The organism is Proteus sp. CA142267, from assembly GCF_003336825.1.
Classification (GTDB): Bacteria; Pseudomonadota; Gammaproteobacteria; order Enterobacterales; family Enterobacteriaceae; genus Proteus; species Proteus terrae.
Genome location: NZ_QPMG01000003.1, coordinates 230314 through 276541, shown reverse-complemented (window position 1 = coordinate 276541; position 46228 = coordinate 230314). Strand labels below are relative to the sequence as shown.

The 46228-nt window shown below is 39.1% G+C and carries 40 protein-coding genes and 1 rRNA gene (1 of these 41 cut by a window edge); 25 read left to right on the top strand and 16 right to left on the bottom strand.

From position 1 onward, the window contains the following. A 5S ribosomal RNA gene (gene rrf, locus C0T34_RS08610) occupies nt 1-114 on the top strand; the annotation flags it as partial. Between the two features lie 131 nt (nt 115-245). Here rrf and C0T34_RS08605 read toward each other — a convergent pair. After that, nucleotides 246-905: a GntR family transcriptional regulator gene (locus C0T34_RS08605; protein ID WP_088493892.1), complete on the bottom strand. Its 660-nt coding sequence runs from the start codon at nt 903-905 to the stop codon at nt 246-248. Nucleotides 906-1373: 468 nt separating this feature from the next. On the opposite strand from C0T34_RS08605, the gene C0T34_RS08600 reads away from it, so the two are divergent. The 7 genes from C0T34_RS08600 (at nt 1374) to C0T34_RS08570 (ending at nt 8920) form a co-directional block, all read left to right on the top strand. Further along, entirely contained in the window at nt 1374-2624 is a 1251-nt protein-coding gene (locus C0T34_RS08600) for an NRAMP family divalent metal transporter (protein WP_098941281.1), read from the top strand. A 13-nt stretch (nt 2625-2637) separates the two neighbouring features. Next, a complete protein-coding gene (locus C0T34_RS08595) occupies nt 2638-3429 on the top strand; it encodes a 5-oxoprolinase subunit PxpA (RefSeq protein WP_109850014.1) in 792 nt (263 codons plus the stop codon). Further along, nucleotides 3426-4232 (top strand): putative hydro-lyase, encoded by an 807-nt coding sequence (locus tag C0T34_RS08590; RefSeq protein ID WP_109850012.1) that lies wholly within the window; start codon nt 3426-3428, stop codon nt 4230-4232. Before C0T34_RS08595 ends, C0T34_RS08590 begins: the two co-directional genes overlap by 4 nt. A 14-nt stretch (nt 4233-4246) precedes the next feature. Further along, nucleotides 4247-5824 carry a 5-oxoprolinase/urea amidolyase family protein gene (locus C0T34_RS08585; RefSeq protein ID WP_098941279.1) on the top strand — a complete coding sequence of 526 codons (1578 nt, stop codon included), beginning with the start codon at nt 4247-4249 and terminating at the stop codon, nt 5822-5824. Between the two features lie 16 nt (nt 5825-5840). After that, complete coding sequence (locus C0T34_RS08580; RefSeq protein WP_109850011.1) at nt 5841-7586, top strand: biotin carboxylase N-terminal domain-containing protein; 1746 nt, start codon at nt 5841-5843, stop codon at nt 7584-7586. Between the two features lie 202 nt (nt 7587-7788). Next, on the top strand, nt 7789-8586 hold the full coding sequence (locus C0T34_RS08575) for a sulfite exporter TauE/SafE family protein (protein WP_098941277.1): 798 nt from the start codon (nt 7789-7791) through the stop codon (nt 8584-8586). A gap of 103 nt (nt 8587-8689) precedes the next feature. Further along, nucleotides 8690-8920: a hypothetical protein gene (locus C0T34_RS08570; protein WP_075672928.1), complete on the top strand. Its 231-nt coding sequence runs from the start codon at nt 8690-8692 to the stop codon at nt 8918-8920. A 38-nt stretch (nt 8921-8958) separates the two neighbouring features. Here the strand turns inward: C0T34_RS08570 and C0T34_RS08565 are convergent, their stop codons facing one another. Next, entirely contained in the window at nt 8959-9399 is a 441-nt protein-coding gene (locus C0T34_RS08565; RefSeq protein WP_109850010.1) for a PACE efflux transporter, read from the bottom strand. Between the two features lie 110 nt (nt 9400-9509). Between C0T34_RS08565 and C0T34_RS08560 the strand changes: the two genes are divergently transcribed. Then, the gene (locus C0T34_RS08560; RefSeq protein ID WP_109850009.1) at nt 9510-10412 is read left to right on the top strand and encodes a LysR family transcriptional regulator; all 903 of its coding nucleotides are present in this window, start codon (nt 9510-9512) and stop codon (nt 10410-10412) included. Here C0T34_RS08560 and narL read toward each other — a convergent pair. Beyond that, nucleotides 10409-11062, bottom strand: coding sequence for a two-component system response regulator NarL (gene narL / locus C0T34_RS08555; RefSeq protein ID WP_082239485.1), 654 nt, complete (start codon nt 11060-11062; stop codon nt 10409-10411). The genes C0T34_RS08560 and narL overlap by 4 nt on opposite strands. Before the next feature lie 25 nt (nt 11063-11087). Next, nucleotides 11088-12893, bottom strand: a complete 1806-nt coding sequence (gene narX / locus C0T34_RS08550; RefSeq protein ID WP_098941274.1) for a nitrate/nitrite two-component system sensor histidine kinase NarX — start codon at nt 12891-12893, stop codon at nt 11088-11090. A 297-nt stretch (nt 12894-13190) separates the two neighbouring features. On the opposite strand from narX, the gene C0T34_RS08545 reads away from it, so the two are divergent. The 7 genes from C0T34_RS08545 to C0T34_RS08515 all read left to right on the top strand — a co-directional run bounded on the left by C0T34_RS08545 (nt 13191) and on the right by C0T34_RS08515 (nt 23667). Continuing rightward, on the top strand, nt 13191-14585 hold the full coding sequence (locus C0T34_RS08545; RefSeq protein ID WP_098941273.1) for a NarK family nitrate/nitrite MFS transporter: 1395 nt from the start codon (nt 13191-13193) through the stop codon (nt 14583-14585). 52 nt (nt 14586-14637) lie between these two features. Continuing rightward, nucleotides 14638-18399 carry a nitrate reductase subunit alpha gene (locus tag C0T34_RS08540; RefSeq protein ID WP_098941272.1) on the top strand — a complete coding sequence of 1254 codons (3762 nt, stop codon included), beginning with the start codon at nt 14638-14640 and terminating at the stop codon, nt 18397-18399. Beyond that, nucleotides 18399-19952, top strand: coding sequence for a nitrate reductase subunit beta (gene narH / locus C0T34_RS08535; RefSeq protein WP_088493882.1), 1554 nt, complete (start codon nt 18399-18401; stop codon nt 19950-19952). The genes C0T34_RS08540 and narH overlap by 1 nt, the downstream gene beginning before the upstream one ends. Beyond that, a complete protein-coding gene (narJ, locus tag C0T34_RS08530) occupies nt 19952-20677 on the top strand; it encodes a nitrate reductase molybdenum cofactor assembly chaperone (RefSeq protein ID WP_192940902.1) in 726 nt (241 codons plus the stop codon). Before narH ends, narJ begins: the two co-directional genes overlap by 1 nt. Then, a complete protein-coding gene (narI, locus tag C0T34_RS08525; protein WP_088493880.1) occupies nt 20674-21351 on the top strand; it encodes a respiratory nitrate reductase subunit gamma in 678 nt (225 codons plus the stop codon). The genes narJ and narI overlap by 4 nt, the downstream gene beginning before the upstream one ends. Nucleotides 21352-21726: 375 nt before the next feature. Further along, nucleotides 21727-22350 carry an isochorismate family cysteine hydrolase YcaC gene (gene ycaC, locus C0T34_RS08520; protein WP_075672937.1) on the top strand — a complete coding sequence of 208 codons (624 nt, stop codon included), beginning with the start codon at nt 21727-21729 and terminating at the stop codon, nt 22348-22350. A gap of 120 nt (nt 22351-22470) precedes the next feature. Beyond that, complete coding sequence (locus C0T34_RS08515) at nt 22471-23667, top strand: lactate oxidase (RefSeq protein ID WP_098941270.1); 1197 nt, start codon at nt 22471-22473, stop codon at nt 23665-23667. 81 nt (nt 23668-23748) lie between these two features. Here C0T34_RS08515 and eptB read toward each other — a convergent pair whose 3' ends face one another. Next, nucleotides 23749-25440 (bottom strand): kdo(2)-lipid A phosphoethanolamine 7''-transferase, encoded by a 1692-nt coding sequence (gene eptB, locus C0T34_RS08510; protein ID WP_098941269.1) that lies wholly within the window; start codon nt 25438-25440, stop codon nt 23749-23751. 531 nt (nt 25441-25971) lie between these two features. Here eptB and fdhF point away from each other — a divergent pair. The 4 genes from fdhF to C0T34_RS08490 all read left to right on the top strand — a co-directional run bounded on the left by fdhF (nt 25972) and on the right by C0T34_RS08490 (nt 32255). Next, nucleotides 25972-28116, top strand: coding sequence for a formate dehydrogenase subunit alpha (gene fdhF, locus C0T34_RS08505; protein ID WP_098941268.1), 2145 nt, complete (start codon nt 25972-25974; stop codon nt 28114-28116). A gap of 300 nt (nt 28117-28416) precedes the next feature. Continuing rightward, nucleotides 28417-29994 (top strand): PTS transporter subunit EIIC, encoded by a 1578-nt coding sequence (locus C0T34_RS08500; RefSeq protein ID WP_109850007.1) that lies wholly within the window; start codon nt 28417-28419, stop codon nt 29992-29994. Between the two features lie 14 nt (nt 29995-30008). After that, nucleotides 30009-31370, top strand: coding sequence for a 6-phospho-alpha-glucosidase (locus C0T34_RS08495; protein WP_098941266.1), 1362 nt, complete (start codon nt 30009-30011; stop codon nt 31368-31370). Between the two features lie 108 nt (nt 31371-31478). Continuing rightward, nucleotides 31479-32255: a MurR/RpiR family transcriptional regulator gene (locus C0T34_RS08490; protein WP_098941265.1), complete on the top strand. Its 777-nt coding sequence runs from the start codon at nt 31479-31481 to the stop codon at nt 32253-32255. Between the two features lie 22 nt (nt 32256-32277). On the opposite strand, the gene C0T34_RS08485 is transcribed toward C0T34_RS08490, so the two are convergent. Together C0T34_RS08485 and C0T34_RS08480 are read right to left on the bottom strand one after the other, a co-directional pair. Continuing rightward, nucleotides 32278-33165: a 2OG-Fe dioxygenase family protein gene (locus C0T34_RS08485; RefSeq protein ID WP_098941264.1), complete on the bottom strand. Its 888-nt coding sequence runs from the start codon at nt 33163-33165 to the stop codon at nt 32278-32280. Between the two features lie 160 nt (nt 33166-33325). Then, nucleotides 33326-34939 (bottom strand): sigma 54-interacting transcriptional regulator, encoded by a 1614-nt coding sequence (locus tag C0T34_RS08480; protein ID WP_109850006.1) that lies wholly within the window; start codon nt 34937-34939, stop codon nt 33326-33328. A 404-nt stretch (nt 34940-35343) separates the two neighbouring features. On the opposite strand from C0T34_RS08480, the gene hydN reads away from it, so the two are divergent. The 4 genes from hydN (at nt 35344) to sugE (ending at nt 37060) form a co-directional block, all read left to right on the top strand. Next, entirely contained in the window at nt 35344-35901 is a 558-nt protein-coding gene (gene hydN / locus C0T34_RS08475; protein ID WP_069368213.1) for an electron transport protein HydN, read from the top strand. Nucleotides 35902-35973: 72 nt separating this feature from the next. After that, a complete protein-coding gene (gene hypA / locus C0T34_RS08470) occupies nt 35974-36315 on the top strand; it encodes a hydrogenase maturation nickel metallochaperone HypA (protein ID WP_088493870.1) in 342 nt (113 codons plus the stop codon). A gap of 8 nt (nt 36316-36323) precedes the next feature. Continuing rightward, nucleotides 36324-36614, top strand: coding sequence for a hydrogenase maturation factor HybG (gene hybG, locus C0T34_RS08465; protein WP_098941262.1), 291 nt, complete (start codon nt 36324-36326; stop codon nt 36612-36614). A 131-nt stretch (nt 36615-36745) separates the two neighbouring features. Next, the gene (gene sugE / locus C0T34_RS08460; RefSeq protein ID WP_069368216.1) at nt 36746-37060 is read left to right on the top strand and encodes a quaternary ammonium compound efflux SMR transporter SugE; all 315 of its coding nucleotides are present in this window, start codon (nt 36746-36748) and stop codon (nt 37058-37060) included. 73 nt (nt 37061-37133) lie between these two features. Here sugE and frdD read toward each other — a convergent pair whose 3' ends face one another. From frdD to frdA, 4 genes are read right to left on the bottom strand one after another with little or no spacing between them, the layout of a single operon-like run. After that, on the bottom strand, nt 37134-37493 hold the full coding sequence (frdD, locus tag C0T34_RS08455; RefSeq protein WP_006535438.1) for a fumarate reductase subunit FrdD: 360 nt from the start codon (nt 37491-37493) through the stop codon (nt 37134-37136). A gap of 14 nt (nt 37494-37507) precedes the next feature. Next, nucleotides 37508-37900 (bottom strand): fumarate reductase subunit FrdC, encoded by a 393-nt coding sequence (gene frdC / locus C0T34_RS08450; RefSeq protein WP_088493866.1) that lies wholly within the window; start codon nt 37898-37900, stop codon nt 37508-37510. A gap of 14 nt (nt 37901-37914) precedes the next feature. Beyond that, nucleotides 37915-38652, bottom strand: a complete 738-nt coding sequence (locus C0T34_RS08445) for a succinate dehydrogenase/fumarate reductase iron-sulfur subunit (RefSeq protein ID WP_075672948.1) — start codon at nt 38650-38652, stop codon at nt 37915-37917. Then, nucleotides 38645-40441: a fumarate reductase (quinol) flavoprotein subunit gene (gene frdA / locus C0T34_RS08440; protein WP_098941261.1), complete on the bottom strand. Its 1797-nt coding sequence runs from the start codon at nt 40439-40441 to the stop codon at nt 38645-38647. Before frdA ends, C0T34_RS08445 begins: the two co-directional genes overlap by 8 nt. 943 nt (nt 40442-41384) lie before the next feature. On the opposite strand from frdA, the gene epmA reads away from it, so the two are divergent. Continuing rightward, nucleotides 41385-42362 (top strand): elongation factor P--(R)-beta-lysine ligase, encoded by a 978-nt coding sequence (gene epmA, locus C0T34_RS08435; RefSeq protein WP_098941260.1) that lies wholly within the window; start codon nt 41385-41387, stop codon nt 42360-42362. Nucleotides 42363-42407: 45 nt separating this feature from the next. On the opposite strand, the gene C0T34_RS08430 is transcribed toward epmA, so the two are convergent. From C0T34_RS08430 to glpQ, 5 genes are all read right to left on the bottom strand, one after another. Beyond that, nucleotides 42408-42821: a hypothetical protein gene (locus tag C0T34_RS08430; RefSeq protein WP_098941259.1), complete on the bottom strand. Its 414-nt coding sequence runs from the start codon at nt 42819-42821 to the stop codon at nt 42408-42410. Beyond that, nucleotides 42818-43360 (bottom strand): LemA family protein, encoded by a 543-nt coding sequence (locus tag C0T34_RS08425; protein ID WP_098941258.1) that lies wholly within the window; start codon nt 43358-43360, stop codon nt 42818-42820. The genes C0T34_RS08430 and C0T34_RS08425 overlap by 4 nt, the downstream gene beginning before the upstream one ends. Before the next feature lie 9 nt (nt 43361-43369). Then, the gene (locus C0T34_RS08420; RefSeq protein WP_109850005.1) at nt 43370-44443 is read right to left on the bottom strand and encodes a hypothetical protein; all 1074 of its coding nucleotides are present in this window, start codon (nt 44441-44443) and stop codon (nt 43370-43372) included. A gap of 36 nt (nt 44444-44479) precedes the next feature. Further along, a complete protein-coding gene (locus tag C0T34_RS08415; RefSeq protein ID WP_109850004.1) occupies nt 44480-45037 on the bottom strand; it encodes a LemA family protein in 558 nt (185 codons plus the stop codon). A 258-nt stretch (nt 45038-45295) separates the two neighbouring features. Next, on the bottom strand, nt 45296-46228 hold the 3' portion of the coding sequence (gene glpQ / locus C0T34_RS08410; protein WP_109850003.1) for a glycerophosphodiester phosphodiesterase. Its footprint extends 147 nt past the window's final position; only the last 933 of its 1080 coding nucleotides appear in the window; its start codon lies beyond the right edge, outside the window; its stop codon occupies nt 45296-45298.

The window sequence follows — 46228 nt, the reverse complement described above, 5'->3', positions numbered from 1 at the left end:
TGGCGGCCATAGCGCAGCGGACCCACCTGAATCCATGCCGAACTCAGAAGTGAAACGTTGTAGCGCCGATGGTAGTGTGGGGCCTCCCCATGTGAGAGTAGGGAACTGCCAGGCATTAATTAAGACGAGAAAGCCAACCCAATGGGTTGGCTTTTTTGCGTTTGGGGTTTTTATATAGCTTATTAAATACTATGCTAAATTCTAAATACAAAAATGCCCTAAATTAGGGCATTTTTTATGATCTTTTAGCAAAAATTATGACGAGAAAATGCAGCAAGGACTGTTCTTTCTGATATTTCTAAATAGTCCTCCATTGCTGTTGCTGCTTCTTGGGCTTTTCCATCCATTAAAAGTGTCAAAATCTGTTCATTTTTCTCAATATACGGTGCATGTAGTAATTGAGGATCGTTTAATAAACCAAAGGCTAAACGTAATTCCGCTAAAATAAGCTGGTATTGTTTAAACAATCTAGGGCTGTCTGAAAGCTCAACAATTGCTGTGTGAAAATGCATATTACAGGTCCCTACACCGCTCCAATCTTGTTGTTCTTGAAAGACTTTTGCTTGATTAACACTATCTTGCATTCTAACAATAGCTGGATGCATAGGATAAGAATGTCGCAGAGCATCACATTCAATTAATCGTCTTACACGATAAATATCCATGATACTTGCCATATCCGGTACAGAAACAAAAACACCACGATTAGGTTTATAAGTTAAAAGCCCTTCTTGGGTAAGAACGCGAAAAACCTCTCTTAAAGTATTACGCGATATCTCTAGCGTTTCACTTAATGCCGTTTCTGACAATCTTTCACCAGGAGGTAATTCTCCAATAGTGATTTTTTGCCGAATAACATTTGCGACTTTTTGAGAAAGAATTTGTGGAGATGTTTTTTTCTGCATTATCTTCTGCTATTAGCTTAATAGAAGCACCTATTCTATCAGTGTGTTTTGTAATATATAACCTCTATTGTGTCACTCTGTCGTACTTCTCACTGTATCGAGTATGACTTTCTGTTTATTTCCATCAAAAAAACTTAATTTTTTGTCACGATATTTTAGTGATTAAACTTATTCTTTCTTCAAACTTGCGCACTATTTTTGTGCATCTAATCTTTTTATGCCTCATTTAGGTGCACATTTATGACTCATTAATTAAGCGTAATTGTCAATAAAATGTTAAAAATGCGATCTTCACTGCACTTTTATCATCCCATATTTAAATCTATTTGCTTATTTATTCATCTATTATTATTAATTGTTCAACAATCTAATATCAGGTGATTAACAATTAAGTATTCATGCTCAACAATGGCACGCTAATTGCCTTAGTAATAATAATTAAAATAATGATGATAAAGGGGGTAGCTAATGGCTACACAAGATTCTGCAAATACAACATCAAGTTCGTTTATAAAAAATAGACGTTCTTCATTGATAGCTGCCATTTTTTTAATGGCGACATCAGCTATTGGTCCGGGTTTTATTACTCAAACTGCAACCTTTACTGCCACTATGGGAGCGGCATTTGCATTTGGTATTTTGGCATCAATCATCATAGACTATGTTGTTCAGCAAAGTATTTGGCGAGTGATCACTGTCACCAATATGAGAGCTTCAGACATTGCTAACAAAGCAATACCTGGTAGTGGCTATTTACTTGCTGTATTAGTTATTTTTGGCGGTTTAGTGTTTAACGTGGGTAACATTGCAGGTGCTGGTTTGGGGCTTAATGCAATGGTAGGTCTTGATCCTAAATGGGGTGGGATCTTAAGTGCTTTACTTGCTATCTATATTTTCTCATCACGCAAAGCCAGTAACTTTATCGATCGTATGATTATCGTTCTTGGTATTGTCATGATCTTACTGACTGTTTTTGTGATGTTTGCCTCTAATCCTCCAATAGGTGAAGCATTAAGACAAACTGTTTTACCTGATGCGATTAACTTCGCAACGATCACTACAATTGTCGGTGGTACTGTGGGCGGTTATATCTGTTATGCTGGAGCTCACCGTCTTCTCGATAAAGGAACTACGGGTATTGAGAACATTGACGCTGTATCAAGCGCTGCAACCAAAGGAATTTTAGTCGTTGGATTAATGCGCTATATCCTGTTCCTTGCCATTTTAGGCGTAGTTGCCAGTGGCGTAACATTAGATATTTCTAGTCGCGCGGCTAACCCTGCATCTCAAGCATTTCAACATGCAGCTGGTTTAACTGGATTACGCATCTTCGGTCTTATTTTATGGGCAGCTGCATTAACGAGTGTTATTGGTGCTGCTTATACCTCAATGTCATTTATTACAGTATTTAAAAAAAGTGTTACTGAGCGTCAACGTAATATCGCAACCATTATTTTTATCGCTATTTCACTTGTCATTTATATGGTTATGGGAACAGCACCGGCTGCATTATTAGTCTTTGCAGGTGGTTTTAATGGCCTGATTTTACCTATTGGTATGACACTATTTATTTTTGTTGCATGGCGCCGCCAAGATCTCATGAATGGTTATAAATATCCAGCATGGTTGCTGTGGTCAGGTATTTTGGTCTGTGCGCTGACTTGGTATATGGGCATTATGTCCGTGGGTGCTATTTTCAACTACCTTAACATTGCTTAAGAGAACAATAATGATGATAAAAGCCGTTGATTTAAACAGTGATTTAGGTGAGAGCTTCGGTCAGTGGACAATGGGCAATGATGATGCGGTGCTTGAAATTGTCAGTAGCGCTAATATCGCTTGCGGTTTTCATGCAGGTTCACCGGATGGAATTTTAAAAACATTAAAGGCGGCGAAACAGCATAATGTCGCGATAGGTGCGCACGTTGCTTATCCTGACTTAGTCGGTTTTGGTCGTCGTAATATGGATATCGCCAGTGATGAATTAACCGCAGATGTGATTTATCAAATAGGTGCTTTGCAAGGATTGGCCAAAGCCGTGGGTTTGAGTGTGACCTATGTTAAGCCTCATGGTGCGCTTTATAACACAATTGCTCATGATAAACGTCAAGCACTTGCTGTTATTGAGGCAATACTTGCTGTAGATCCCCAACTGACATTAGTTGCTTTAGCGGGATCACCCTTGATTACACTTGCGAAAGAAAATGGTCTTCGAGTAATAGCCGAAGCTTTTGCAGATAGAGCTTATCATGCTGATGGTACCCTCGTTTCTCGTAAAAAAGAGAGCGCTGTTTTACATGATCCTGAACTTGTTGCTCAACGCATGTTACGGCTTGTGCAAGAAGGTGGTGTTGAATCAATAGAAGGCGTTTTTACTGCGATAGAAGCTGATTCTATTTGTGTTCATGGTGACAGTCCAGATGCCGTGGCTCTCGCTAAAAGTGTAAAAGAAATTTTAATTAATCATGATGTTAGCATTAAACCTTTTGCACCTCTGCGACTTAAAAATGAGGTGCAAAAATGACTCATTTAATGCAAGCGACTGCGGATGCAATTGCCAAAGCACAAGAAGCTCGATTGGCTATTCGCAATGGTTTAGCTATACCAACAGCAGGTATGGTTAAAGGAATGACTCAAGCTAACATGATTAGTTTACCTCGTGATTGGGCATTTGATTTTCTGCTCTACGCTCAACGTAACCCGAAAAGTTGTCCGATATTAGATGTTTGTGAATCAGGTAGTTATCGTACTGTTCTTGCGAAAGACGCCGATCTACGCACTGACATTCCTCTTTACCGTGTTTGGGAAAATGGCAAATTAGCAGATGAAATTACGGATGCTACTGAAATTTGGGCACAACATCCCGATCTTGTTACGTTTCTTATTGGTTGTAGTTTTACTTTCGAAACGCCCATGTTAGAAGCGGGGCTTGAAATTCGTCATATCACAGATAACTGCAATGTACCGATGTATAAAACGAATCGCTTGTGTCGTCCAGCAGGGCGATTAGAAGGTGAATTAGTGGTTTCAATGCGTCCTATTCCTGCTGACAGAGTCGCTGATGCGGTGATGATCAGTGGTCGTTTCCCTTCTGTACATGGTGCTCCCGTACATATTGGCTCGCCCGACGCTTTGGGTATTAAAGATATTATGTCGCCAGATTTTGGCTCACCCGTGAGAATTGAAGAAGGCGAGATCCCCGTCTTTTGGGCTTGTGGTGTGACTCCACAAGCGGCAGTGATGCGTTCAGGTGTTCCTTTCGCACTTAGTCATGCTCCGGGGCATATGTTTATTACCGATGTGCCCGATGCAGCTTATCACGTATAAGGGAGGAAGATACTTTGCGCTTTTTACCCGTTAACTTATCCCATTTACTTGTTGAGCTTTCCTCTTTAAAAGAGACGCTCGCATTGTATGAATCCCTTAAACAAGCGGATATTGCTGCTATTCAAGATATTGTGCCTGCTGCAAAAACACTCTTAATTCACTATACGCCATGGCTAATCACAGCTGAAGAACTTGTGTTTCAGCTTCGACAATTAGAAGTCAAAGCGGTATCAGCACGTCAAACACAATCATTAACGATCCCTGTTCATTATCAAGGTGAGGATCTTAATGAGGTCGCTGAATTATTAGGGATCGCTACCAGTGAAGTGATCCGCAGACATACAGAACAAACCTATCAAGTTGCATTCACTGGTTTTGCTCCGGGTTTTGCTTATTTGATTGCAGATGAAACTCAGCTTTATGTGCCTCGTCGTAAAACTCCTCGTACACGTATCCCCGCAGGGTCGGTCGGATTAGCTGGCGAGTTTAGTGGCGTTTATCCGCAACAAAGCCCCGGAGGTTGGCAACTTATTGGTACCACAGAAATAAAGATGTGGGATCTCTCACGTGAACAACCCGCTTTTTTATTACCGGGAAATGAAGTGCATTTTGTTGATGCACAAAAATCACCGATAACCGTTTCACTACCGGAGAAAAAAGCCGTAGTCGCTTCCTCGCTCTCATTGAATGATAAAGGGCTATATGTCATTTCAGCTGGGCTACAAACTTTATTTCAAGATGAAGGGCGTATTGGTGCTGCATCAATGGGAGTATCTGCTTCAGGCGCACTTGATAAACCCGCTTTACATGCGGCCAATCGTTTAGTGGGTAATCCCACAACTTTTGTTGCACTTGAGATAACCCAAGGTGGACTGACACTTAAAGCACGACAAGATTGTGTGATCGCTTTAACAGGGGCAGATTGTTCCATTACGCTAAAACATGAGTCGGGTGAGAATGAATTCTTATCTGGTTATCAACCTATTGATGTTCGCTGTGGCGATGAAATTATTTTAGGTATGCCAAAAACCGGTGTACGTAGCTATCTTGCCGTGAGAGGTGGGTTTGAATTACCAAAGGTGTTAGGTAGTTATGCATTTGATACTTTGGCACAAATTGGCCCTAATGCTTTGCAAGAAGGCGATGTACTTCATTTAAATAATGAAAGTACCTCGAATGGTATTCTTACTGATGAACAGCCGACATCAACACTACCAAAACAAGGTGATATCGTCACACTTGATGTTGTTTTAGGTCCCCGCACTGACTGGTTTACCACTGAAGCTATAAAGACATTAACCTCTCAATTATGGCAAGTGACACCACAATCTAACCGTATTGGGTTACGTTTATTGGGTGAAACACCTCTTGCGCGCGAACAACAACAAGAACTATCAAGTGAAGGTACCTGCATTGGTGCAATACAAGTTCCGATTAATGGGCAACCTGTTTTGTTTCTTAACGATCACCCGTTAACAGGAGGATATCCTGTTATTGGCGCAGTTGCTGAATATCACTTACCACTTGCAGGGCAGATCCCTGTTAACGCTAAAATTCGTTTTAATCCAATTACCGAATTTCAAGAATATTGATAGGAGAATGCCACTCATGACAACAATTAACCAAAAACAACGAGTGAAGCATAGAGTACTTATTGCCAACAGAGGTGAAATCGCTGTTCGTATTATTCGAGCTTGTCAGGACTATGGTGCAACTTCAATTGCTATTTATGCCAATGATGATATTGATGCACTACACGTTCGTCTTGCTGATGAAGCTTATGGACTCAATGGTAATTTGCCGAAAGAAAGCTATCTAGATATTAATAAACTCATTGATATTGCCCATAAAGCTAATGCCACAATGATCCATCCCGGCTACGGTTTTCTTTCCGAGCGAGCTGATTTTGCAAAAGCGGTACAAGATGCAGGATTTATTTGGATAGGGCCTAACCCAGAAACGATTGAAGTGCTTGGTGACAAAGTGAAAGCGCGTAAAATTGCACAATCTGTTGGTGCTCCTCTTGTAAATGGTACGGCTGATCCCGTTAATGACGCCAAAGAGGTTATCGATTTTGCTAAACAGTATGGTCTACCTGTTGCCATTAAAGCTGCTTTTGGTGGGGGTGGGCGAGGTTTGAAGATCGCTCATAAAATGGAAGAAATTGAAGAGCTCTACCATTCTGCTGTACGAGAAGCTGTAACTGCATTTGGTCGTGGTGAATGTTATGTTGAGCAATTCCTAGATAAACCTCGTCATATCGAAGCGCAAATTATCGCAGACAAACTGGGCAATGTTGTTGTCGTCGGAACACGAGATTGTTCGTTACAGCGACGTAATCAAAAGCTTATTGAAGAAGCGCCAGCACCTTATTTGACAGATGAACAACGTGAACGTATTCACCAGTCAGCTAAAGATATTTGTGCTAAAGCAGGCTATGTTGGGGCAGGTACAGTTGAGTTTTTATTAAGTGCAAATGGCACTATCTCATTTTTAGAAGTGAATACACGCTTACAAGTCGAGCATCCTGTTACAGAAGAAACGGCGGGTATCGATTTAGTGATCGAGCAGTTACGTATTGCTGAAGGTTTACCGTTAAGTATTGATAAAACGCCTGTTCCTCGGGGGCACTCTTTTGAATTTAGGATCAATGCAGAAGATCCCGCGAAAGGCTTTTTACCTACGCCGGGTTTAATTACGCATTTTTCTCAGCCTTCAGGCCCTGGAGTTCGTGTAGATAGTGGTGTTACTGAAAATAATCAGGTTTCACGCCAATTCGATTCTATGATGGCAAAATTGATAGTCACAGCTGCAACTCGTGAACAAGCCATTGCCCGAGCTCGTCGAGCATTATCTGAATTCAAAATTGAAGGGGTAGCAAGTGTATTGCCTTTCCATTGTGAAATGATGGAGCATGCCGATTTTACTGAAGATTTCAAAGTGCATACCCGTTGGATTGAAACAGATTTTCAGGCAAAAAATACCCATTTCCCTCGTAGTACACCTGCAAAAAATGAAGAGCTTGTTCGTACTTTTATTGAAATTGATGGCCGTCGTCATGAACTTGCTTTACCAGTTCAATTACTGTCACTCTCCGCGGTAATACCAACAGCAATTAATGCCAGTCATGAGAAAGAAGAGAATGAAAAAGCCGTCACGGCACCCATCTCTGGCGTATTACATAGCTGGATCTTAGCTGATGGCGATAAAGTCAAAGAAGGTGATGTTATTGCTATTATGGAAGCGATGAAGATGGAAGTTCAGGTAATAGCTTCTTGTAATGGAGTACTACTGCAAAAAGCGAAAACAGGTGATTATTTTTCAGCAGAATCGGTCTTAGCTGAAATAAATTAAATGTATTAAAAGTATCATATTGATTAATAAGAATAATATCTATCATTAATATCGGCCCTTTAATATGAGGTAATTTCATATTAAGGGGCTTTTTTATAATAACTTTATTTATATTCCTATTTGTTATATCTAATTCCTTTTGGTTATAAGTTATTTTGCCTATAATCGAAGCTTGTTAAATTTTAACCAAAAAGGAAATAAGATGTTGCTTTTAACACAACTACTTATCGGAGCTGCAATCGGGTTAGTTATTACAACGACCGGTGTAGGTGGTGGTGTTATTTTATTACCTGTTCTTATTTATCTTTTTGGTATGAATGCATTAGCAGCGGTTGCGACAGCAAATTTACTCTCGATGCTAATGAAGCTCTCATCTTCTTATATTCATTTTCGGTTAGGTAATATCCCATTAAAACCCGCACTATTGATCTTAGGGATAATGTTTCCGGCAACATTTTTAGCGAGTTATGGTGTGACATGGCTGGGATCACAACCTCAATATTACGATCGTGTTGAATCAGCGATTAATATTTTGATGATCGTTGCTATCGTATTTTCATTGATCTTATTTTTACAGCGAATGGTGAGAAGGTCAGCAATTTCAGATCCTCTAATTGCTTTATCACCACCTTCTACAGTGACTTTTTCTTCCTTATTTGTACCAGGAATGAGTGCAGGGTTTGTGCTTGGTGCAACAGGTGTCGGAGGAGGATTAGTGGTGTTACCGGTATTAATGCGTTTTGCTCAAATGGGTATTAAAGAGGCAATCGGCACTTCTATTTTTATTACCACGATCCTTTCTGGTGGCTCTGCTATTGCTTATAGCGCTGGTGGTTATACCGATGTTCACACAGCACTTATTCTCTGTTTAGGTTCATTACTCTCCATCCCATTAGCTCGCTATTTACTTGTGTATTTATCAGAGCGTTTTTTCCAATATTTAACACTGTCTTTTATTCTGATCAGCATCATTATGATGAGTTGGAAGTTAATAAATTAACTTAATGTAATATCGAGTGAGTCAATCTTTCTCTTATTACCTTTCGTTAGACTAAACTTATTCTATCATCATTAGATTAACTACTAAGAGTAAGTACAACGAGATGAATATTAAAACAGGTGATGAGTTTCTAGTTTATATGGCGCTGGGTGAAGAGAGCTATATGAAAGAGTATTACCGTGTGATTGAAATTGACTCAACGCTTTCTCAAGTGACGGGTAAATTGCTAAGAAGAACAACGGCTGATGACAAAAATATTGGATTAGGTCGTTGCGAGTTAGAAGGCGGTATTGAGCAATTTGCGTTAGAAGATATCTATCCTGTTAAAGAGTGACCCGTTATTGGGATCACTCTCCTTACTTAATTTGTTGCTTAGGCCGCGGGTGCATTCTCAGGTAATGCAGATTTTGGTAAGCCAAAAATTTTGTCAAATACCCAGTTATAAACGAAGGTATAACAAGGGATGATGATGATCAGCGCAAAGTCCATAACTAACGCTTGCCACAATGAAACATTAAGCCACCATGCAATCAGTGGAATTAAATAGAGCACCAGTGTTAGCTGAAATCCAATTGCATGTACTAGACGGCGTCTAAACGTTCGAATTCTCGAAACTTGTCGGCTCTCCCAAAATTCAAATATGCAGTTATAAATAAAATTCCAACTCACCGCGATTGTTGTGATCACCAGCGCTAATGGGCCTGTTACTATTGTTGAGCTATCAGCCAAAAGTGCAAGCCCGACTGATGAAATAACCCAGCCAAAAATTTCATAAGCTGTCACGTAGACAATTTTTCGTTTGATACCTTGCATTGTGCTCTCTTTTTCTGTGGATCTGTGTCGTTAAGCATCGTAAGATAAATCAGCAAGAATGATAGAAAAAGTTAGCTAGTATCAATTTTACTGAAACATCAGGAGTGAACATGCAGTTCTCAAGTGAACATATTGCGATATTTTTAGCAGTGATGGATAAGGGATCTTTCTCTGCGGCTGCACGTTCATTAAAACGGGTTCCATCAGCAGTCAGCATGGCAATTGCGAATATGGAAGCTGAATTAGGTTATGCGCTTTTTGAGCGTACATCACGAGAGCCTCAGCCAACTGAAAAAGCCAAAGCACTTGAACCTCATGCCAGAATGATTGCAGAGCAATTAAAATTATTACAAGTGCATGCACAAGAGCTTTCGATGGATCTCGAAAGTCTCTTAAATATTGGTGTTGCAGCTGATATTAATCCTGATTATCTATTACCTGCGTTATCTGAATTAACGCAACGTTATCCATTACTTAATGTGAATGTGATAACCGCGGCACAAGATGACATTATTGAGATGTTGCATTCACATAAAATTCAATTGAGTCTAGTTTATGGAGGCTTGTATGTGAATGGTGATGAGCAGTTTCAATATTTAGGCTCGGAGTCATTGGTCGCAACAATATCAGCAAGTCATATTGCATTGGCACACCCTGCAAGTGTGTTTATTGAAGATCTTGTGAATGTTCGCCAAATTATGATCGCAAGCCACACCAAAGAGCTAAGAGATGAGCGCTCATTAGTGGCGACGAATTATTGGCAAACAGATAGCTTTCAAATGGCATTAGGTATGGTTGAAGCAGGGATGGGATGGGGTAATTTACCGTATTCGCTGATTTATACTCAATTGCAAAAAGGTAAATTAAAACAGCTTCAGTTTAAGAATACGAAAAATGAATTACGATTGCCTATTCATGCTATGTGGCTAAAAGGGGAGTCGTTACAGAAAGGGGCGAAAGAGTTAGTTGAGCTGATGAGTACCCACCAGCCCATCGTACCTAACTTTAATTAATCGACGCGTTGTTGATGAACCCAAACAGCAACTTCAACACGGGATTTTAGCTTCATTTTTTTCAGTAGATGTTTTACATGCACTTTGACCGTACTTTCCGTGATATCAAGCTTACGTGCGATCATTTTATTTGATAACCCTTGCGCTATCAGTTTCAAAATATCGCGCTCACGCGGGGTGAGTTGTTCAATATCACGCTCACCTTCAGAGCGATCTTCACGTAAGGACTCGGCTAAAATAGGGGTTAATGCAGGGCTGACTACCATTTTTCCAGCAGCTGCCTGTTTTAGAGCTGCCAGTAATTCTTCAGGCTCCATATCTTTTAGAAGATAACCATCTGCACCACGTTTTAACGCTGTGACTAAATCATCACTATAATTTGATACGCTGAAAACAACGATCCGACCTGATAACGACTTTAATCGCAGTTGATCGAGCGTTTCAAAACCATTCATTCCAGGCATATTCAGATCCAGCAAAATTAAATCAGGATCTAATTCTTCAGCTAACTTCACACCTTGAATGCCATCTCCTGCTTCCCCAACGACAGTTAGTGTTGTATCAAGACTTAAAAGTTGTTTTACACCATTGCGTAGCATCGGGTGATCATCAATGAGTAAAATTGTCGCTTTTTCTGTGGGGGATCCCATATTATTCATTACGACTTGCTCCAATTTAGACAGGGTCTTTATGAGTAGTTATTAATGGAAATTTAACAAACACTTGAGTACCGCCCTGTTCGCGTACTTTTATAGTATAAGAACCATTTAAGCTATTTGCGCGTTCACGCATAATAATAAGACCATAATGATTTAATTTTTCGGGATTAGGGCTAATTCCTTCACCATTATCATTAATTTTTAGTTCAACCATGCCATTATTTAGAGATAAAGAGACTTCAGCCCAATTTGCATTGGCATGTTGCAAAATATTATTTAATGCTTCACGGACGATTTGAACAACGTGAATACTTTGGTGCGAATTCACACATTTTGCGGGTAATTGATAGTCAAAATTAATCGAAAAACCAAGGCGCTGATTAAATTCAGTCAGTGTACTTTCCAAGGCTGCAAGCAATCCCGGCTCAGTGAGTTTTAAGCGAAATGTGGTTAACAGTTCTCTTAATTGGCGATAAGCGACATTAAGCTCTTCTCGCATCTCTTTTAGTAGCTTTTGGCAATTATCCGGTAAGGTTTCTGACTGCATCTGCAAATAGCTAACTTGCATTTTTAAACAAGAAAGCGATTGAGCAATAGAGTCATGTAATTCGCGTGCAATTGCCGAACGCTCATCCATTAACAAAAGCTGTTGTTGTTGCTCATTTTGCTGTTCCATTGCCAGCATTGCTGAGATCTGTTTTGTCAGTAATAGCATTAAATTATTCTGTTCATCTGTCAGCGTTGTATGCTCTGGTAGGTGCATAACAAATAATCCATAGCGATGGATTTGATCGGCTAGTTCCCAATGCAATAGTTCACTGCGTAGTAAAACGGTGGCTGAAGCGGTTTCATCACAGCGTTCACATTGTAGATCTGGGCAATGTTCAGGGCGTGGTTGAGGTTCTAAACTGATCTCATTAAAGAGTGTGTGATGATTATCTTCATATAAACGTATCTGCAAATAAGCATCAGGAATGATTTGTTGAAGCTCAAATAATATCTGTCTTAATCGGGCACAAAGTGGCGCAGGAGAGTGTAATTGTTGGCTAGAATGATAGAGATAAGAGAGTACTTTATTTTTCTGTTGTAAGTCGTGTGTTTTTTCAACCACTCTTTTTTCTAATTCGCTATACAGCGTAGAGAGCTCTTCTGACATGGTATTAAGTGCAATACCCAATGTGGCAATCTCATCATGATGCGCACGCTGGTGGAAACGCGCTGAAAAATTACCATGACCAATCGAATTAGCCATCGCCATAAGTTGTTGCCAAGGATGTAATAAACGGCGACGGAAATGCCAAACAGAGCCAAACAGCAATAACAGTGTAAGCGCAGTGAAAATAAGCTGAGTATAAGCCACCAGCCTAATTTTTTGCTCTGTAAGTTGATCGATGCTTAATACTAATTTATCTAGCTGTGAAACAAAAAAGGCAACCTCTTGTTTGGCTTCATCGCGTTGTTGAGCATAAAGCAAAGTTGGCTTTAAAGTGTCTTTCCAGTAAGTATTTAATTGAGCATATTGTGATTGTAGCGATTCATTGCTTAGGACTTGAAGTAACTCACCACTGTCTAAGTCGGTTTCTAACTCGTGAAGATAATAACGATGTTGCTCATCTAGGGGTAAAGCAGATAGCAAGCGATAGCTTTGCATCCGTAGCGATCCAGATTTATTAATTGCATGAGCATTACCTTGTACACTCAAAATAATATGGTTAGAAATTGCCATTCCCACCACACCCAATAGAGTGAAAAGTAACATTAATATCGCTATCTGATTAATAATTGAAAAGCGGTAGTGCCATTGGATTTTATTTGTACTCATCGTTATTTTTCCAAATTTATTCTGGCGCTATATTGCCTTAAAAATACATCAAATGTCATATACTACTAAAGTATTACCCCTAAATATCTGATGGAGGTAATTTCACTTCTAAATTATAGCGATTTTATTTTAATTTATTAATTTAAAATGAAAAATTAATGATAATCCTATTAATACTTAGGTGTAAATAGCGACTTTAGCTTAAAAATCAAACAAATCTTTGCTTGATGCAGATCATGACTAATTAACAATTCTAATCGTACAAAGGTGCCAATCTAACCGTTAATCGAGGTTGTTATGGCACTCACTCAACACCCAGAAAAAATGAGAAAAGGGGTGATCGAAAATTGGCATCCTGAAGATAAAGCTTTTTGGGAAAAGACTGGTCAAAAGATCGCTTCACGCAATTTATGGATTTCTGTTCCTTGTTTACTTTTATCGTTCTGTGTATGGATGCTTTTTAGTGCAGTTGCAGTAAATTTGAACAAAGTAGGTTTTAACTTTACCACAGATCAGCTGTTTATGCTGACTGCACTGCCTTCAGTCTCTGGTGCTATTTTACGCGTTCCTTATTCTTTTGTTATTCCTATTTTTGGCGGTCGTCGCTGGACAGCAATCAGTACCGTCTTTCTCATCATTCCTTGTATCTGGCTTGGTTTTGCTGTGCAAGACAGCACAACATCTTATTCAACCTTTATTGTGATTTCACTGCTATGCGGTTTTGCAGGTGCAAACTTTGCATCCAGTATGGCAAACATCAGCTTTTTCTTCCCTAAAGCACGTCAAGGTGGTGCTTTAGGATTAAATGGTGGATTAGGCAATCTGGGTGTCAGTGTTATGCAATTGGTTGCGCCATTAGTGATTGGTGTTGGCGTATTTGCTATGTTTAGTGGCCCCGGTGTTGTTCAGCCTGATGGTTCACGTTTATGGCTAGAAAATGCTGCATGGGTTTGGGTTCCTTTCTTACTTATTCTGACCTGTGCTGCTTGGTTTGGCATGAACGACCTTGCGGCTAATAAAGCCTCTTTAAGCCAGCAATTACCCGTATTAAAACGTGGTCACCTCTGGTTGTTAAGTATTTTATATCTGTGCTCTTTTGGTTCATTTATTGGTTTCTCTGCGGGTTTTGCAATGCTTTCTAAAACCCAATTCCCGGATATCGTCATTCTACATTATGCGTTCTTTGGACCTTTGTTAGGTGCTTTAGCTCGCCCTGTAGGTGGTGCGTTATCGGATAAATTTGGTGGTATTAGAGTCACACTGATCAACTTTATCATCATGGCGATTTTTTCTGCTCTGCTTTTCTTAACACTGCCTGTAAATGGTGCTGGTGGCTCATTTATCGCCTTCTTCGGTGTCTTTATGGTGCTGTTTTTAACCGCCGGTTTAGGAAGTGGTTCTACATTCCAAATGATTGCTGTGGTGTTTAGAAAAATTACGGTTGATCGCATGAAAGCACAAGGTGCCTCAGATGAAGTCGCTCAAAAAGAAGCAGTAACAGAAAGTGCAGCAGCACTTGGTTTTATCTCTGCTATTGGTGCAATTGGCGGTTTCTTTATTCCTAAAGCCTTCGGTACATCACTGGCTATGACTGGCTCTCCTGCCGGTGCAATGAAAATCTTTGTTCTATTTTATATCGCCTGCGTCTTGATCACTTGGTTGGTCTATGGACGTAAACACAATAAACAATAATGACGAATTATACGCAATGTGAGAGCGCTCGCGCGCATTGGGAGAGTATCTGATGAGTAAGTTTCTCGATAGATTCCGCTATTTTAAACAGCTTGGTGATACCTTTTCAAAGGATCATGGCCAAGAGCTGAATGTTAACCGTGATTGGGAAGATGGTTACCGTAGTCGTTGGCAACACGACAAAATTGTCCGTTCTACTCATGGTGTTAACTGTACCGGCTCATGCAGCTGGAAAATTTACGTCAAAAATGGGTTAGTAACTTGGGAAACCCAACAAACGGATTACCCACGTACACGTCCGGATTTACCGGATCATGAACCTCGTGGTTGTCCTCGTGGTGCAAGTTATTCATGGTATTTATATAGCGCAAACCGCGTTAAATATCCAATGGTACGTAAACGCTTAATTAAACTATGGCGTGAAGCAAAAGCACAACATAGCGATCCTGTTGATGCATGGGCTTCTATTGTTAGTTCACCAGAAAAAACTAAAAGCTATAAGCAAGCGCGTGGGCGTGGTGGTTTTGTTCGTTCTTCATGGTCAGAAGTGAATGAAATCATTGCTGCTTCTAACGTGTTTACTGCCAAAGAGTTTGGTCCTGATCGTATTATTGGTTTCTCGCCAATTCCTGCTATGTCGATGGTCTCATACGCTGCAGGTGCGCGTTATTTATCTCTGATTGGTGGCGCATGTTTAAGTTTCTACGATTGGTATTGCGATTTACCACCTGCATCGCCAATGACTTGGGGTGAGCAAACCGACGTTCCTGAATCAGCAGACTGGTATAACTCTTCTTACCTGATTGCATGGGGTTCTAACGTACCGCAAACACGTACTCCAGATGCCCACTTCTTTACCGAAGTTCGTTATAAAGGAACTAAAACCGTTGCGGTAACGCCTGATTACGCTGAAATCGCGAAACTCTGTGATCAATGGTTAAATCCAAAACAGGGTACTGATAGCGCAATGGCGATGGCGATGGGGCACGTTATTCTTAACGAATTCCACGTTAAACGCCAAACTGAATATTTTAGTAACTACGTGCGCACTTACACTGATATGCCAATGTTGGTGATGTTAGATAAACATGATTCTGGCAAGCTAGTTGCGGGTCGTATGTTGCGTGCTTCTGATTTGGTGAATAATCTGGATCAAGAGAAAAATCCAGAGTGGAAAACCGTTGCTATTGATGAAAAAACACAACAATTAGTTGCTCCTCAAGGTTCGATGGGCTTTCGTTGGGAAGGTGCTGCTAAATGGAACCTTGAGCCTAAAGATGGCAAAAGTGGCGAAGATGTCACTTTACAATTAGGCCTTTTAGATAACCACGATGATATTGTGGATGTAGCATTTCCTTACTTTGGTGGCATCAAGAGTGAATACTTTGAAGGTGTTGCCCTTGATGATGTGATTGTTCATAAACTGCCTGCTAAGCGTATTACACTTGCGAACGGCGAAGAAAAATACATCACAACTGTTTATGATTTATTGTTAGCTAACTACGGCGTTGATCGCGGTTTAAATGATGAAAACTGTGCATCAAACTACGATGAAATCAAAGCATATTCACCAGCATGGGCTGAAAAAGTGACAGGTGTAGGTCGCCAAGATATCGCTCGTATTGCGCGTGAATTTGCAGATAACGCAGAAAAAACACACGGTCGTTCGATGGTGATTGTGGGAGCAGGTATTAACCACTGGTACCACATGGATATGACTTACCGTGGCATTATCAATATGCTGATTTTCTGTGGTTGCGTCGGTCAAAGTGGTGGTGGCTGGGCACACTATGTTGGACAAGAAAAACTGCGTCCACAAACAGGTTGGCTACCATTAGCCTTTGGTCTTGATTGGCAACGTCCGCCTCGCCATATGAACAGTACATCATTTTTCTACAACCACTCAAGTCAGTGGCGTTATGAAACCGTATCACCGACAGAGTTGTTATCACCATTAGCGGATAAATCACGCTTTAGTGGTAGCTTGGTTGATATGAATGTGCGTTCAGAGCGTATGGGGTGGTTACCATCTGCACCTCAATTAAACCTAAACCCTCTGTCTATTGCGAAAAAAGCGCAAGAAGCAGGTGTCAGTGCTACTGATTACACCGTTAATGCACTGAAATCAGGTGAAATTCGCTTTGCCGCTGAGCAACCGGATAACCCACAAAACTTCCCACGTAATTTATTTATCTGGCGCTCTAACTTATTAGGTTCTGCGGGTAAAGGGCATGAATATTTACTGAAATATTTGTTGGGAACCGAAAACGGTTTACAAGGTAAAGATTTAGGCGAGCAAGGCCAAGTTAAGCCACAAGAAGTGGAATGGCAAGATAAAGGCGGTGAAGGTAAAGTTGATTTAGTGGTGACTTTAGACTTCCGTATGTCAAGCACCTGTCTTTTCTCAGATATCGTTTTACCAACCGCTACATGGTATGAAAAAGATGATATGAATACTTCGGATATGCATCCATTTATTCATCCATTAACCGCAGCCGTTGATCCAGCTTGGGAATCTAAAACAGACTGGGAAATCTATAAAGGTATCGCTAAAACCTTCTCTAAATTGTGTGTAGGTCATTTAGGGGTTGAAACTGATTTAGTGACATTACCTATTCAACATGACTCTGCTGCTGAAATGGCACAGCCTTTTGATGTGAAAGATTGGAAAAAAGGTGAATGTGACCTTATTCCGGGTAAAACAGCACCACACCTTATCCCTGTTGAGCGTGATTATCCAAATACCTATGCTCGCTTTACCTCACTTGGGCCGTTAATGGACAAACTAGGTAATGGTGGTAAAGGGATCAGCTGGAATACACAAGCAGAAGTTGATTTCCTGAAAAAACTTAATCGAGTTCGTCATGACGGTGTGGCAAAAGGACGCCCAGCGATTGAAACGGCGATTGATGCAGCCGAAGTTATTCTCTCTTTAGCACCTGAAACTAATGGTCAAGTGGCTGTAAAAGCGTGGGATGCACTGAGTAAAGTGACAGGTCGCGATCATACTCACTTAGCCAAAGTGAAAGAAGACGAGAAAATTCGTTTCCGCGATATCGTTGCTCAACCTCGTAAGATCATTTCAAGCCCAACATGGTCTGGTCTTGAAGATGAGCATGTCTCTTATAACGCCTGTTATACCAACGTTCACGAGATGATCCCTTGGCGTACTTTAAGTGGCCGCCAGCAGTTGTATCAAGATCACGAGTGGATGCGTGCTTATGGTGAAAGTTTAGTGGTCTATCGTCCACCCATTGATACCAAAGCTATTGATGCGGTTAAAGGTAAAAAACCAAATGGTTTCCCTGAGAAAGCGCTGAACTTCCTGACGCCTCACCAAAAATGGGGTATTCACTCTACGTATAGCGATAACTTACTGATGTTAACGCTAGGTCGTGGTGGCCCTGTGGTTTGGCTGAGTGAAGATGATGCCAAAGAGATGGGAATTAGTGATAACGATTGGGTTGAAGCATACAACAGTAATGGTGCGTTAACCGCGAGAGCCATTGTCAGTCAACGTATTCCTGATGGCATGATTTACATGTATCACGCGCAAGAGCGTCAAATAAATCTGCCGGGATCTGAAATGACAGGAATGCGTGGCGGTATTCACAACTCTGTGACGCGTGTTTGCCCTAAACCAACGCATATGATTGGTGGATATGCTCAATTGGCTTATAGCTTTAACTATTACGGCACCGTGGGCTCTAACCGTGATGAGTTTGTTGTGGTGCGTAAAATGAAACAGATTGATTGGCTTGATGGTGAAGGTGATGCTTATCAACAGACCCTGAATGGACAGGAGAAGGCATAATGAAAATTCGTTCACAAGTCGGTATGGTACTGAACCTCGACAAATGTATCGGTTGCCATACCTGTTCAGTAACCTGTAAAAATGTTTGGACCAGTCGTGAAGGTGTTGAATACGCATGGTTTAATAACGTTGAAACCAAACCGGGTACAGGGTATCCACAAAATTGGGAAGACCAAGAGAAGTGGAAAGGTGGCTGGATCAAAAATATCAAAGGTAAATTAGTACCAAGAATGGGTAACCGTGTTGGTCTATTATCTAAAATTTTTGCCAACCCTGATGTTCCTGCATTAGACGATTACTATGAGCCTTTTGATTATGACTATGAGCATTTAAAAAATGCTCCAGAAGGCTCGTTACCGACTGCACGTCCTCGTTCGCTGATCACAGGTCAGCGCATGACCAAAATCGAAAAAGGCCCAAACTGGGAAGACGATTTAGGTGGCGAATTTAGCAAACGTGCGGCGGACAAAAACTTCGCCAATATGCAAAAAGAGATGTACGGGCAGTTTGAAAATACATTCATGATGTATTTACCACGCTTATGTGAACACTGCTTAAATCCTGCTTGTGTTGCGACGTGCCCAAGTGGTGCGATTTATAAACGTGCTGAAGATGGCATTGTGCTTATCGACCAAGATAAGTGCCGTGGATGGCGCATGTGTTTAACAGGATGTCCATACAAAAAAATCTACTTCAACTGGAAAAGCGGTAAGTCAGAAAAATGTATTTTCTGTTACCCACGTATTGAAGCGGGTCAACCAACACTGTGCTCAGAAACTTGTGTAGGACGTATTCGCTATCTGGGTGTGATGTTGTATGACGCAGATAAAATCTCACAAGCTGCCAGTGCGGATAATGAAAAAGATTTATACCAAAGCCAGTTAGATATCTTCTTAGATCCGTTCGATCCTGAAGTGATCAAAGCTGCTGAAGAGCAAGGTATTCCGTTAAGTGTGATTGATGCAGCGCAACGTTCACCTGTCTACAAAATGGCGGTGGATTGGAAGCTGGCATTACCACTGCACCCAGAATATCGCACCTTACCTATGGTTTGGTATGTGCCACCTTTGTCACCAATTCAATCTGCTGCCGATGCGGGTGTGTTACCGCATACCGGTGTACTGCCTGATGTCGAAAGCTTACGTATTCCGGTTCAATATTTAGCTAACTTACTGACAGCGGGCGACACGGCACCTGTGTTGTTAGCATTAAAACGAATGCTTGCGATGCGTCATTACAAACGTGCTGAAACTGTAGAAGGAAAAACAGACTTAAGTGCATTAGAACAAGTCGGTTTGACCGAAGCACAGGCACAAGAGATGTATCGTTATCTGGCTATTGCAAATTATGAAGATCGCTTTGTTATCCCATCGAGTCATCGCGAACTCGCAAGAGAAGCTTTCCCAGAACGTAATGGTTGTGGTTTTAGCTTTGGTGACGGTTGTCATGGTAGTGATAGCAAATTTAATTTGTTTAATAGTCATCGTATTGATGCGATTGATATCACATCAAGGACACCTCAAGATGAACGTCGTTCAGAGGAGAAAATATAGTGATCTCTCTGAAAGTCATTTCCCATCTCTTAGATTATCCCACACAAGAACTGTGGGATAACCGAGACGAACTTATCGATGCATTACAGGAAGCCGATGAACTTCCTGTGACTCAAGTTGCGAAATTAATGGCATTTATTCATGCCTTAATGCAACAAGAGTTGCTAGATGCGCAATCTAATTACAGTGAGCTTTTTGATAGAGGTCGAGCGCGATCACTGTTGTTATTTGAACACGTTCATGGCGAGTCTCGCGATCGTGGTCAGGCAATGGTTGATCTGCTCAATCAATATCAACAAGCAGGGATCACATTAAGTAGTCGTGAACTTCCTGACTATTTGCCTACTTACCTTGAGTACTTAACGCTTTTACCTACAACCGAGTGTATTGAAGGGTTAAATAACATTGCGCCTATTTTGGCTCTGTTAGGTGAACGTTTAAAACAACGAGGCAGTGATTATCACGCTCTCTTTGATGTGTTGCTTTGTCTTTCTCAAAGTGGATTAGAAGCATCGCAACTGACTGCTCAAGTAGAAAAAGAGCCTTTAGATGATACACCTGCTGCATTAGATGCTGTGTGGGAAGAAGAACAAGTGACGTTTCTTGGAGAAGGTACGCAGTGTGGTAGTGGCAAGATCAGCCAACATCAGCGTCGTTTTGCACAAGAGACCGCAGTTCAATATCTCAACGTTGGGAATTCGTTGGATACGGGAGTACAAAAATGAATTACATCAATATGTTATTTTTTGATATCTATCCCTATATTGCTGGTGCCGTTTTTATTATCGGTAGCTGGTTACGTTACGACTATGGTCAATATACATGGCGTGCCGGCTCTAGCCAGATGTTAGACAAGAAAAACATGCGCCTTGCCTCTAACTTATTTCATGTGGGGATACTCGGTATTTTTGCTGGTCACTTTCTGGGAATGTTAACACCACATTGGATGTATGAATCTTTCTTACCGATTGAATATAAGCAAATTATGGCGATGGTCGGAGGGGGGACTTGTGGCGTGTTAATGCTGGTAGGGGGCGTAATGCTGTTAAAACGCCGTTTAACCAACCCACGAGTCAGAGCCACATCTTCATTTGGTGACATCATGATTTTAACACTACTGGTTATTCAAGTTGCGCTAGGTCTGCTGACTATTCCATTCTCCGCCCAACATATGGATGGTAGTGAAATGATGAAGCTGGTGGCATGGGCACAATCGATTGTGACATTCCACGGTGGTGCTTCAGCAAACCTTGAAGGTGTTGCATGGGTATTTAAATTGCACATTTTCTTAGGAATGACGATTTTCTTATTATTCCCATTCTGTCGATTAGTCCATATTTGGAGTGTGCCAATTGAGTATTTAACTCGTCGCTATCAAATTGTGCGTAATCGTCATTAGTGAATACCTATCTCCTGATAGTAAGTTAGAGACCTTTTAGTTGCGCTTATCTCACCCCCGCCCGCGGGGGTTTTTTTATCTCTTTTTTCTCCGCCCTAAAACATCAACAAAATTTTTGAATGGTTAAAACAATAATCTTTAGATTCATTTAAGAATTATTGCACTTATAATTCTTTTCAACGAAACGAATTTATATAAACAAATAAATAGTTAATTAAATATCGTGATATTTAATTATATTTAAAGTTTACAATCGATTATTTATTATTAATGAATACATTAAAATGTAAATTTAAAAAGATCTGAATATTGTCATATAAATTTAGTGCTATTATTTAATTGAGTCTTACCTCTATTATACTATCGGAGATTATTATGAGCTTTAAATATCATCGTATCGATAAAAATAATGCTGCTGTTCTGTTGGTAGACCATCAAGCTGGGTTACTTTCTTTAGTCAGAGATATCGAGCCTGATAAATTCAATAATAATGTATTAGCATTAGCTAATGCTGCTAAGTACTTTAATTTACCTACCATTTTAACGACCTCTTTTGAAGATGGCCCTAATGGCCCTTTAATGCCTCAACTTGTCGAAATGTTCCCAGATGCTCCTTATATCGCTCGCCCAGGTCAAATTAACGCATGGGATAATGAAGATTTCGTAAAAGCGGTTAAAGCAACGGGTAAAAAACAACTGATTATTGCCGGTGTAGTTACTGAAGTGTGTGTCGCATTCCCTGCATTATCAGCACTTGAAGAAGGTTTTGAAGTCTTTGTGGTAACGGATGCTTCAGGTACTTTCAATGCCATTGCTCGTGACTCTGCGTGGGATAGAATGTCAAAAGCAGGGGCACAATTAATTAACTGGTTTGGTTTAGCTTGTGAGTTACACCGTGATTGGCGTAATGATGTTGAAGGATTAGGTGCGCTATTTGCTAACCATATTCCAGACTATCGTAATCTTATGACAAGCTATAATACTTTAACAAAAAAGTAAGCGGTTAATTTAAGTTTTACCTAAAAATAAGGCTTATATTCTTTTTCGATAAAGTTAATTTAATAGAAATTCATATTTATTAATTTATGAATATAAGCCTTTAATCCAAATGGAAAAAAAATGAAAAGAAAAATATTAAAAACCACTGCTATTGCAATGGCATTAAGCGTGGGTGTTGCACAGGCTGCTGAATATAAAGCAAGTACCGCAGAAGGTCCAATTAAAATAGTTAACTTAAAAGCGATGGAAGCACAAGTCCAAGCAAATATGGATAAAGGGGCTTTCGGTTATATTCGTGGTGGTGCTGAAGACGAAAATAATTTACGTTCAAACACGACGGCATTTGATAAAAAATATATTATGCCTCGTTCATTACAAGGCATCGAATTTTCTGACTTAGATTTAAAAACAGAATTTTTGGGTATTAAATTAGATACGCCTATTATTCAGGCACCGATGGCAGCTCAAGGGCTTGCACATCAACAAGGCGAAGTCGCCACAGCAAAAGGTATGGCAAAAGCAGGTTCTATTTTTTCATTAAGTACTTATGGTAATAAAACAATTAAAGAAGTGGCAGATGCTCAACCGGGTTATCCTTTCTTCTTCCAGTTGTATATGAGTAAAAATGATGCCTTTAACGAGTATATTTTATCTCAAGCAAAACAGTATGGCGCTAAAGGTATCATTATGACTATCGACTCTTCAGTAGGTGGTTATCGTGAAGATGATGTGAAAAATAATTTCCAATTTCCATTAGGTTTTGCCAACTTAGAAGCGTTTGCAAAAATCAGTGATGACAAATCGAAAACAGGTAAAGGTGCGGGTATTAGTGAAATTTATGCTCAAGCTAAACAAGCCTTCACCCCTGCAGATATTCAGTATGTGAAAAAAATGTCTGGCTTACCTGTGATTGTAAAAGGTATCGAATCACCTGAAGATGCAGATACTGCCATTAAAGCAGGTGCAGATGCTATTTGGGTTTCTAACCACGGTGGACGTCAATTAGACAGCGCACCAGCCACTATTGATGTATTACCAGCAATAGCAAAAGTGGTAAATAAACGTGTTCCTATCGTTTTTGATAGTGGTGTACGTCGTGGCTCGCATGTCTTTAAAGCATTAGCCAGTGGTGCAGATGTTGTCGCCGTTGGCCGTCCAATTCTTTATGGATTAAATTTAGGGGGCGCTGAAGGTGTAAATTCAGTTATCCAACATTTAAATAAAGAATTAAAAATTAATATGATGTTAGGTGGGACGAAAACAGTAAAAGATATTCAAGCTACTCAACTTTATACTGATGCTAGTTTCAATCAATAATTAACTTATTTAAGTTAAGAATAATAAAAAACCACGCTTAATATCGAGCGTGGTTTTCTGTCTATTTACTATTACGAAAATTTAATTTTGGGTTGGTGGCATATCACCAAAACAGAGGTTATTTTGATTATTAATACCGCCATCTGGAGACGAATAACCCAAGCAACCTAACATCGAATCAAAAATATTATGATGATAGAACGTGCGCTCTGCATCTTGATTACGTTTTAGGTTATCAAATAATTGCTTATTTTCAGGCTCCGCTAAATAGCTATCCGACATCCAAACTAAGAAAGGCACTTTAAATTGTTCTGGCGGTGCAATTTCTTTTGGTGTGCCATGTAAGCCACCTTTTTCGGAAATAGATTCTCCGTGATCGGAGGTATAAAACACAATGGCTTTTTTATCGCGTAATGTATCGAGTATGCCATCAATAAAATAGTCGGTATAAAGAATAGAGTTGTCATAAGCATTCACTAACTGCTCTTTAGTACACTCATCATCCACATTTAAACATTCAGGTTGGTACTTTTTGAATGATTCTGGGTAACGTTGTGAATACATAAAGTGAGAACCTTTAGTATGTAAAATCACTAAATGATTTCCCTTTGGATGCTGAGAAACCGCATTCGCCGTTTCAGCAATTAATAAGGTGTCATCAAGCTCTTTACCAAAATTGCTATTTTTTGCCGTCATCATCTCTTTCATTGCGTAGTTATTTAAATCAAGTTTATTGTAAAACCACAACTCGCTTTGCATTGAGAATAACTCTGATGACATACCTAATTGGCTTAATACTGAGAAAATATTGTTCTCTTTTAATGTCCGCTGATCGTTACTTTCAGTTCCATTTTCACGTACAAACATACATTTTAAAGAGAGTTTTGTTGCGGTATCACAAGAAATACCTTTAAAAGCAACAAGATTTTTTTCTTGGCTTAATAGCGGGTTTGTTTGACGCTCATATCCTAATAATCCCATATGATCCCATCTTGCTGTTTCACCAATAATAAAGACAACATACACATCCTCGTTAGCCTTTGATGGTTGGTATGTGAAGTGATCGGCAGGATCAAAAATATTTTTGCTATTAAACGTATCGTCATACTGCGTTATTGCATATTGGAATAATGGAATAATCCAATTTGTAGGTAAATAGGCATAACTTAAGCCACCACTATAACTTGGTAAATCTAAGTTATTTTTGATTTCATAGGCTTTTTGTTTTGAATCGAGTATTTTTAAATAGCCAAAAACAGCCAGTGCAATCACCAGCATTTTGGTAGTGTTTTTTATCCAGATTTTTTTCTTTTGTTGAGTCGTTAGATTTTTTTCTGGTTTTTTGCATAGCCAAATAAGAGCCAATGGCAAAACAGATAAACCAATAATCCAAATAATTACATTTGGGCTAACCAGCTCTTTAGATAAATCCGTATCTGTAGTTAGTGTTGAAATGATAATGCCATATCCAATGACTACATCATAAAAAGAAATATAGTAACTAGCACAAACACTCACGACGAGAATAAAAGAGGTAATTATTTTAAAAAAGAGAGTGCCGAAGAAAGAGAGTAATCGTAATAAGAAGAAGGTAAAGGCAATATTAACTGCAATTTCACCTAGGATATATAATGCATCAATGAGGGGGTTGTTTGTATTCTGTGTGCCATATCGGCCAATATAGACGGAAAGATTAAGAAAAAAACCAAGATAGACAGCTAAAAAAAGGGCAATGTTTTCTTTCGAAAACCTTAAAAACTTTAATTTTTGCATGTTCAATTATTATCAATTTATAAGGTGTAGAGGTCTTTATGACCGCGAAGTTGTTTTCAGGTTCAGTATTATGTGCTTTTTTTTATTGAAGTTTAAAAATTTTTTATTCGAATAACATTAATATCAAAATTATTAATTTTAAATAGTTCTAGTAGATAGGAATATTGATAGCGATATTAGAAGGTTGTCATCATTATATACGGTAAGACTTCGATAAAGGCAGATAAGAAAGCGTATTTATTATTTTGATTTCGCAGATGAAATGAATAAGTACTATTACGTTATAAGCGTTAATGTATAACGAATTTTGATAGAAACACAAATCGACATAAATATCGTCATTAGTGTCGAGCACTTCCTATCGTTTTGGTTTTCATTGTTTTCTTACTCACTCAATGGTTTTTATTTTTCTTTATTTTTCATTGCATTGTAGAAAAGTAAAAAAGCGTGCTTATTTGGCACACTCTCTGCATAGATAGAGGAGAGGATCAGGTAATAACCTGAACATTGATGAACACAGGAGCAATGTTGATGAAAAAAGTCATCACGGTCTGTCCGTATTGCGCCTCAGGATGCAAAATCTACCTGAAGGTGGAAAACGGTAAAATCATTGGCGCTGAAGGAGCCAATGGTTTAACAAACCAAGGTGAGCTGTGTCTGAAAGGGTATTATGGATGGGATTTTATCCATGATACTAAGATACTGACTCCACGTCTTAAAACACCAATGATCCGTCGTGAAAGAGGCGGAAAATTAGAATCGGTTTCTTGGGAAGAAGCGATTGAGTTTGCGAGTAGCAAACTTCTGGCTATCAAAGAGAAATACGGTGCTAAATCTATTATGACAACCGGCTCTTCACGAGGCCCAGGTAACGAAGCTAACTTCGTTATGCAGAAATTTGCTCGTGCGGTTATCGGAAATAATAATATAGACTGCTGTGCTCGTGTCTGACACGGCCCTTCGGTTGCAGGTCTGCAGCGTTCGGTCGGTAATGGTGCTATGAGCAACTCAATCGTTGAGATTGAGGATACCAAATGTCTATTTGTCTTCGGTTATAACGCCGCAGACTCGCATCCTATTGTTGCTCGCCGTATTGTTAAGGCGAAAGAAAAGGGTGCCAAAATTATTGTATGTGACCCTCGTTACATCGAAACAGCACGTTTAGCCGATTTACACTTAGGTTTAAAAAATGGCTCTAACATTGCGCTATTAAATGCAATTGCGCATGTGATTATTGAGGAAGGATTGCATGATAAATCCTTTATTGAAAATCACACCGAGCAGTTTGAAGAATATTGTAAATTAGTTGAAAGTTATACACCTGAATCCGTTGAAGAAACAACAGGTTTAAGTGCTCAAATTATTCGTGAAGCTGCGCGTATGTACGCAAAAGCAGAAACTGCAACAATTCTTTGGGGAATGGGTGTCACTCAGTTCTACCAAGGCGTTGAAACGGTTCGTTCACTGACTAGCTTGGCATTATTAACCGGTAATTTAGGTAAAAAATACGTCGGTGTTGGCCCTGTTCGTGGTCAAAACAATGTACAAGGTGCGTGTGATATGGGTGCATTACCTAACACGTTGCCGGGATATCAATACGTTACTGACGAAAAAGCGCGTGAGAAATTTGCTAAATTCTGGGGCATTGAATCCATGCCTGATGAAGTGGGCTATGCGTTAAGTGAAGTCCCTCATAATATCGATCACGGTTTATTAAAAGCTCACTATGTAATGGGTGAAGATCCACTGCAAACTGAGCCTGATTTAGCAACAATTCGTAGAACGTTTGAAAAACTGGATCTACTGATAGTACAAGATATCTTTATGACCAAAACAGCGTCGATTGCTGACGTTATTTTCCCTGCAACATCATGGGGTGAACATGAAGGTGTTTATACTGCGGCAGACCGTGGTTTCCAACGTTTCTATAAAGCCGTTGAACCTGTTGGTGATGTAAAAACAGACTGGCAGATTATCAGTTTGATGGCAACAGCAATGGGTTATCCAATGCATTACAACAATACCAAAGAAATTTGGGATGAGTTGCGTGAGCTATGCCCAATTTATTATGGTGCGACTTACGAAAAAATGGCGGACTTGGCGTATATTCAGTGGCCTTGCCCAACAGAAGATAGCCCAGGTACACAATATCTGTACGAAGGCGGTAAATTTGATACCCCTAATGGTAAAGGTCAATTCTTTACTTGTGAGTGGGCGCCACCAATTGACAAACTGTCTGATGAATTCCCAATGGTACTGGCAACAGTGCGTGAAGTTGGGCACTACTCTTGCCGTTCAATGACAGGTAACTGTAAAGCATTGGCAGCATTAGCAGATGAGCCAGGTTATGTTCAGTTAAATACTGAAGATGCCAAACAACTTGGCATTAAAGATCAAGAGTTGGTTTGGATACGCTCTCGTCAAGGTAAAGTGATTACGCGTGCTGCGGTTAGTGATAGACCAAATAAAGGCGCGGTATATATGACTTACCAGTGGTGGATTGGCGCTTGTAACGAACTAGTTGCAGAAAACTTAAGCCCAATTACTAAAACACCTGAGTATAAATATTGTGCAGTATGTGTTGAGCCAATCAAGGAACAGGCTCAGGCAGAACACTATGTGAAAACGGAATATAGCAATATTAAACGTCGTTTAAGAGAAGCTGCCGAGGGCTAATCTTACCTAATTAGTATTGTTTTTCTGCCTTAAGACCGAGTTTATTAACCTTGTGTTAGTAAGCTCGGTTTTTTTATGTTTTTTTACTGTTGTCTGGTCTTTTTCTCTTCAGTTTATCATCGAAAAATTACTTAACTTTTGCCTGAATATTCACCATGCGTTGGCTCACAATAAAAAAAGTAACATGTTACTTTTAACGTAATCCGTTTCTAAATCAAGTGGATAAATTGCTTTTTATTTAATGCCAGCGCAGGATGCTGCTATGGAAATGAGTGTAAGAAAACAACAACGAGATACCGTATGAAAAAACTCATTAATGCCCTACAAGCGTTTGGTAAATCCTTATATGGGCCTGTCTTGATATTGCCTATTGTCGGTTTATATATCGCTTTAGGTAATGTCTTTGGCAATGGCAATCTTGCGGAATATATTCCGTTTTTAAATCACCCGGTTATTCAAAGTATTGGGCAATTACTTGCAAAATCATCTGTTGCTATTTTAATCAATTTGGCACTGATTTTTGCTGTGGGTATTCCTGTTGGTTTAGCGAAAAAAGACAAAGGCTACGCTGGTTTAATTGGCTTAGTGGTGTTTGTTATTTTCACGAACGCCATGAATATTACGCTAACGCTACAAGGTAAACTGGTTAGCGCAGAAGAGATGCGAGCAGCTGGTCAAGGCATGGTATTAGGCGTCCAAGTTCTAGAGATGGGCGTATTTGCCGGTATTTTAACTGGGGCAATATCAGGGTGGCTTTATAATCGTTATTCAGGCCGTCAGTTTAACGGCATTATGGCTATCTACTCTGGTCACTGCTTTGTCGCCATTATTGCGATTCCATTCACCATTGCATTGGCTGTTTTAATGTGTGAAGTCTGGCCTTTTGCTCAGGCGGGTATTACTAAAATGGCGCTCGTTATTCATGATTCTGGTGCGTTTGGTGCGCTGATTTATGGATTCTTAGAACGTATTCTTATCCCAACTGGATTACACCATTTAGTCTATACCCCATTCTTGTATACCGAATTAGGTGGTGTTGCTGATGTTTGTGGCACAACTTACCAAGGTGCAAGAAATATCTACTTTGCTGAAATGGCGTGCCCGGAAGTTAAACAACTCAGTAGCACTGTGATTTGGGATGCGCGCGGTATTGCTAAAATGTTCAGCTTAACTGCCGCGGCAGCTGCCATGATCTCTGTGGCTAAAAAAGAGAAAAAGCAGATGGCGAAGGCGATTTTAATTCCTGCGGCTGCGACCTCTTTCTTACTTGGTGTAACAGAGCCTCTTGAGTTTTCCTTCCTATTTGTTGCCCCTGTTTTGTTTTTAGTTCATGCCGTATTAACCGGTATTGGCATGATGTTGTTCTACTTATTGGGTGTTCATGCGATTGGTGCGAACGGTGTCATTGATTTCATTCTATATAACTTGCCGTTAGGCACTGAAAAATCAAATTGGCCTATGTATATCGTGGTGGGTTTGATTATGTCAGTTCTCTATTTCGTTATCTTTAGAACCTTGATTTTAAAACTCAATCTTAAAACACCAGGTCGTGAAGAAGATGATGAAGAGACGCGTTTATATAGCAAAGAAGATTACAAGAAAAAAGCAGAAGCAGTCACTGCCCCTGAAGAAACTACTCAAACTATCAATGAGTTAGGTGAAGAGATTATTGAAGGACTCGGTGGACGTGACAATATTGAAGTGGTTGATAATTGTTATACCCGCTTAAGAGTCATTGTTAAAAATATCGATGCAATTCATGAAGATATCTTGAAAAAAACCGGTGCTAAAGGCGTTGTGCGCCACGGTAATAATGTTCAAGTTGTTTATGGATTACATGTAAAAAAAATGCGTGAAGCGGTCGAAGCCGCACTTTAATAGGAGAAAGAAAGATGACTAAATCACCCTTTATCTTAAGTATTGCAGGCGGCGGAAGCACCTATACACCGGGAATTGTAAAAAGCTTAATGGTACGTTTAGAGGATTTTCCACTGAGTGAAATTCGTTTATATGACATCGATCAAGAGCGCCAAGATACCATCGCCCCAGTCGTTGAAAAAGTGATCCGTGATCATAGTGATACCATTAAATTTACAGTGACAACGGATGCAAAAACCGCGTTTGATGGTGCTCATTTCGTGTTTGCTCAAATGCGTGTGGGTCAATATAAAATGCGTGAACAGGATGAAAAAATCCCGTTACGTCATGGTGTTGTAGGGCAAGAAACCTGTGGACCTGGCGGGCTTGCTTACGGTTTACGTACTATTTTACCTATGGTTGAGTTAATTGATTTAGTTGAGGAATATGCCTCCCCTAAAGCATGGATTGTAAACTATTCAAACCCAGCCGCGATTGTTGCTGAAGGTGTACGTCGTTTACGCCCTAATGCTCGAGTATTGAATATCTGTGATATGCCTGTTGCGGCGATGCGTAATATGGCAGCCGTATTAAATGTTGATCGCCATGATTTAGATGTGGACTACTTTGGCCTAAATCACTTTGGTTGGTTCACTTCTGTCCGTGTAAAAGGTGAAGAAAAACTGCCCGAATTACGTGAACATATCGCTAAATTCGGTCTTTTAACTGAAGATGCTGCTCAAACTGATCCACAACACTCTGATCCTTCATGGGTGAAAACATGGCGTCATATTCAGCCATTAATGGAAGCATTCCCTGAATATATTCCAAACCCATATTTGCAGTATTACTTGATGCCAAATTATATCGTTGAGCATCAAGATCCAGATTACACCCGTGCAAATGAAGTGATGGATGGTCGTGAAAAACGTTTGTTTGAAGCAGCGCGTGAATACAAAGAGACAGGTATTTTACCTGATGCTTTCCACGTTGGTGTTCATGGTGCCTTTATTGTTGATGTAGCATGTTCTTTAGCTTTTGATTTACGTCAGCGCCATTTAGTGATTGTTGAAAATAAAGGTGCGATTGCAGATTTACCTTATGATGCAATGGTTGAAGTGCCGGCATATATCACATCTCACGGGCCAGAGGCTATTCGTGTTGGCGACATTCCGCGTTTCCATCGTACTTTGTTAGAGCAACAATTGGCATCAGAGCAATTGTTAGTGGAAGCAACGCTTGAAGGTAGCTACGAGAAAGCACTAGAGGCGTTCACACTGAATAAAACAGTGCCAAGTGTGATCCACGCTAAGAAGATCCTCGATGATATGATTGAAGCAAATCGTGAGTATTGGCCTGAATTACGTAAAGCTTATGTAAATGGTAAGCATGTTTGATCTCAAAACTTGCTGTTAATGAGTAATTGAATAAGAATGCTGTTCTATCACCAGAACAGCATTTTCCTTTTATGTTGGTAAGGACGATGTATCAATAAGGTAACAGGTATGTCGGCACGATTATCATCTTTACTATCAAGAGCAACAGAATTAACCCGTGCAGAATATCGCATCCTTTCCTATTTAATTGATAATCCGACACAAGTCGGTAAACTTACCATTAGAGAACTTGCACAAGCCAATTTTGTTTCAACAACGACCATTATGCGTCTTTGCCAGAAATTAGGTTTTTCTGGTTATAGTGAGTTGGTGTATTACTGCAAACAGTTGTTATCCACGGCTGAAAAATCCCATCAACTGAAAAGTGATGAAAATGAGGTTGCAGAGCCGCTTTTTGATCAGTTTTTGGCGAATTATTTAAAGACTTTCACCTTAATTTCAGATGAACGAAGACAAGCTTTTGCTGATTTAATTAACAGTAAGAACTCATTTTTTATTTATGGTGCAGGTTTTTCCCATATATTTTCAGAATATATCAGTAAGCGGTTACAGCTGATTGGTAAAGATGCTTTTCTTTCTGGACTCAGTGACAGTAAGAATATCTTTATTAACAATGCGTCACGCTATACGGTTTTTATTGCGATATCTCGAAGTGGAGAGACAGAACAAGTTGTTGAAAAGGCGAGAATAGCAAAAAGTATTGGTATGAAGATTGTTGCCTTTACTCGAGCAAGTGCCAATCCATTGGCTGAACTTGCTGATATTCATTTCCCCATCTATGACGATGCAGTGAATTATCATTGTGACACTATCGAGAGCTCGTCTTTTGAATCAAACCTTGTCTTGATGATTGATTTATTACTCAGCCGAGCTCAACGATTTTAGTTGATGTAATAACGATTTATGACTAAGCAACTGACTGATTTAAATAAAGCGTTAAGGGTAAATCAGGATGTGCATTCATTGAATCGAATTTATGTGATGGGTGAGCATCAACTGTGGGGTAACGAGATAATAAAACGATAAAATCTTGGTAAGCCTGATTTTTATTATCATGAGTAAAAATAGGTGTACCACTATGATTTAATTCATTATCTGCAATTAATAATACATCAAGATATTGCGCATTATTGTGTTCATAAAGCACATTTTCAGGGGCGATTTCTTGCCAAGGTGTTCCTATGGCTTCTTTCGGTGAATGCACACGTAAAGCACCTGTATTATCTTTAACGTTATTCTTATTCATCATCACAATCATGGTGTGATCAACGCCATCTTTATGAACGCCTTCAATTGAAAGTTCACTTAAAGAATCTGGTTGAGCAATTAACCTTAAATGGAAAACAGTGGATATTGATTTAGGCGAATTTTGATCTGTTAAGTGACGTGGTGTAAATGTATTACCCTGAATTAATAGCATTTTTAATTTTAATAGCGCTTGATAAGCCGTATTGCTCTGCCAGCGATCATCAAGCGCTCTAAAATGCCTTTGTGCGCCACTATCCTCACGAATAAATCCATCTTCTTCAGTGAGAACAAAAGGTTGGTACTCTAGTCTGGAGATCATTTCTATATCATTATCAAAAAGGTAGCGTCCAGTTCGAGAGTGACGAAATGAAAGCGTTGGATCTTGTGCTAAATAGTCACCATATTCCATTAGTGCATTAATATCTTTCTCTTCAGCACCTAATTGTTTTATTAAATCAATGACAATATCTTGAGGAATAAAAACATATTTATTATTTTTGTACTCTTTTCTTATTTCACTAATTTTATTTATAAGCAGGCTATTCATATAATATGCTCCATTGATGGTTTATATTATTAATAATTAATTAGAGGAATAAATAAAAAACATAATCAAATGAATTATAGATGCAGATAAATAAGTTTCAAATATATAAAAAAAGAGTGTCATTAATGACACTCTTTTTAAATAAGTAATTATTTCAGAATTAAAGTATTTCTGGAATTGAAATACCTAAACGTTGCATCCGTGATAATAATGTTGTTCTTTTTAATCCTAATTTTAAAGCGGCACCTCTAGCACCAGCAACCACGCCATTGGTTTCTCTTAATGCTTGAATGATCCTTTCTCGCTCCTCATCATCACTTTCTGGCGCATTAGTTTGCATACGCTTTTCAATAGATGAAGGTTGAGATAGCACCTGTTTTAAACGAGAGGGTTTATTAATATGAAGCTCTTTTAACTGAAGGTTTAGTGTTGAACCTCGCGTTAAAATAACTGCTCGTTCAATAATATTTTCAAGTTCACGAACATTACCCGGCCATGGATAAAGTGTTAATTGTTCCAATGCATTAGCTGGAATACAATCTATTTTTCTATCCATTCTTCGCGCAATTTTTTGCGTGAAATGTTTTGCTAAAAGCGGAATATCTTCAGGCCGTTCTCTTAGTGGCGGAATAATAATAGGAAAAACATTAAGGCGATAATAAAGATCTTCTCTAAATTCACCTTCATCCGTTAAATCATGGAGATCTTTATTGGTTGCCGCGATAAGTCTGACATCCACAGGAATAACTTTATTACCACCTAATCTTTCTATTTCGCGCTCTTGAAGAACACGAAGCAATTTAGGTTGTAATTCAATGGGCATATCACCAATTTCATCTAGAAATAGCGTACTTTTATCCGCCATTTCAAATCGACCAATATGCGTATTTGTTGCACCTGTAAATGCACCTTTATCGTGACCAAAGAGATCACTTTCTAAAAGACCTGAAGGTACTGCCGCACAGTTCATTTTTATCATCGTCTTATTTTTTCGCTGACTTAGACTATGAATAGCGCGTGCAATTAATTCTTTACCAGTCCCTGTTTCACCTAATATAAGAACGGTACTATCACTTTGTGCCACTAACTCAATTTGTTCGAGCACATTATGCATAGCATCGCTTTGATAAATAAGCTCACTAAAGCATGCATTATTATCTATCTGTTCATTAAGCCAAATATTCTCATTCTTTAAACTATCTTTTAAATGTGTTATCTCTTCATAAGCGGCGGCATTTTCAATGGCAATACCAATACGTGCCGCAATTTGTTGAAGCAATTGGCAAGTATCGTTAGTAAAAACGCTTCCTATTTCATGCGCTAAAATTAATAAACCAAGAGGTTTATGATTAAAAGCCAGTGGCAATAACAAAGCCGTCTGCATATTTTGCTTAACTAGACGCTTAATCAAAACATCTTCCTGATCTTCTTTATTAATATCAATTAAGACAGGTTTATTTTGATTAATAATTTCTTCGGCTTTGTTATTCGCGCTACTGAATTTACGTTGTTGGCGAATGACGGATTTCCCAGTCTGATAACGACTAGAATAAAGAATACCTTCATTACTATTTTGTGATGAGGTACGGCATAACATAAGACTAATATGGTTCAGTCCAAAAAAACGATGTATTTCTTTAGAGACTTCAGAAATAAGACCATCCATGTCTAGATGAGCTAATACAGAATTTGTGATATCAACCAATATTCGATATTGGTTACGCTCATTACGAAGGCTCTCCATAGTTTCAGCATTGTTACTGCTTAATTTCATGACACCACCGATTGCCCTAAAAAATTAGCTATATTGTAGTAGGTTTATAATAAATTTATATCAATGACTGAATCATTTTTGATCCAACCCGCTATTTTTGTATATGTCATGAAACTTAAGAATATAAACGAATCAAATCATTATGCAATCAAATATATAGCGATTTATTTTATCGTCAAAATTGTCGAATAATTTGACGAAGTGACTTATTTATTAATTAATAATCATTTTTATTTGAAAATTATTTAATTGAAAAATAAGGAATACTTATATCAAAAATATATTGGCATGAACCGTGCTAGATTCATTCTATTGATACTCTAATTATTACTCTTAATTAGAATAACTCGTTGCATTTATCGCCATATATAACGGCTATATATAACAAAAAGCAGGAGAATATGATGAACCGTTTCATCATTGCAGACCCTAAAAAATGTATTGGTTGCCATACTTGTGAAGTGGCTTGTGTCGTGTCACATCAGCAAGCAGACCAAGATAATTTAGCCATTGACCAAATTAGTGAGCAAAATTTTCAACCTAGAATTCATGTGATCAAAGGATTCTCAATCAGTACAGCAGTTGTTTGTCACCAATGTGAAGATGCTCCTTGTGCCAATGTGTGCCCAAATGGCGCTATTATTCATAACAAAGATTATTACTATGTCGATCAGGAAAAATGCATCGGCTGTAAAACCTGTGTGCTGGCTTGTCCTTACGGCACTATGGAAGTGGTTTCTCGTCCAATTATGCGTAAATCAACTGCACTTAATGCGATTGAAGCATTTAAAGCAGAAGCAAACAAATGTGATTTATGTCACCACCGTGAAGCGGGCCCTGCATGTATTGAAGTTTGCCCAACTCACGCTTTAGTGTGTATTGATAGAGATGCACTTGAAGAGATGGTTAAAGAGCGTCGTCGTAAAGCAGCTTTTGAAACCGGTGCTGAATTGTTGTTCTAAGATCAATAATAAAGCAACTATGTGCTGATACTATAGTTGCTATTATTTATCCTGCTTCAATAAGGTATCGACATGCATGAAATCACGCTTTGCCAGAGCGCATTTGAGATAATAGATTCTCAAGCTAAATTAAATAATGCAAAAAAAGTAAAAAGCGTATGGATGGAAATTGGCGCATTATCTTGTGTTGAAGTCAGCGCACTTGAATTTTGCTTTGACATTGTTTGCAGAGACACCCTTGCTCAAGGCTGTGAATTACATATTGAGGTTATCCCTGCAAAAGCATGGTGTTGGGATTGTCATCAAGTTGTCACTGTTTCAACCTTTAATGCTGGTTGCCCATCTTGTGGTAGCCAGAATATGCGCGTTGAAAATGACGATGCAATGCGAATAAAGCAAATAGAGATCGAATAGGGGTTGTTATGTGTCTTGGTATTCCAGGTCAGGTTGTTGAAGTTGGAAAAACAATCACTGAAAATGCGATGGTCGATGTTTGTGGCGTTAAACGAGAAGTGAATATTGCACTAGTCTGCGAAGGTGAGCCTTATACGATGATTGGCAAATGGGTGCTGGTGCATGTTGGTTTTGCCATGAGTATCGTCAATGAAGAAGAAGCAAAAGAGACTCTGGATGCTTTGATGGCAATGGGCGAAGTGGAAGACGATGTTTCTGCTTTTCTTTATGGTGAAGAGGGCGCACCGAAGAAAAACTGAGTTAGTTTTGTACTATTGCACGATTAATTTCTTTTTCTTATACTTAGCCTTCATCTTTCGAAAGCTGGGACGACCCAGCTTTTTGTCTTTGTATTCAGGGGACGACCCCAACTTATCGAGTAGGGGAAGTTATGTCTTGGATTATCCTTTTTATCGCGGGTTTATTAGAGATCGTTTGGGCTGTCGGCCTTAAGTACACACACGGTTTTACGCGTCTAACACCAAGTATTATTACCATTAGTGCTATGGTTGTGAGCATGGGAATGTTGTCTTATGCCATGAAAGGCTTGCCTGCGGGTACGGCTTACGCAATTTGGACCGGTATTGGTGCAGTGGGTACCGCAATTTTTGGTATTTTGGTCTTTGGTGAGTCCGCGAATATCTATCGTTTACTCAGTTTAGCTATGATTATTTTCGGTATTATTGGGCTGAAATTAGCGAGTTGATTATCATCAGTTTTCCATAAAAAAGCCACTCAATTCAAAAATTGAGTGGCTTTTTATCTTACGTATTAATCAATTACAGTGTAAATACACCAATGATAGCGATAACGCTGATAATTGCTGCACCACCATAAAATACCCATTTGCTTGCAGGTACATGCACTTTAAAATCGTGCAGAGTATGGTGAATACGGTGTAATGCACACCAAACTGGCAGAATGATCATTAGCAGTAAGAACAGACGACCAATGATGCTTTGGCTAAATGCCATAATACGTTCGTAAGTAAATGCTTCTGGCGCAATACCCATAGGGATTAGGATACCGAGCAGGATGATGATTGCCGGAGAAACAATCGCACTCCACATACCACCTGCACCAAATAATCCCCAGAAAATAGGTTCATCAGAGCGCTTAGGAAGTTGATTCTGATTCATTATTTCCTCCTGGGTTAAATTAACGCCACTGCCAGAATAGCGGCAGTAACAACGATAGTGACACCCCAGAAACCACGAACGATAGGTTCTTGCGGCATTTTTTCATCTTTAACAACGATAACCACTGCTTTTGGTGCAAGTTTGAACCAAGTCGCAGAGTGGAAGACCGTTGCAATCAGGGTCACAATGTTAATCAGCATTACAATTGGGTTGCTCAGGAATCCAACGAAACCTGCCCAACTTTCTGGTCCATTTTTCAGTGCGAATACACCAAACAGTACAACCAGACTGAACCAAAGTTGTGGAAGACAAGTCCCTTCACGGGTGATATAGAAACGATAGAATCCAAGTTTCGTCCACCAGTTTGGTTGCATGCCACGAACATAAGGCTTACGTTTTGTTGTCATGTCTTGTTTCCTCCTTAACGTGGTTTCAGCATCGCAATGACAAAGTCTTGCGCACTGGCTGCTTTACCTTGCTGAATAGCGGCAGCAGGATCCACATGTTTTGGACAGACTTCAGAACAGTAGCCAACAAAGGTACAAGACCAGACACCGTTCTCACCATTTAACTGAGGCATACGTTCTTTTGCCCCATGGTCGCGACTATCTGTGTTGTAACGTTGAGCTAATGTAATCGCTGCTGGGCCAATAAACTCAGGGTTTAGACCAAACTGCGGACATGCTGCATAGCAAAGACCACAGTTGATACAACCAGAGAATTGGTGGTATTTCGCCATTTGAGCCGGAGTCTGTTTATTCGTCCCTTCTGAAGGCTTACGATCATTACCGATGATATAAGGTTTAATCGCTTCTAAGCTTTCAATAAAGTGAGTCATATCGACAACAAGGTCACGCTCAACTGGGAAGTTACCCAGTGCTTCAACTCTTACACCGTCTGGATATTCACGAATAAACGTTTTACAAGCTAATTTAGGCACTTTGTTGACCATCATGCCGCAAGAGCCACAAATCGCCATACGGCAAGACCAACGGTAAGAAAGATCAGGCGCTAAATTGTCTTTAATATAACCCAATGCGTCCAGTAATGAGGTTTGCTCATCATAAGGAACGTCATAAGTGACGAAATGAGGCGCTTCGTCCGTTTCTGGGTTATAGCGCATGACTTCCATTTTAATGTGCTTCATGTCATCAGCCATTCGCTTTCTCCTTATTCTGCTTGTCTTGTGCAGTCGCTTCACCACCATAGACACGTTTAGCAGGAGCAGATTTCGTGATCTTCACATCGCTATATTCTAAACGAGGGGCACCTTCTGGGTTATAGAACGCCAGAGTATGTTTCAGGAAGTTCACGTCATCACGCTCAGTACAACCTTCGTCAAGACGTTGGTGTGCACCACGAGACTCTTTACGATTGATTGCGGAATGAGCCATACATTCAGCGACATCTAAACCAAAGCCAAGCTCAATTTTGTACAGTAAATCTGTATTAAAGACGCTACTGGTGTCTTTAATTTCAACGTGTTTGAAACGTTCTTTTAATTCAGCCAGTTTATCAACGGTTTTTTGCATTAAATCAGGTGTACGATAGATACCGCAACCTTCTTCCATTGATTCACCCATTTCATCGCGAATTTGTGACCAGCTTTCAGAACCTTTTTGGTTCATCAGATTTTTCAGGCCATTTTCGATATCACGAGTACGAGCATCTAATGCTGATGCATTAGCTGGTGCTGCTTCTTGAGCACAACGAACCGCTTCTTCACCGGCAAGACGACCGAATACAACCAGCTCTGCCAGTGAGTTAGAACCTAAACGGTTAGCGCCGTGTAAGCCAACAGATGAACATTCACCCACCGCAAACAGACCTTTAATACGAGTCTCAGTTTGTTGGTTAGTTTCGATACCACCCATAGTGTAGTGAGCAGTAGGACGAACAGGGATTGGTTCATTAACTGGGTCAACACCCACATATGCTTTTGCCAGTTCACAAATAAATGGCAGACGTTCATGAAGTTTTTTCGCACCCAGATGACGTAAGTCAAGATAAACAACGTCACCACGGTGAGTTTTGATGGTACGGCCTGCGCGCCACTCATGCCAGAAAGCTTGAGAAACTTTATCGCGAGGGCCTAATTCCATGTATTTATTTTCTGGTTTACCTAATGGGGTTTCTGGTCCTAGGCCGTAATCTTGCAGATAACGATAGCCATCTTTATTGACCAGAATACCACCTTCACCACGACAACCTTCGGTCATCAGGATACCTGAACCTGGTAGGCCAGTTGGGTGATATTGAACAAATTCCATATCACGCAGTGGAACACCATGACGTAAAGCGATACCCATACCATCACCAGTAACAATACCGCCATTGGTATTGAAACGATAAACACGTCCTGCACCACCCGTTGCCATAATGACAGCGTTAGCACGAATTTGAACTTTCGTACCTTCCATCATATTAATCGCAACAAGACCACGAGCGTGACCTTCATCAACAAGAATATCGAGAACAAAGTGTTCGTCGAAACGTTGAATTTGTGGATATTTTAAGGATGTTTGGAATAGGGTATGTAGCATATGGAAGCCGGTTTTATCGGCTGCGAACCAGGTCCGTTCGATCTTCATCCCACCAAAACGTCGGACGTTGACTGACCCGTCTTCTTTACGGCTCCAAGGACAGCCCCAGAGTTCTAGTTGAGTCATCTCTGTTGGACAATGCTCAACGAAGTAATCTACGACATCCTGTTCACACAACCAGTCACCGCCTGAAACGGTATCATTGAAGTGGAAATCATAGGAGTCGTGAGCCTGAGTCACTGCTGCTGATCCGCCTTCTGCTGCCACTGTGTGGCTACGCATTGGGTAAACTTTTGAGATCAGAGCAATTTTCAGTTGAGGATTCGCTTCCGCTGCAGCTATTGCTGCTCGTAAGCCTGCGCCCCCGGCTCCGATTATCGCTATATCGGCATTAAAGGTTTGCACTGCGCTTCTCCATTGTTCAAGTGAAAATTGGAATAATTGTCTAGAATTCAATTCACTGACATTATTAATTTGTAATGCTATTTTTTTAAGCTATCCGTAACGAAATTGTTTCACTGCCTTGTGACTGCGCTTGATAACATCTTTATTATCATTGACTGTAATTTTAGTATAACGAAATGTAGGGCTCCGAAATTTGATATGAATGATGGTTTTCCCGTATTTCGCAAAAAAAGTGTGATCCACGCCAAGAATTCTGGGTTTTGATAATAAACTACCAGAGAAACTTGAAGTTCAAATAAAATATATTTTTCTAAATTGAAAATTATAAATAGTAATGAATAGCCTGCTTTGAAAGTATAGATAACTTTAATTGAAAATGACAATGGTTTTTTATAACGCATTGATTCTAATCTATAAATGTTTTTATGATTCTTAAGTCTAATTTAAATTAATAAAAACAGATTCAAAAATTTAAAATAAATCTTTTACTATTTATCTAAAACAAATCGGTTTGTCTTGTTAATTGTTAATAAAATATTAATAATATTTCTAAAGGTTTTTAATACTAATCAAAATACGTAGATTTAAATAGAAAGTTAACATTGAAGTTTAGATCAGGTTAGCTATTTAAATATAAGCACAGTGTTAGTTTATTGTTATTTGTAATTGAGAAAAAGAATTATTCTAATTAACTTCTATTATAAAAATAGTGAAAAATCACTGAGTTTCTTACTCTAAATTGGTGTTTATTTAAACGATAAGAAGTGCCCAAAAGTAGATGTTTTGTAGAATTACATTTATTTGTCTTATGTGTTTTTACTTAAAAAATGAAAAGATTAGTGAAAAAATATAAAATGAAATCCCTCTTTATTAGCAGAAATTTGTCTGTTGAAGAGGATGCGAGTAAACTGCACGCTTTGTTTTCTGTTGGAGTTTTTCGTTCATGAGTGAAATCGCGGATTGGCAGCCAAGCGCCTCAATCGCCAACTTGCTAAAAAAGGCGAAAATAGTCAGTAATATTAGGCGTTTTTTCGCTGATCGTGGTGTGTTAGAAGTTGAAACGCCTATGATGAGTCAGGCTACCGTTACCGATGTTCATCTTTGCCCATTTGAAACCCAATTTGTGGGGCCAGGCGCTTCTCAAGGGCTGAAACTTTATTTGATGACAAGCCCTGAATACCATATGAAGCGTTTATTAGCTGCAAACAGTGGGCCGATTTATCAAATGGGGCGTTGCTTCCGGAATGAGGAAGCCGGTAGATATCATAATCCGGAATTTACGATGCTAGAGTGGTATCGCCCTTGTTTTGATATGTACCGGTTGATGAATGAAGTCGATGATTTACTGCAAGAAGTCTTAGATTGTGAAACATCAGAGTCACTCTCTTATCAACAAGCATTCTTGCGTTATCTCGATATCGACCCTTTATCTGTTGATAAAGAAAAATTACGTGAAGTGGCTGCAAAACTGGATTTATCAAATATTGCAGATACTGAAGAAGATAAAGATACGCTACTTCAATTGCTATTTGTTTCTGGGGTTGAACCTCATATCGGTTTAGAAAAGCCAACCTTTATTTATCATTTCCCTGCGTCACAAGCCTCATTAGCTGAAATTAGCTCTGAAGATCATCGTGTAGCGGAACGTTTTGAAGTCTATTTTAAAGGTGTTGAATTAGCGAATGGATTTCGTGAGTTGACGGATGCTCAAGAGCAACGCCATCGTTTTGAACGTGATAACCGTCAGCGAGTGGCAATGGGATTACCAGAGCAACCTATTGATGAGCGCTTTTTAGCTGCGCTTGAAGCTGGATTACCAGAGTGTTCTGGTGTGGCTTTAGGAGTTGACCGTCTCATTATGTTGGCGCTTGGTTTAGAGCATATTAGCGATATCATTGCCTTTCCTGTTTACAGAGCATAAGTTCATCTATTGATGAGAATTAAAAAAGAGAGCCTAGGCTCTCTTTTATTTTTTTGATTTTCGGTTTTGCCTTCGCTTTTCTTCTGCTTCAAGCGCTTTTTCTTGAAACTTCGCAAATTTATTCCCTGTTACGTCTTTTATATAGCGATAATTAATAAACCAATACGTAATACATGATAGTAAAATAACCCACCAGATTAAGAGTAGTTTTAATGCAGAGTTAACACCGAGTATTAAATTAAAACTAATCAAGACCATTAAGCTGACAAATACCGAGCTAAATAACCCTCCTGCAATTTGTGGCATATATTTTTTTAAAGGAGTAATACTTATTAATGGCAAAATAATCGCCATTGAAAATAATGTACCAAAAGTGGCAAGCATAATAATCATGATGGGATCACCAAGACCTAATATCCAATCGGTGATACCAAAAAATGAAAAAGGAATTTCTATCATAAAGTTGCCTCCTTACTCGGATAGAAAAGAGGGATATCTTTAAAATTAAAAATCAATTTAAACAACACATTTGGGAAAATATGTATTTCAGTATTATAGAGTGTGACGGATTGATTAAAAAACTCACGTCTATCTGCAATACACTCTTCTAACTCTTTAGCTTGTGCTTGTAATACGTATAAATTTTTTCCGCTGATAAGTTCAGGGTATTTTTCAGCAATGATAAGTGATTTTTTTATTTGAGGTAATAACTGATTAGCTAAATCAACTTTTTGGTCTAATACATCTGAGCGTAAATAGTGCTCTCTATTTTCAGCTAATTTTTCAAATAAGGCTTTCTCATGATCCATCGTTTTTTGTGTAATCACTATCAACATGGGGATCAAATCGGCTTGTTTTTTTAATAAAACATCAATATTTGCAAAGGCTTTATAGCAATTGTTCTTTAGCATTACCATGTTGTTATAAATCATCACTAATTGGCGTATTAAAAAATAAACCAAAGTGAGAATAAAAATGATGAAAATAAGCCATTCCATATTAATCAATTACCAAGATGAAGAAGTGCTATTAAAATAAAGTGTTAGGATGCCATTTTGGTAATCCATTGGTATCACTAAAATGGATAAGATAATAAAAAGAGCAATAATAACGATGATGGCCGAGTTACGACGAAAAGGGCGTGCTTTGTTCCAACGAACAACATAATCTTGTGGTGATAAACCTAATAGGTAGTGAGGAGCATTGTGTGTGATAACAACTTCATCATTGATAGGTTCTGCATTACCTATCAATAAATAAGTGGTATCAGCTTCTAAGATGTACTCCTTAAAACGTTTATTGTTATATTCCAGATCTTGGTGAGGATCGATGCCAAGGTGAATTAACGGTTTGTCAGCTGCAAGAACTTGAACCGAGCCTGTATCATCAGTCATAGTAAAATTGTTGATCTTTTTGTCACAGAGTGTTTGGCGATAGCTTTTCTTACCTTCTTTATCTGTGGATATGTCATATTCATAATAGCAATAGCCATAGCACTCTTTTTTACCTAGGCGACTTGTGAGTTTTTTACCCGCAGTTATCTTGCCTTCAATTTCAACAAGCCCAATGGCTAAAGAGCGAATTTTAGATGTTGCTAGAATTTTTTGAAAACGTAAAAAGCGCTTTTCAGGTGTTTTTTTGGCAATTTGATAAACGAACATTAAAACGAAACTTAAAAAGAACAATCTATGGTCAATAAAAAAGCCAAAGCTTAAAAAGAGCAGTAACAGGCTAATAAATACGGTGTTAATCAGTGCTGAAAATTTAGACTCACCTTCCATTTGTAATTGATGATAATTTTTTATCGCCTTTTCACCAATATTTCCAATATGATTTGAAATACCATAGGAAAATATCAAAATGACAGCGAATGCAATACAGGAGATAAGATTAACAACAGAGTCTTCACCACTAGGATAAAGGCCATTTCCTCGCGAAAAAAACAGATAATTTCCAGCAGCAAAAGTGATCCCTAAAAAGGGAACAATACCCAAATTGTTCTTCTTTTTTTGAGCGCGTTTACTGCGTAAAAAATAGATTAATGCGCCGACAGCACAGCCGATAAAAAAATAAATTAACACTGCAATTTATCCTTAATGCGGTTATTTAACTTATTATTATTTAAATCTGATGCCTTCAAATTTCATTTCTTCTTTTGGTATTTCGAGTAATTGCATACGCTCAAAGCGGAAAAGGCCGGCAATTAAGCTATCAGGAAACATCTCTATTGCGGTGTTGTAGTGAGTTGTTGCATCATTAAAACCTTCACGACGTTGAGCAATTTTATTTTCTACGTCACTAACACCAGTTTGAAGTAATGCGAGTTGTTCACCTGAAATTAACGTCGGATAATTTTCAGCAAGGGCAATCATGCCTCGTAGCGCTGTATTCATCTCATTTGTTGCACTAATTTTTTCATTAATATTTTGTGCTTTAAAATAGTGCTGTCTTGCGTCACTTAATGCAATAAATACACTTTTTTCGTGCTCCATTGCTTTTTCAGCTACCGCCATTAATTGAGGAATTTGGTCGGCTCTTTGTTTTAAAATAACGTCAATATTCGCAAACTGATTACTTACTTGATTACGTGTCGCAATAAGACGGTTGTAAATTGAAATTCCCCAACCAATAAAAAGAACGATAAGAATAAGTAAAATAATAGCCATTATTGTCATAATGATCCCTTCCTCTAAATATTTAATAAATAATGATAGCTAAATTAAAAAGTGATTATGATTTTTTAATTAAATTATTTGAGTAAGTTAGAGAAAGATGAAGAAATATACAATCAGAAAGGGCGCAAATCTTACAAGAAAGAGTATCTACTTGTCATACTTCAAGTTATAGCATTGTTGACTGTATCACTAGCACTAGCCACATACTCATGTATGTGGCTAGTGTTTCATTCACTTGTCGCCTAGCTGTATTTTGAATTATTTAGCTTGTTTTTGTAAGAACTTAACCCCTAAATCAGGGAAGTCTGTAAAGACACCTTCAGCACCTGCTTGGTTATAAATGATGTCGTAAAGTTGATCACCGTCTTTGGCGTATTTAGGAAGTTTATCAATACGAACAGTAAACGGATGAATGGTTAGTTTATTCGCGTGAGCATCTGCTGCCATACCCGTTAAGGTGATTTTTTCTGGCGTTGAATCTGCTTCAACTAACATATGATAATCAGGGCCAATAGCATCAGCATAAGTTGAAATTTCTTTCATTGCACCCGGCTTAAACATCCACTCATAGCTGTAGTTTGTCCATGTACCGTCAGGCTGTTTTTCATACGTCTCATTCCAGTCGGTATAAGCAATTAGCTGAACAAGTTTTAGATCCATGCCCATTTTTGGCATCAATTCTGTTTTGATGCGTTTTAGGTCGTTAGCATCGAATGATTGTAGATAAACATTGTCGGTTTTTTTCGTATAACCGTACTGTTTAAGCACTTCCAGTACTTTAGTGGTAATGTCTTTACCTTCTTGTTCATGGAACCAAGGTGCTTTGATTTCAGGATAAATACCAATATCTTGACCTGTTGATTTGTTTAGACCTTGGATAAATTCAATTTCTTCTTGGAAAGTATGTACACGGAAATCCGATTTACCCATAGGGAAACGGTTTGGATAACTTTGGACTTTTTTACCATCAACAATGTCAAAACCTTCGGTAAATTTCAGTCCCTTAATTTCTTCAAGGGTAAAGTCGATAGCATAGTAACGGCCATCTTTTCTTGCTCTATCAGGATAACGATCAGCCACATCTGTTACACGATCAAGATAGTGGTCATGTAAAACAACTAATTCGTTGTCTTTGGTCATCACCAAGTCTTGCTCTAGATAATCTGCACCTTGGGCATAAGCTAATGCTTT

What these genes read in the sequence shown, in the direction of transcription:
- narI (WP_088493880.1), top strand. Translation starts at nt 20,674, where the DNA reads ATGAATTACATCAATATGTTATTTTTTGATATCTATCCCTATATTGCT.
- C0T34_RS08500 (WP_109850007.1), top strand. Translation starts at nt 28,417, where the DNA reads ATGAAAAAACTCATTAATGCCCTACAAGCGTTTGGTAAATCCTTATAT.
- C0T34_RS08485 (WP_098941264.1), bottom strand. Translation starts at nt 33,165, where the DNA reads ATGAATAGCCTGCTTATAAATAAAATTAGTGAAATAAGAAAAGAGTAC.
- narX (WP_098941274.1), bottom strand. Translation starts at nt 12,893, where the DNA reads ATGAGTACAAATAAAATCCAATGGCACTACCGCTTTTCAATTATTAAT.
- ycaC (WP_075672937.1), top strand. Translation starts at nt 21,727, where the DNA reads ATGAGCTTTAAATATCATCGTATCGATAAAAATAATGCTGCTGTTCTG.
- frdC (WP_088493866.1), bottom strand. Translation starts at nt 37,900, where the DNA reads ATGACAACAAAACGTAAGCCTTATGTTCGTGGCATGCAACCAAACTGG.
- C0T34_RS08605 (WP_088493892.1), bottom strand. Translation starts at nt 905, where the DNA reads ATGCAGAAAAAAACATCTCCACAAATTCTTTCTCAAAAAGTCGCAAAT.
- C0T34_RS08480 (WP_109850006.1), bottom strand. Translation starts at nt 34,939, where the DNA reads ATGAAATTAAGCAGTAACAATGCTGAAACTATGGAGAGCCTTCGTAAT.
- C0T34_RS08540 (WP_098941272.1), top strand. Translation starts at nt 14,638, where the DNA reads ATGAGTAAGTTTCTCGATAGATTCCGCTATTTTAAACAGCTTGGTGAT.
- C0T34_RS08430 (WP_098941259.1), bottom strand. Translation starts at nt 42,821, where the DNA reads ATGATAGAAATTCCTTTTTCATTTTTTGGTATCACCGATTGGATATTA.
- narH (WP_088493882.1), top strand. Translation starts at nt 18,399, where the DNA reads ATGAAAATTCGTTCACAAGTCGGTATGGTACTGAACCTCGACAAATGT.
- C0T34_RS08600 (WP_098941281.1), top strand. Translation starts at nt 1,374, where the DNA reads ATGGCTACACAAGATTCTGCAAATACAACATCAAGTTCGTTTATAAAA.
- frdD (WP_006535438.1), bottom strand. Translation starts at nt 37,493, where the DNA reads ATGAATCAGAATCAACTTCCTAAGCGCTCTGATGAACCTATTTTCTGG.
- C0T34_RS08495 (WP_098941266.1), top strand. Translation starts at nt 30,009, where the DNA reads ATGACTAAATCACCCTTTATCTTAAGTATTGCAGGCGGCGGAAGCACC.
- C0T34_RS08425 (WP_098941258.1), bottom strand. Translation starts at nt 43,360, where the DNA reads ATGGAATGGCTTATTTTCATCATTTTTATTCTCACTTTGGTTTATTTT.
- C0T34_RS08515 (WP_098941270.1), top strand. Translation starts at nt 22,471, where the DNA reads ATGAAAAGAAAAATATTAAAAACCACTGCTATTGCAATGGCATTAAGC.
- C0T34_RS08575 (WP_098941277.1), top strand. Translation starts at nt 7,789, where the DNA reads ATGTTGCTTTTAACACAACTACTTATCGGAGCTGCAATCGGGTTAGTT.
- C0T34_RS08490 (WP_098941265.1), top strand. Translation starts at nt 31,479, where the DNA reads ATGTCGGCACGATTATCATCTTTACTATCAAGAGCAACAGAATTAACC.
- C0T34_RS08545 (WP_098941273.1), top strand. Translation starts at nt 13,191, where the DNA reads ATGGCACTCACTCAACACCCAGAAAAAATGAGAAAAGGGGTGATCGAA.
- eptB (WP_098941269.1), bottom strand. Translation starts at nt 25,440, where the DNA reads ATGCAAAAATTAAAGTTTTTAAGGTTTTCGAAAGAAAACATTGCCCTT.
- C0T34_RS08445 (WP_075672948.1), bottom strand. Translation starts at nt 38,652, where the DNA reads ATGGCTGATGACATGAAGCACATTAAAATGGAAGTCATGCGCTATAAC.
- C0T34_RS08570 (WP_075672928.1), top strand. Translation starts at nt 8,690, where the DNA reads ATGAATATTAAAACAGGTGATGAGTTTCTAGTTTATATGGCGCTGGGT.
- sugE (WP_069368216.1), top strand. Translation starts at nt 36,746, where the DNA reads ATGTCTTGGATTATCCTTTTTATCGCGGGTTTATTAGAGATCGTTTGG.
- hybG (WP_098941262.1), top strand. Translation starts at nt 36,324, where the DNA reads ATGTGTCTTGGTATTCCAGGTCAGGTTGTTGAAGTTGGAAAAACAATC.
- C0T34_RS08580 (WP_109850011.1), top strand. Translation starts at nt 5,841, where the DNA reads ATGACAACAATTAACCAAAAACAACGAGTGAAGCATAGAGTACTTATT.
- hypA (WP_088493870.1), top strand. Translation starts at nt 35,974, where the DNA reads ATGCATGAAATCACGCTTTGCCAGAGCGCATTTGAGATAATAGATTCT.
- epmA (WP_098941260.1), top strand. Translation starts at nt 41,385, where the DNA reads ATGAGTGAAATCGCGGATTGGCAGCCAAGCGCCTCAATCGCCAACTTG.
- hydN (WP_069368213.1), top strand. Translation starts at nt 35,344, where the DNA reads ATGAACCGTTTCATCATTGCAGACCCTAAAAAATGTATTGGTTGCCAT.
- C0T34_RS08415 (WP_109850004.1), bottom strand. Translation starts at nt 45,037, where the DNA reads ATGACAATAATGGCTATTATTTTACTTATTCTTATCGTTCTTTTTATT.
- C0T34_RS08560 (WP_109850009.1), top strand. Translation starts at nt 9,510, where the DNA reads ATGCAGTTCTCAAGTGAACATATTGCGATATTTTTAGCAGTGATGGAT.
- C0T34_RS08565 (WP_109850010.1), bottom strand. Translation starts at nt 9,399, where the DNA reads ATGCAAGGTATCAAACGAAAAATTGTCTACGTGACAGCTTATGAAATT.
- C0T34_RS08590 (WP_109850012.1), top strand. Translation starts at nt 3,426, where the DNA reads ATGACTCATTTAATGCAAGCGACTGCGGATGCAATTGCCAAAGCACAA.
- C0T34_RS08595 (WP_109850014.1), top strand. Translation starts at nt 2,638, where the DNA reads ATGATAAAAGCCGTTGATTTAAACAGTGATTTAGGTGAGAGCTTCGGT.
- narL (WP_082239485.1), bottom strand. Translation starts at nt 11,062, where the DNA reads ATGGGATCCCCCACAGAAAAAGCGACAATTTTACTCATTGATGATCAC.